This window comes from Allobosea sp. GW821-FHT09G06, from assembly GCF_059416005.1.
In genome coordinates, this window is the sequence record NZ_JBWKOI010000003.1 from 280256 (window position 1) to 337926 (window position 57671).

Genomic DNA, 57671 nt, shown 5'->3' on the forward strand with positions numbered 1-57671 from the left:
GCTTCGGCGAGGCGGATTGCCCCGGCCACCCCACCTGGCTCGGCGCGACCAATGTCCCCGATGACGCCAACCCCTATGTGCTCGTCGCGAACCAGCCCCGGACCCGGCTGCACAGCCAGTTCGATTTCGGCGGCCACAGCAGCGACGCCAAGCATCGCGGCCGCGAGGTTGCGCATATGCATCCGGACGATGCGGCGCTGCGCGGCATCGCCGACGGCGACATCATCCGGCTCTCGAACGAGCGCGGCGCCTGCCTTGCCGCGGTCCATGTCACCGACGGCATCCGCAAGGGCGTGATCCAGCTGCCGACTGGCGCCTGGTACGATCCCGCCGACCCGAACGACGACAAGCCGCTCTGCGTCCACGGCAATCCGAACGTGCTGACCCGCGATATCGGCACCTCGGCGCTGGCGCAGGGCTGCACCGGCCAGCTCACCACGGTTCATGTCGCGCGCTTCGACGGCAACCTGCCGCCGATCCAGGCTTTCGACCCGCCGGGCTCGCGCACGGCCGAAGCCGCCGAGTAAGCACTGAAATCCGCGATCCGCTGCCGGGAAAACCGGTGGCGGCCCGCGCAAGCCGACAACGAAAACAACCCGCCGCCCGCTTTCGCGAGACCGCATGTCCTCCTATATCGACACCTATTACCGCCGCACCCTCGCGACCGAGGAGAGCTACGCGCCGGCCGAAGGCACGCTGAAGACGGATATCTGCATCGTCGGCGGCGGCCTCGCTGGCCTCACCGCCGCGCTCAACCTTGCCCGTGCCGGCCGCTCAGTCCTGCTGTTGGAGGCCGAACGCGTCGCCTGGGGTGCGTCTGGCCGCAATGGCGGTTTCGTCAGCCCGGGCTATGCGACCTCGCTCGCCGCGATCGAGCGTCAGACCGGCCGCGACCAGGCCGACGAACTCTATCGCCTGACGATGGAGGGCGTCGAGATCGTCCGAGGCAATATCGATAGCCTGGGGATCACCGAGGCCGCGCCGTCGCCGGGCATCATGAAGGTCGTGCGCTATGATGGCGGCGCCGGGCTTCAGGCGGTGCGCGACACGCAGGAGAAGCGCTTCGGCCGCAAACTGCGCTATCTCGGCCGCGACGAGACGCGCGCGCTGCTCAATTCGCCGAAATACCACGCCTCGCTGACCGCCGACGATTCCTTCCATTTCCACCCGCTGAACTATGCTCGCGCTCTCGCCCGCGAGATCGTCCGGCTCGGCGGCAGGATCCACGAGGGCTCGCCGGTCATCTCCTGCGAGCTCGACGGCGCGGTGAAGCAGTTGAAGACGGCCAGGGCGACGATCGAAGCCGACCAAGTGCTGTTCACCACCGGCGGCTATACCGGTGATGTGCTGCCGGCCTTGCGCCGCGCCTATATCCCGATCGCGACCTATGTGCTGCTGACCGAGGCCGCCCCGGACCTTATCCGCTCTGCGATCCGCATCGGTACCGGCGTCGGCGACGACCGGCGCGCGGGCGACTATTACCGCACGGTCGAGGGCGGCTCGCGCATCCTCTGGGGCGGGCGCATCACCACGCGCACGACCGAGCCCAGCGACGTCGCCGCGATCCTGCGCCACGAGATGGTGACGACCTATCCGCAACTCGCGGAGCTGAAGGTCGAAGCCGCCTGGTCGGGCCTGATGTCCTATGCGCGCCATCTCATGCCGCAGATCGGCCAGTACCGGCCGGGCGTCTGGTACTGCACCGCCTTCGGCGGCCACGGCATGAACACCACCGCGATCGGCGGCACCGTCATCGCCGAGGCAATCCGCGGCGCCAGCGACCGCTACAAGCTGTTCGCGCCCTTCGGTCTGGTCTGGAACGGCGGCCCCTTCGGCACGGCGGCGGTCCAATTGACCTATTGGAGCTATCAGGCGGCCGATTTGATCCGCGGGCGCTAGCACGGGTTTCCTTCTCCCCTTGCGGGAGAAGGTGGCCCGAAGGGCCGGATGAGGGGTCGCACTGCCTCATCCATCATTGCGAGGAGCGAAGCGACGAAGCAATCCAGGGGGACTGGGTTGAACCTCTCACCCAGCTCTCTGGATTGCTTTGCTGCGCTCGCAATGACGGAAAGCGTTGTGCGACCCCTCATCCGCCTGCCGGCACCTTCTCCCGCAAGGGGAGAAGGAAACGCGCGGCACTCCGCCCGCCCGAGAACGCCGCTGCGCTACTGGAACCCGGCAGCCTGCAGCTTGAACAGCTCGGCATAACGCCCGTCCTGCGCCATGAGTTCGGCATGGCTTCCCTGTTCGAGAATGGCGCCGCCTTCCAGCACGAGGATGCGGTCGGCCATGCGCACCGTCGAGAAGCGGTGCGAGATCAGCAGCACTGTCTTGCCGGCGCTGAGATGGCGAAAACGCTCGAAGATCTCGGCCTCGGCGCGGGCGTCGAGCGCCGCGGTCGGCTCGTCGAGGATCAGGATTGCCGCGTCGCGGAAATAGGCCCGCGCGATGGCGACCTTCTGCCACTGCCCTCCCGAGAGATCGAGCCCGCTCTGGAATCCAAGTCCGAGCATCTGGTCGTAAGCCTCTGGCAGGCCGGTGATAACGGGATCGGCCAGGCTCTTGCGCGCAGCCTCGACGATCGCCGGCCGCTCGCCGATCCGCATCACCCGGCCGACACCGATATTCTCCGAGGCTGTCAGGTTGTAGCGCATGAAATCCTGGAAGATCGCGCCGACATGCTCGCGTAGCGCCGGCAGCGGGATGTCGCGGATATCGATGCCGTCGATCAGGATGCGGCCTTCGTCCGGCTCGTAGAGCCGGGTCAGCAGCTTGACGATGGTGGTCTTGCCGGCGCCGTTCTCGCCGACGAGCGCGAGCGTCTCGCCGGCCGGCAGGGCGAAGCTGAAATGACGCAAGGCCCAGTCCGGCTTGCCGGGATAGCGGAAACCGACATCCTCGAACGTCACGCCCTGTCGGAGGGGTGCGGGAAAGGCGCGCGGGTGCGCCGGAGACACCACGGTCGAGCGCATGTCGAGGAAGGCATAGAGATCGCCGAGATACTGGGCCTGCGACGTGATCTGCGAGAGGCCAACGATTAGCCCTTCGAACAACCCGTTGAGCCGCATCAGCGAGCCGGCCAGGAAGGTGAGATCGCCGATGCTGAGCTCGCCTGTCAGGGCGCGCCAGGCGACCACGGCATAGGCCGCGTAATAGGCGAGCGAGCCGATGGCGCCCGACAGGCTGCTCCAGGTGGCGCGCCGCACGGCCAGCCGGCGGTTCGTGGCGATGATGCGCTCCGCGACCTCCCGCAGCAGGCCGGCGATGTAGCTGCCCAGGCCGAACAGCTTCACCTCCTTGGCCGCATGCGTGGAGGAGCCGACATGCTGGAGATAGTTGAGGCGCCGCCGTTCCGGGATCAACGCCATCGCCGCTTTGTACTGCCGGGCATTGAAATGCGCCTCGACCAGCAAGGTCGGGAGCAGGGCCGCGAGCAGCAGCACGATTAGCCAGGGCACGAAGAACACCAGGCCGGCCGGAAGCGCGAACAGCGTCACCGCATTCTGGAGCTGCGTGAGGAGATTGGTCACGAGCTGGTAGCCGAGCATCGTCGCGGCATTGGCGCGTTGCAGCTTGTCCTGTGCGGCGCTGCCCTCGATATCCCGGAGGTCGAGTTCGGCCGCGCGTTCGACGAGCTGCGCGCCCATCGCGAAGCCGTGGCGCTCGGACAACAGGCCTTCGACCAGCGTTCCCAGCCGGTTGAGCGCGTTGCCGCCGGCGACCAGCAGGAACTCGATCAGAATCCAGCCGGCGAGCGCCGAGGCCCGGCCGCTCTCCAGCCAATCGGAGAGGTTGGGACCGGGAGCCGGCGTCCGCGTCTGGAGCACGATCTCGTCGATGATCAGCTTGCCGACGAAGAGCATCGCCGGCGGCTGGAGCGCGCGCAGCAGGCGCAGTGCCGCGATCGCCGCGAAGAGCCGTGGGCTGGTCTGCCACAGCGAGCGCAGCAGCCGCGGCACGTCGCGCCATTGGGAGAGACGCCGCCGCAGGGCGGCGGCAGCTTCGGAAAGCGAGGGAATGGCCATCAGGAGGTCGGCGAAAAGGGGAGGCGACTCATCTTCGCTCAGCTTACCGGCTCGGCTTGCGCGAGGGCAGTGGCGGGGGCTGCCTCTGGCCGTGGTGGCTGCTGCCTCAACTCGATCATCTGGAGCGAGCCGAGGCCCTGAGGGGCGCGATGCGCGATCAGGACCAGCGTGCTCGCCGGCAACGACCGGCGCAATTCCGAAAGCAACTGCGCCTCCGACTCCACATCGAGCGCGCTCGTCGCTTCGTCGAGCACCAGCCAGTCGGGCGCCTGCAACAGCGCGCGCGCCAATGCGAAGCGCTGCTGCTCGCCGCCGGAGAGCCCGCGCCGCTTGTCCGTCCAGCCGTCCTCGTCGAGCGACCAGAGTTCCTCCAGCCCGACAGTGGCGAGCGCCCGGCGCAAGGTCGCGTCCTCGACGGCCTCCGGCGATTGCGGATAGGCCAGTGCGGAACGCAAGCTCCCGAGCGGCAGATAGGGCTGCTGTGGCAGGACGAGCATGCGCCCTTCCGGTCGGTCGATCCGGCCCTCACCATGCATCCAAAGCCCGACGATCGCCTTCGCCAGCGTGCTCTTGCCATGGCCGGAGGGGGCCGCGAGCCAATAGTTGCCGCCAGCCTTCAGCTTCAGGTCCGGGACGGGCGGGAGGCGGCGCCCCGCAGGCGTTGCGAGGACGAGGTCGCGCAGCCGCAGCTCCGCATTGCCGGTTTTATGCAGGGCAGGGCCGCTTGCCGGCATGGCCGCGCCCTCGGCTGCCCGCATGAAATGCGACAGGCGGCTGGCCGCCGCGGCGAGCTCGGTCAGGTCGCGATAGGAGAAGACGAACCAGGACAGCGTCGTCACCACGTTCTGGAAAGCCGAGCCGATCTGCATCAGCCCGCCGAAGGTGACGTGCCCGGCGAGAAAGGCCGGCAACGCCAGGAAGAGCGGAATACGCAGCACGGTCTGGAAATAGGGGCGCGTGAAGAAGCCGAGGATCAGTTCGCGATTGGCGAGCTTCTGCCAATTCCCGGCAATCGCGCCGAAGCGCTCGCGGAAGAGACGCCGCTCCGCCGGCTCGCCATCGGCCAGCGCCACGCCCTCGACATGTTCGCGCAGGCGCACCAGCGAGAAGCGGAAATCGGCCTCGCGCTTCTGCTGCTCGACCGTCAGCGCCTTCAGCGGGCGGCCGAGTCCGTGCGTGATGAGGGTGGCGACGGCCACATACAGCGGCGCCGCCCAGACCATGTAGCGCGGGATCTCGATGGCATGGCCGAACAGGTGGAACGATAGCGCGAAGGTCGAGAGTGACCACAGGATCGAGACATAGGTCACCAGCGCGATGATGTTGGTGGCGAGTTCGAGCCCCTCGATCGTGAGCTTCTCGACGAAGATGCGGCAATCCTCGGCGATGCGCTGGTCGGGATTGTCGAGCCCGTGGTCTGTGCGCTCGCGCAGGTGCCAATAGGCCTTGCCGGCCAGCCAGCGGTCGAGCGCGGCCTCGGTCAATGCGCGCCGCCAGCGGATCTGCAGCATCTTGCGCAGATAGGCGCTGGCCAGATGGATGCCGACGCTTATCGCGATCAGCCCGAAGAAGATCGCGATCTGCCTGAGTGCGCCGTCGACATCGAGCTTTTGCAGCGCGTTATAGAAATCGGCGGTCCAGGCGATCAGGCGCACGCCGACCTGCACCCCGGCGAGGCCGAGCCCGAAGATCATCAGGAAATAGAGCGCGCCGATCTTGCCGCCCGGCCCGGCGATGCAGAGCCGGGTCAACCCGATGATCTGGGAGAGCACGGCTCTCATGATGCCGCCCGCGGCGTCCGCCGCGATTGCGGCGGCTCGGGCGTATCGAGCCGGAACAGCGCGTCGGCGATGCCCGCGAGTGGTTCCGCTTCGGGCGCGGCATCGGTTGCCGGCAGCAGGACCGCGATATCCTCGATGCCGAGATCGCGGAGCTGGAATGGCGTGCCATGACCATATTCGAGATGGCCGCGCCCGATGATGCCGACGACCAGCGGATCGTCGGTCGCCTCAGCGAGGTGATCGGCGATGCGGCAGGCGAAGGAGCGGTCCCAGCATTGCTGTGCCCGCACGAAGCGATCGAAGCGCTCAGGCGCCATCGCCTCCGGCTTGGCCGACCCGCTGAAGCGACCGGTGATCGCGGCCAGATAGTCGCGATAGCCATCGGTTGCCGGCGCAGACGGCGTGACCCCGTCGCGCTCCGCGACCGGGATGGCTTCCCAGCCGACCTGACCGACCCGCGTGACCAGTGGGCGGTGGCAGTTCAGCGCCAGCATCTTCACCCGCTGCTGCCGGCAGAAATGGAACAGCGGCAGGTAGAGTTCGGGGTCGAAACCCCAGACATCAGCCCACTCGCTACGCTCGAGGAAGGTCGCGGTGCCCATCTCGCCCGCGACCCAGGCGTCGAGCACCGGCTGGATGTGCAACGGGAACATCTCGAAGCCCACCGCCATCTGTGGCCGCAGCTGATGCAGGCAGGTGGTGACGTGCAGTTGCCAGCGATGGATCTCGGCGACGTCATGTGTCTCGCCGAGCAGGACGACGCGCTTCCGCGCCATCGCCTGCATCAGCTCGCCCTGCGCCAGCAGCCGGCCCGTATCCGGGCAGAGCCATGTCGCGCGCGGATGGGCGTAGGTCGCGCCCGTCGGTGCCGGTTCAGCCGCCGACGACATCGACATCCGGAACCTCCGCGAAGGCGGCCGCCGGGCCGCGCAGGACGAGGCCGAAACCCTTGCCCTCGCTGTCGCGGGCTTCGAGCGCCACGGTCCCCGCGTTGTCCGTCCGCGCCCAGCCGGAGACCGCCCCGGCCTTGAGATGCAGGTGGAAATCGCCCTGCATGATGTTGACGAAGCCCATGGCTGGCTTCGGTTCGGGCAGGGCGCCCTGCCAATGCTGGAACAGGCCGGAACGTTCGACATCGATCGCGATTGCCTGGCCGCTGGCCAGGATCGCCGCGAAGCTGCGGGCGCCGAGATCGTCTTCCGGCACGTCCGCCGAGCCGCCGCTGCCGGGCGCCTCGCGCTGGACCGGCTCCAGCTTCTCGCCGGCGCCGTACGGCTCGAGCGCCTTGTCGAAGGGCTCCAACCCATCGAGCCCGATCAGGCTGAACAGGGTCTCGCCGGACGCGTCCTGGCATTCCAGGCGCGGCAGCACGCGCTCGCGCATCTTGCTGGTCCGGTCGGCGACGATGCCGACGACCGTGGTCAGGTCGATGCGGCTGTCATGGAAGGCGCCGGACAAACGGGCCTCGTTGCCGGAGATGGTCACCGTCTCGACAGCGCCCATCCGTTCATGGGTCGCGCCGCCGGAGCGCGTGCTCAGCATCACGCGGCCCATGGCGGGCAGGCTTTGCAGGATTTCGGCCGGCGCTTGCGCGAGCTTTTCGCGCGGATTGGTCTCGTTGCTCATCATGGTCTCCAAAAGGGTTGCGACGCCCCGGGGTCTCGACCGGGGCGCCGCTGATCCGCCGGGCCTCGTGGCGCGGCGTCTCGAACAGGGTCAGAACTCGACGGAAGCGGCGAGCTTGAAAGTGCGCCCCGGGGCCGTCTGCAGTTCCAGCGGATTGGTCGCGGCAGTCGCTGCGGTCGCTGTCTTGGCGTAGTTCAGGACATCGGCGAAATAGCGCCGGTCGAAGATGTTCTGCACGCCGCCGCGCACGGTGATGGAACTGGTCGGCTTCCAGTTCAGATAGGCGTCGAACACCGAATAGCCGCCGGGCTTGAACGTGGTCGGAGCGTCCGCGCGCGTGGCGCCGGCTGCGAAGGTGCCGATCACCTCGGCCTCCAGCCCGTATTCCGGCATCAGGTACTTGAGGCCGGCGACAGCCTTGAGCGGGCTGATATTATAGGGAACGATGGGCGAGCCCTGCTCCTTGCGCTGCTTGCCGTACTGGTAGCTGACGGCGAGATGGCCGACCCAGCGTTCCTGGAAACGCCATTCGGCCGAGGCCTCGATGCCGGAGATCTTCACGCGCGACAGGTTGCGCGAGGTGATGTCGGTCGTGCCGGGCACCTCGTAGAGCTCCTGGATGAAGTCCTTGTAGTCGGCATGGAAGGCGCCGACCGAAAACCAGCCATCGGCGAAGCGGCCGCGTACGCCGGCCTCGTAGGACTTCACCTTCTCCGGGCGGAGATCCGGATTGGGGATCAGGTTCTGGGTGCCGAAGGGCAGTGAAGTGTAAAGCTGCTGCGCCGTCGGCATCTTGAAGCCCTCGGCATAGCGGGCATAGAGCGAATAGGTCTCGTCGAGCTTGAAGAGCGTGCCGACCTGCGGGATCACGCGGTGCGAATCCAGTTCGCGCGGGGCCTTGCCGGGCACGATGACGTAGCCCTGCCCGAGGCGCGGATCGATGTTGTAATTGGCGTAGCGAAGGCCGGGCGTGATCGTCCAGCGACCGTCCAGGAGCTCGATCTCGTCCTGCAGGTAGAAGTCGTAGCGCGTCGTCGTGGCATTGGCGAAGTTGAAGCCGCCGGCGATCGTCGTGGTGGTCACGCCGGTCGTCAGGTTCCGGACGTCGTCGCGGCGCTTGTAGTCGGTGCGCGTGACGTCGCCCTGGAAGCCATAGGTCAGCCGGTGGAAGGTCGGCCCCAGCGCGAAGCTAGACTTCGCCTGGATGTCGAGCTGCGAGAAGCGCTCCTTGTAGTCGAGCAGGCCGCGCGTGAAGCGCTGCTGGCCGTTCGAGAGCGTCTGCAGGCGGTTGTTGATGACCTCGCGCTCCTGCGGCGAGAACGAGGCCTGCCAGCGGACGGAGTCGAGGAAGCTTAAGCCCGCCTGCCACTCATGCTCGATCGCGATGCGCTGGCGGCTCTTGGTCTGGTCGCGGATATAGGCGCCGTTACGGGTGCCGAGGCTGACGACATTGTAGTCCCAGAGCTGGTTCGCCCGCGTGTCGTTGTCGAAATACTCGCCGGTCAGCTTGATTGTATGGTCGGCCGTCGGCTTGAAGACGAGCTTGCCGAACGCGTTCCAGACCTCCGTGTCGATCGGGTTGAGCTGGTTGCAGCCCAGGAAGCGCAGGGTCGGCACCGGGCAGCCCCAGCGCCCGCCATCGGCGCGCGCCTTGCTCAGCTTGCCTTCCTGCGCCGTGCGATGGCTCACACCGACGATCGCCTCGAAGGCGGGCGAGAAGCTGTAGGCGGCGATGCCGGTCTTCACGAGAGAGCGGTCGAAGCTGTCATAGCTCGTATCGATCTTGACCGCCCAGGGCTTGTCCTTGCGACCCTTCAGCAGTTCCTGCGGATCGAGCGTGCGGTATGCGACGATGCCGCCCAGCGCATCGGCGCCCCAGAGCACCGAGCCCGGGCCGCGCACGATCTCGACATTCTTGAGGAAGGGCAGATCGACGAAGTCGCGGTTGCCGTCGGTGATGCGCTCGATCACGCGCGAACCATCGACCTGCATCTGCACGCGGTTGCCGCCGACGCCGCGGATGGTGAAGCCGCCGTAGTTGCCGAACGGGTCGGTTCCGGAGGTCTGGCGGTTGACGATGACGCCGGGCTCGTAGCGCACGAGATCCTGCGTGTCGCGGGTGATCCGCTGCTCCATATCCTGCCGCGTGATCACGCTGACGGTGCCGGGAACATCGAGCACCTGCTTCTCGCCGCGCGTCGCGGTGACCGTGATCTGATCGAGCGAGATCGTCTGTTCGCCGCTGTTCCCATTAGCTTGCGGCGTCTGCGCCTGAGCCACCGAAAGGGCGGTCGTCGACAGCAATGCCGCCAGGAAAGCCAGCTTAGAATTATTATTCATCACGTAACCCCAGTCCCATATCTGGGGCGTCTAATAGTCTTGTGAAAAGATTCGCAAGTTGATTCTTTATGAATCGATAATATAATAATTAATATAATTCAAAACTGAACGCTATATATAATATAATTATTATAGAATGCGGGTTTGTAAAGACATTTATGGACGATATCTGAGTTTTGATGTTCGATATATATGCGCCGCTTGCGCTGCGATCAGGTTTTGATGCGGCGAAAGGCGCTTAAATCAGTGCCAGCAGGTGAAGCCCGACGAAACAGCCGGCGCCGCCAGCGATCAGCAGCAGCGGATTGACCGAGGTCAGCAACAGCAGGGCGGTCGAGACGAGTGCGATCCCCCGGCCGAGCCAGCCGGTGTCGAGCGACTGGATCAGTACATAGCTGGCGGCGAGGATCATGCCCGCAGCGACCGGTCGCAGGCCCTTTTCGAGCGCGCGCAGCAGCCGGGCACCCTCGTAGCGCGACCAGATATGGGCGACCCCGTAGATCAGGAAGGCGGTCGGCCCGAAGATGCCGGCAGTGGCCGCGACCGCGCCCCAGAACCCGGCGATCTGCCAGCCGATCAGCGTGGCCAGAAGCGAGCCCGGCCCCGGCGCCAGCCGCGCGATGGCGAAGGCATCGACGAACTGCGCGGCGCTCATCCAGTGATGCACGTCGACGATCTGGCGATGCATGTCAGCGATGGCGCTCTGCCCGCCGCCAATGGTCACCAGCGAGAGCGGCAGGAAGACGAGCAGGATGCTGAAGGGCAGGGATTGCATGGCCTAAAGTATTTTCGAGCGAAGTGGGTACCGGTTCGCGTGAAGAACCGCAGGTCCGCGCAGCGAACATGCGACCAAAACAAAAAGGCGTTCAGCCGTCCCGGTAGGTCACGGCGACGCTGAGCGAGCCGAAGCCGAGCACCGTCCAGAGCAATGGCCATTTCAGGATCGCGACGGCGACGAAGGTTGCGGCCATGATCGCGAGCGGGAACACCCGGCGCGGCACGCGCCTTGCGGCGGTCAGGCCCATCGCCAGCGACAGGCCGATCGCCGCCGAGGCTGCGCCGCTGAGCGCGATATGGCTGAGTTCATAGCCGGCGAGCGAGGCGAAGACACTGCCGATCAGCACGATGACGAAGGCGGCCGGCACGACGATGCCGAGCCAGGAGGCGATGGCACCGTTGCGGCCGCCGAGCTTGTAGCCGATCCAGATCGCCATGTTGGTGACGTTGACGCCGGGCAGGGCCTGCGCGACCGAGAGCCCGTTGAGGAAATCCTCCTCGCTCATCAGGCGCCGTCGCTGCACGAATTCCCGGAGCATCCAGCCGCTCAGGCCGCCGCCGAAGCTGGTCAGCCCGATCCGCGCGAAGATCAGGAAGAGTTGCAGCGCGCTCGGGCGCTCGGCCAAGGCATCCGGCATCTGATTCTGCGCCCTGAGACGGCTGACGAATTCAGAAAGCAGGCTTTGCCGGGATTGGCCAGCGCCGGATACGAGTATTCAGCGCGTCGGAGCGTCCGGCCGCCGCAAGGTGCGCCGGACGGCGCGCTTCAACTGGTCGCCGGCCTTGCGCACGAGCTCGCGATTGCTGCCGCGGCGGCCATTGCCGGACGATATCGCGGGGAGCGGCAGAGGCGCTTCCTTGTCCCGCGGTACCGCTGTTGCAGAGGATACGGGCTCCGCCGGCACGAGCATGAGTTCGGGCACGCGCACCGGCAGCGCCGCCATGGCCGGATCGACGAAGGCCTTGATCGGGAGATGATCTGAAGCGACGCGCGCCAGCGGGGTGTCGTGGACCGCGACCTCCGACAGGATTTCCGGCCGGTTGGCGATGATCCGGTCGAGCGCCAGCAGGGGCAGCCCGGCCGGAAAACTCGGTACCGGCACGGGCATCGTGCCGAAGGCGGCATCGAGCGCGCTGAGCGCCGAGCGGCCGCCGAGGCGCCATTCGTTGAGATCGCCAAGCAGGAGGGTGGGGCGCTCGTCGCGGCTGCGCATCAGTTCGATGATCATGCGGGCCTGCTGCGAGCGCGAGCGCCTGAGCAGGCCGAGATGCGCCGCGACGATCCGGAGCGCCGCGCCGCTCTCAAGGTCGATATCGACGACCAATGCGCCGCGCGGCTCCAGCCCGGGCAGCGAGACCTGATGGACGTCGCGCACGAGGCCCTGCCGGAACAGCACGACATTGCCGTGCCAACCATGGGCGGCGGCATTGGCGCTCTCGACGGGAACCGGGACGAGGCCGGTCTCGTCCTTCAGCCGGGCGAGGTCGAGCAGTCCGTGGCGGGCGCCGAAGCGCTTGTCGGCCTCCTGCAGGGCGATGACATCGGGCGCGATCTCGCGGATGACCTGCGCGATCCGGCCGGGATCGAAGCGGCCGTCGATGCCGACGCATTTATGGACATTATAGGAGGCGACCAGCGTGCCGCCGGGGCGACCGTTTTCGCCAGCCGGCACGGTGCCGGGGCGGTTCTTGCGCTGGCGCAGCGAGGCGATGATGCTGGCGGGCAGGCTTTGGCTCTTCTTCTGCATCGCTCCGCCGGCTCGTGCTCCGGACCCGCTCATCTCGAACGGGTGACGGCTTAGGCATCCATGGCGTCAGGGATATGACCGCATCGGTTCACAGATAGGGCGAGCCGAGCCAGATCAGCCTGTCGATCAGACGCATGACATAGGGCCGGGCGCGCAGGCCGGCAAGCGTGACCGGGGTCGCAGAGGCCATCACCGTTTCGATCCGGCGCTCGATCGCGCGGGCGAAACCATGGTCGAGAACCTCGAGGTCGATCTCGAAATTCAGGCGCAGCGAGCGGGGATCGAGATTGGAGGAGCCGACATAGGCCCAGCTGCCGTCGATGGCGAGGAGCTTGGAATGGTCGAAGACGCCGGTGGAGCGCCAGATCCGGCAGTAATTCTTCAGCATCTGGTCGAATTGCGCGGTCATGGCGCGGTCGACCAGCACGAGATTGTTGACCGAGGGCACGACGATGTCGATGGCGACGCCGCGTCGCGCGGCTGTGACGATCGCGCTGATCAGTTCCTGGTCCGGCAGGAAATAGGGCGACATGATCCGGACGGAATCGCGCGCCACCGACAGGGCTCCGATCAAGAGCTTGTGATTGGTTTCCAGATAGGAATCCGGGCCCGTGGGCACCGCGCGCGCCAGCACCGGCATGCCGCCGCGCGCCATGACGGGAATCTCCCAGGCGGGGCCGGTAAGCGATTCGCCGGTGGCGAAGCACCAGTCCTCGGCCGCCACCGCAAAGAGATCGGCGACCACCGGGCCTTCGACGCGGAAATGCGTGTCATGGGCGAAGGCATCGCCCACGAATTCACGCGTGAAGCCTTCGCGGATGTTCATGCCGCCCATGAAGCCGATCGTTCCGTCGACGACGATGATCTTCCGGTGCGTCCGGAGATTGGCATAGGGCAACCGCAGGCCCACGATGATGTTGCCGTTGAAGACATCGACCGCGACCCCGCCCTCGCGCAGATGCCCGGCGATGCTCGGCACCGAATAGCGCGCGCCGACCGCGTCGATCAGCACCCGCACCGCGACGCCGCGCTTATGAGCCTCTATCAGCGCGTCGGCGATGCGCAGACCGAGCGGATCGCGGTCGAAGATGTAGCTTTCCAGGATGATGCTGCGCTGGGCCGCCGCAATGGCGGTGAGCATCGCTGCATAGGCCGCGTCGCCGGTCTCCAGCGTCTCGATGCGGTTGCCGGTGGTCAGCGGATGGCGCGCGACACGGTCGCCGAGCGTCTTGAGCGAGAGGAAGCGCCGGCCGAATTGCGTCTCGACCACCTCGTCCTCGACATGGAAGTCGGCGGCAGCCATGCCGTGGCCCGGCCGCTGCGCCAGGATCGAGGCGCGCCGGATGCGGTTCACCCCGGCGATGGCGTAGAGCAGCGGCCCGACGATCGGCGAGAGGATGATGACGCCGACCCAGCCGATGGCGGCGCGCACCTCGTCCTTCGTCATCACCGCATGCGCGCCGGCGACGGTCGACGTCACGACGGTGATGACCGCGAGGATATGCGGCCAATAGGCCGAGAGAATCTCCCACATGTGGCCGAGGCTAGCGTGGGGACGGGCGCTCCGCCATGCTCAGCCGGTTTTCATCGCTCCGGCGCCCGGCGGCTGCATGATCTTCGCCTGCGCGAGCATCCTGACCGTCGCGATCACGGCGATGGCGGAGATCGCGGTCGCCAGCGAGAACAGGAATCCGTAGCCCATGGCGTCGGCGAGCTTGCCGGCCAGCATCGAGCCGGCGAGATAGACCAGCAATTGCGCGCAGGCGAGGATGGTGAAATCCGTGCCCGGCTGGTCCGAGGTCGTCACCGCCATGAACAGCGAATAGAGCGCGACGATCTCCATGTAGCGGATCAGCGTCTGGAAGCCGGCGGCGCCGAAGAGCGGCCAGACCCCGACGACGGCGCCAAGCGCATGCGCCGCGAAGAGCGCGAAGCAGATCGTCCGCATCCCGCCGAGCAGGGCGAGCACGAAGGACAACCCCTGCCGCTTCACCATCCAGGCGGCAATCGCCGAGCCTGCAAGCCCCGCCGTCGTTGCCGACAGCCCTGAGAGATAGCCGATCTGGTCGAGCGGGATGCCGGCATCGACGAGGTACGAGCCTTCCATCGCCTTCACGAGCCCTTCGCTCGCCCGGTAGGTCAGGGCGATCCACAGGATCTGGCGGGCTTCCGGGCGCTTCAGGAAAGCGCGGATCGACGGACGCGGCGCGGGAGTAATGCCGGGCACGGGATCGTCCTCGCGCATCATCGCGGCGGCGATCAAAGGTAGCAGCGAGATTGCGGCGATGGTCACCAACATCCCGGTCCAGCCGATATGGTGGTAGAGCACGAGGCCGAGCGTGCCGCCGATCACCACGCCGAAGGCGACCGAGCCGCCCTGGATGGCGTTGCCGATGGCACGGTCTTCTTCCGGCAGATATTTCGCGGCATAGCCGTCGGTCGCGATGTCCTGCGTCGAGATCAGCAGCGAGGCGACGAAGCCGATCGCGATGATCGCGTTGACCTCGGTCGGCCCGACCATGATCAGGGCGAGGATGGCGAGGATCGTCAGGCTCTGTGTGATGAAGACCCAGCCGGCGCGATGGGCCCGAGCGAAGGGGCGGATGCGGTCGACCCAGGGCGCCCAGAGGAATTTCAGGACAAGCGGCAGCAGCAGGATGCTCATCATGCCGATCGCCGTGCGGGAGACGCCGAGTTCGCGCATGATCGGCGGCAGCGCCGCGACGAAGAGATAGGACGGGATCGCCTGCGCCAGATAAAGCCCGCCCAGCACGGCGAAGAGCCGGTAGCGCTGGTTCGGCGCGAGCGTGGCCGGTAGGCGGGCGGGTTCCGTCGCGCTGCTCATCGGTTCGCGCCGCTGTACTGGCTCAGCAGGAAGGCGCGCCCGACAGCTTCCTCCCGTTCGGCGACGATCGGGAAGGGCCATAGCCGGCGGAAGGTCTCGGCGGTCTTCTCGCTGGCATCGGGCCGTACGATCGCGCAGGCGAGGCAGGCGCGCGAGACCCGGTCCCGCGTCGCCTTGAACCAGAGCGCCTGCTCGCGCTCGCCCGCCTGCGAGAGCGCCCGCCCGCCACCGAAGATCGTCAGCAACGTATAGGGCTCCTCGCGCCGACCGATCTCGTGGAGCGCGTCGAGATAGGCGCGCTCGTCCTCAGGCTGATAGGGCGGCATGAAGCGCAGCGTCACCACCGCATCCGCGTCGATCTCGAGGCTGACCATGACCTTGAATGCGCCTCAGAAGGTCTTGCGGAAGCCGACCGTGACCGTGCGGCCCCAGCCATAATTCGGCAGGTTGCGCACCGAGGTCGCGGTCGGGTTCTGATAGGCGCGGTCGAACAGGTTGTTGACCGCGACATAGGCCTCGCCCTCCCAGACCGGGGCGGTGAGCGCGAGGTTCATCGTCGCGGCGCCCTTCAGCTTGTAGCGGGTGCCGCGCAGGTCGATCGCGACGTCGCGATCCGAGAAGGCCTCGCCTTCGACGCGCAGTTGCATGCCGTTCACGAAGCGGTAGCTGCCATAGAGCATACCGCGCCAGGGCGAGCCGATGCGGTTGTTCGGCAGGTTGCTGTCGAGCCTGCCGTCGCCATTGGTGTCGTAGCGGCCCTCGCGGTAGGACAGCACCGTGCCCATCGTGAAGGCGTCGGTGATGGTGACATCGCCGGTCGCCTCGACGCCCCAGATCCGCTCCTTCTGCTGCGACATCGTGTTGGTGACGGAATCGAAGGTGACGCCGTCATCGGAGGTGCTGACGAAGCCGGTCAGCGAGCCCTTGAAGCGATCATAGCTGCCACGGATGCCGAGCTCGTAATTGTTCACGATCTGCGCCTTCGGCGCGATCGCCGAATAGCTGATCGTCTGGCGGTTGGCGGGCAGGCAGTTCGGCAACTGCACGGGGCAGGCATATTGCGTCGAGATGCCGGCACGGCGGGTGAAGGCGCCGACATCCGGCAGGGCGAAGCCCTGCGAGAAGCCGCCGAAGATCTCGCTGGTCTCGGACAGCTTGATCGTTGCGCCGAGATTGGCGGTTACCGCCGAATAGTCGAAATCACCGCCGAGCACCCGCAGCGCCGGCAGCACGAAGGCCTGGTAGCCCTGCGCATTGTTGGCAGCGACCGCGGCATAGGCGGCAGGGCGGATATAATCGTTCACTGAGAGCGAGAAATGCTCGTAGCGCAGGCCGCCGCGCAGCACGACGCGCTCACCGATCGGGATCTGGAGCTGGCCGAAGCCGGCCGCCGTCGTCTGCTTCAATGGCGTGAAGACGTCCTGTCCGCTGGTCAGGGTCTGCCAGGTCTTCTCCTGGATCAGGTCGCCGCCCCAGGTCAGCTTGGCGCCGGGCAGGATGCGATCGAGCGGGGTATCGATCGTGACGTTCAGGCCGCCGCGCTGCGAATAGAGCGTCGTCTGGTTGTCCCGGCTCGTCGGCGAGAGCGGGTTGAACGAGTAGTAGACTTGCGAATTATAGGGGTAGGAGAAGGTCGAGTAATTGAAGCGTTTCTTGATGTCGTTGTAGTAGCCGAGCAGGCTGAGCTTGCCGAGGGCGAAATCGGCATCGCTATAGCGCAGCGATACGGACTTGGTGTCTTCCAGCACGCTTTCGCCGGTATAGAGCCTCGTCCGGTCCGGCCGGGCGAAGGGCGCCGCGTAATTGGTCAGGTATTTCGGGTCCTGGTCGAAGCCGATCCAGGAGGCGTTGAACTCGATGCGCTTGCCGCCAGAAAAGTCGTAGCCGAGCTTGGCGAGCAGGTTGCCGGCCTTGTAGCGGTCGCCGCCGCCCTGGCCGAGCAGGCCGTCGGATGGCAGTTCGCGCCCGGCGCCGTCATAGGTGCGACCCGCGCCGCGGATCTGGCCCGAGAACAGGTAGTCGATACCGTCAGGCACCTTGCCGGAGACGGTGACCGAGGCTTCCGGCGCCAGCGAGCGGCCGATATTCTGGGTGAAGCCGCGGATCGCGGTGTTGACCGTGACGCGCGGCTTGCCCTCGGCCGCCTTCTTCGTGATGAAGTTGACCGTGCCGCCGGTGGCGCCCGCGCCATAGAGGCTGGAGGCGCCGGCAACCACCTCGATCCGCTCCACCGTGTTGAGATCGATCAGCGAGAGGATGCGCGAGACGTCGCGCAGCGGCGTGTTCATCGGCACGCCGTCGATCATCACCAGGAGGTCGCGGCCGCGGTAATTCTCCGAGGCGCTGGAAACCGTCTGCGTCGACATCGAATAGCCCGGTACCAGCTTGCCGAGCGCGGCAGCAGCATTGGGGCTGAATTTCATCTGCTGCTCGATCTCCGTCCGGTCGATGACCTGAACGGATTGCGGCGTCTCGGCCGTGCTGCGCTCGGCACGGGCGGCGGTCACCGTGATCGTGTCGAGATCGATCGTGGCCGGCGCGGACGCGGCGCGGCCCGGCGCTGCTGCAGGGCTTCCGGACTGTGGCGAAACCTGCGCGACCGCCATCGAGGAGGCGAGGAGGGCCACGAGGCTGGTGGCGAGGCTGATCGGTCTGGTCATGGTTCTACCTGGCGGCGCCGGCTGCGGCTCTGCTCATGTCTTGGGCAGGGAGCCGATGCCGTTCTGATGGCGGATTACTTGGGGTATTTCAGAATTCGTTGTTTAGAATTATAGTAAAGTAGCTTGATTTCATTACGGATGTGATCTTCCGTAGGCGTCGTGATCGATTTCAGTTGTTGCTGTAATGATGTTTCTGCGGTCTAAGCTTGGACTTCCGCGAACGCGCTATAGGACTGAGACGAATCCGGTGTCGAAAACGGGAGATGTGGCTGTCGCGACACGCCCCGGCCGGGAAGGGGCGCCGGAAACGCGGAATTTCGTGCCGTTCTGGCTGGTCTCCGCTGAGGTCGGCCGCGACGAGGCGAGCACGCTCTCGCGGCGCATCCTTGGCCGTAACGTTGCCCGCGAAGCCGCTGCGCCCGACCTGCCTCTGCCTTTCGACGCGCGCTGCGTCCTGACCACGCGCCCCGATATCGGCCTGCGCTCCTGCTTCGCCCCGGCTTCGCACTGGATCTGGCAGCCGGATGGAATCGGGGAGGGCGTGCGCTACATTCTCATTCGGCCGGCCGAGGCGCGGGTGGTGATCCGCCAAGGCGACCGGCGCATCGCCTTGCGTGCTCGCGAGGCAGCGGCGCTCGCTCTAGACCAGGCGACCGAATTCGTGCTGGCCCAGCCCGGTCGCATCGACGTGATCGAGCTGGACTCGGCCCTGCTGCCTTCGCTCATCGACAATGCCGGGCTGATGCAGATCATCCCGCGCTCGAACCCGGGCTTGCAGGCGCTGGCGCATTACGGCGCGCTCTTGCTGCGCGGCTTGCTGCCGTTGAACTCCGCCGAGCTTCAGGCTCTGGCCAAGGGCCATGTCCACGATCTCATCGGCGCCGCCCTCGCGGACCGCGAGCCTGCGGCGCCGGCCGCGATGGCGGATCGTCGAGCCGGCCGTCTCGCCGCGATCAAGGCCGATATCGAGGCGCGGCTGGAGCGGCGCGATCTCGGCGTCGAGATGATCGCGACCTTGCATGGCATCAGCGCCCGCGTCGTGCAGAAGCTGTTCGAGGCGGAGGGGCGGACCTTCTCCGACTATGTGCTGGAGCGCCGGCTCGACCGGGCCTGGCACCGGCTGGTCACGGCGGAAGGCGCGGCGCTTACCATCAGCACCGTCGCCTATGAGGTCGGCTTTGGCGATCTCTCCTATTTCAACCGCTGTTTCCGCAAGCGCTTCGGCCGGCCGCCTTCGCAAGTGAAGGCCCAGGCCGTCAGCGGCGAGGGCTGAGAGCTCGTTTGAAAACTCAGCCCTCATCCTGAGGAGCCCCAAAGCGGCGTCTCGAAGGATGGTCCAGATGGTTCCGGAGCCTCCTGGAGCATCCTTCGAGAGGCGCCTGCGACGCCCCTCAGGATGAGGGCTCTGGGAATGTCCAAACAGCCTCCCCTCCGCGTCACCCTTTGGCAGGGGCATGGGGACGGCCGGAAGACTCGACTCGCCTTCCGGCGGGGGCCGTTCTATAAAAGAACAAAGAGAGAACAATTATCGTGCTCCCATGCCAGAGACCGCACCGACCCTGTCCGACCTGCGCCGCAGCCTCGCTGAAGCCGCCCTGCGGAGCGGCCCGGTCGCGGCCGGCCGGATCGGCCTGGGCGTGCCCGGTCTGGACGAGGTACTGAACGGCGGGCTCGCAAGGGCGGCGTTGCACGAGATCTACGCTGCCGAGGTCGCCGACCTCGCTGCCGCGACCGGCTTCGCGCTCGGCCTCGCACTGCGGGCGGGGGAAGCTGAGGGAGAGGCAGGCCGCACCATTCTCTGGGCGCGGCAGGATTTCGTGGATGCCGAGGCCGGGCGGCTGCATGCGCCGGGGCTGAACGAGCTCGGCCTCGATCCGGCGCGCCTGCTGCTGGTGCGGGCACGCGACGGCGAGGGCGTGCTGCGGGCCGGGGCCGAGGCGGCGCGCTGTACCGCCCTCAGTGCCGTGCTGATCGAGCCTTGGGGCGAGCCGCGCCCTTTCGACCTGACGGCGAGCCGCCGCCTCGCTTTGGCGGCGGAAGCCTCGGGCGTGCCGGTGCTGCTGCTGCGCGTCGCGGCGGCCGAGGCGCCGAGCGCGGCGCGCACGCGCTGGCAGGTGAGGGCGCTCGCCTCGCGGGCATTGGAGGCGAATGCGCCGGGCGCACCGGCCTTCGCCCTGAGATTGCTGCGCCAGCGCGGCGGCGCGGCCGAGCGTGAGTGGCGTGTGGAGTGGGACCGTGACCGACATTGCTTTGCGGAACGCAGCCTTTTCGACCGACCCGACAAGTCGGCTTCCCGGACAGACCATGCCGCGCCGCTATCTCGCCCTCTGGTTCCCCTATCTGGCGACGGACAGGTTGCGGCGGACGGGCGCGATTCCGGCCTCCGGCGCGCCGGCTGAGAAGCCGCATGTCCTGACCGAGATGCAGGGCAGCGCCCTGCGCCTTGTCGATTGCGACCTGCGCGCCGTCGACCTCGGCCTGACGCGGGGGATGACCCTGGCCGATGCCCGTGCCCGCATTCCCGATCTCGTCGCGCTGGAGGCGCAGCCGCAGGCGGACGGAGAATTCCTCGAAGCGCTTGCCGGTTTCTGCGACCGTTTCACCCCGTTGGTCGCGCTCGACGAGCCGCATGGCCTGATGCTCGACATTACCGGCTGCGCCCATCTCTTCGGCGGCGAGGCAGGGCTCGGCAACCTTGCCGGGCGCTCCATGCAGCGCGGCGGCCTCAAGCTGAAAGCCGCCATTGCCGGCACGCCCGACGCCGCCCGCGCCTGCGCCCGACACGGCCGTGGCGGCATCGTCCCGCCCGGACAGGAAGAGGCGCTGTTGCGCGCGCTGCCGACCGCGGCGCTCGATACCGACGCCGAGACCGTGATCGCCCTCTCCCGCGCCGGCCTCAAGACGCTCGATCATCTCGCTGAGCGCCCCTCGGAAACGCTCTCCGCCCGCTTCGGCGAGGCGCTGGCGGTCAAGCTCCGGCGCATTCTCGGCCATGAGGACCGCCGCATCACGCCCTTGCGCTCACCGCCCGATTGCGTGGTCGAGCGCCATTTCGCCGAACCCTTCGCCGACACTGCGAGCTTCGAAGCCGTGGTCGTCAGGTTGATCGGGGAGGCGGCGCGGGTGCTGGAAGCGCGGGGCGAGGGCGGGCGCGTCTTCGAACTCGGCTTCTTCCGCAGCGACGGCGCGGTGCGCCGCCTTGCCATCGAGACCGGCCGGCCCTCGCGCGATGCGAAAGCGCTGCTCAGGCTCTATCGCGAGCGCGTCGAGACCCTGGCCGATCCGCTCGATCCCGGATTCGGCTTCGACGCGATCAAGCTCGCCGTGCCGCTCTGCGAACCGCTCGACACGCCCCAGCACAGTCTCGATGGTCGCGCGGTCGAGGAGGAGGCGGTTGCCGATCTGGTCGATCGGCTCGTCACCCGTTTCGGCCGCGACCGGGTTCTGCGCTTCGCGGCACAGGACACGCATCATCCCGTGCGTGCCGCGAAAGCGCTTTCGGCCGCCGCGCCATTGCCGGAAACGCCTTGGTCAGCGCCCGAGCCACGGGAACCGCCGGCCCGCCCGCTCCAGCTTTTCGAACCGCCCCAGCCGGTCGAGGCGATCGCGGAGGTGCCGGATGGTCCGCCGATCCGCTTCCGCTGGCGCCGTCTGACCCATGACGTCGCCCGCGCCGAAGGCCCCGAGCGCATCGCCCCCGAATGGTGGCGCGACGGCTCTGACGAGCCGATGCGCGACTATTATCGCGTCGAGGATGCGCAAGGCCGCCGCTTCTGGCTCTATCGAATCGGCTTCTACGAGGCCGGAAACGATCCGCCACGCTGGTTCCTGCACGGGCTCTTCGCATGAATCAGATGGTAAGCCCCTTCGCCGAACCCGTTGCCGCCACGCATTTTTCCTTCCTGCGCGGCGCCTCGCCGGGGCCGCATATGGTGCTGACGGCGCTGCTGCTCGGCTATTCCGGCATCGGCATCGCCGACCGCAACACGGTGGCCGGCGTCGTGCGCGCCTGGGCGGCGCTGAAGCAGTTGCGCGAGGACGGTTTGCCGGCGCCCGACAAGATCCGGGAAGGCGGCAGCCCCGGCGAATACTATTGGGCCGAGAACCCCGAATTCGCCGCCCTGCCTTTCACCCCGGCTGAGATGAAGGCGAAGGCGGAGCGCTTCAAGCTCGCGACCGGCACCCGGCTCGTCTTCGCCGACGGCACGCCCGACATCGTCGTCTACCCGGCCAATCGCGACGGCTGGGGCCGGCTTTGCCGCCTGCTCAGCCATGGCAATCTGAAGGACGGCGTGAAGAAGGGCGAATGCCGGCTCGTCCTCGACGACCTCCTGAACGATGCCCGCGACCTGCTGCTGATCCTGATGCCCGCGCGCGGCCTCGATGGCCTGTCCGAATTGCTCGCCCGGCTCGACGAAGCCGCGCCCGGCGCGATCTGGCTTGCCGCCAGCATGCACCGGCGCGGCGACGACCGCCGCCGCCTCGCGCGGCTCAAGGCCATCGCCGCAGCGACCCGCACGCCGCTGATCGCGACCAATGACACGCTCTACGATTCCATCGGTCAGCGCGATCTGCAGGACGTGCTGACCTGCATCCGCGAGGGCACCACCATCGAGCGGGCCGGGCGCCTGCTCGAATCCAATGCCGAGCGCCATCTCAAGCTGCCGCAGGAGATGGCGCGCCTGTTCCGCGATGCCCCCGAGGCCATCGCCGAGACGCAGGCCCTGTTCTCCCGCATCGAGTTCGATCTCGGCCAGCTCAAATACGAATACCCCGACGAGCCGATCCCGCCCGGCTGGAACGATCAGGACTGGCTGGTGGAGCTGGTTCGGCGCTGCTGCCTGATCCGCTATCCCGAGGGCGTGCCGGAGAAGGTCGAGAAACTGCTGGCGAAGGAGCTCGATCTGATCGGGAAGCTCGAATATGCCCGCTATTTCCTGACAATCCGCCAGATCGTCGAATTCGCCGAGAGCAAGGGCATCCTCTGCCAGGGCCGCGGCTCGGCCGCCAATTCCGCAGTCTGCTACGTGCTCGGCATCACCGCGGTCGATCCCGCCGAGAACGATGTGCTGTTCGAGCGCTTCATCTCGACCGAGCGCAAGGAGCCGCCCGATATCGACGTCGATTTCGAGCATGAGCGGCGCGAGGAGGTGATCCAGTGGATCTACTGGAAATACGGCCGCCACCGCGCCGGCATCGCCGCGACCGTGATCCATTATCGGCCGCGCAGCGCCATCCGCGAGGCCGGTAAGGTTCTGGGCCTCACCGAGGACGTCACCGCCCGCATCGCCGATACGAACTGGGGAAGCTGGGGCAGCGAGATCGGCGATGCTCGCGTCCGCCAGGCCGGGCTCGATCCCACAAATCCGACGATCCGCCGCGCCGTCGATTTCGCCACTCGCCTGCTCGGCTATCCGCGCCATCTCTCGCAGCATGTCGGCGGCTTCGTCCTGTCGCGCGGGCGCCTCGACGAGACCGTGCCGATCGGCAACGCGGCGATGGAGGACCGCACCTTCATCGAATGGGACCGCGACGACATCGACGAGCTCAGATTGATGAAGGTCGATGTGCTGGCGCTGGGCATGCTGACCTGCATCCGTAAGGCGTTCGATCTGCTGCGCGAGCACGAGGGCATCGATTGGGGGCTCGCCGATGTGCCGAACAAGGATGAAGCGACCTACGATATGCTCTGCGAAGGTAAGTCGCTCGGCGTCTTCCAGGTCGAAAGCCGCGCCCAGATGAACATGCTGCCTCGGCTCAAGCCGAGGGAGTTCTACGACCTCGTCATTCAGGTCGCGATTGTCCGCCCCGGCCCGATCCAGGGTAACATGGTGCATCCCTACCTGAAGCGGCGTGCGGGGATCGAGGACGTGACCTATCCGGCCCCTTCGCCAGAGCATGGCGATAAGGACGAACTATTCGAAGTCCTGAACAAGACCAAGGGCGTCCCGCTCTTTCAGGAACAGGCCATGAAGCTCGCCATGGTCGCCGCCAAATTCTCCGATATCGAAGCCAACGGCCTGCGCAAGGCGATGGCGACCTTCCGCAATGCCGGGACGATCCATCACTTCCAGGACAAGATGGTCGAGCGCATGGTCGAGCGCGGCTATGAACGCGATTTCGCCCAGCGTTGCTTCGATCAGATCAGGGGCTTCGGCAGCTACGGCTTCCCGGAAAGCCACGCTGCCTCCTTCGCCAAGCTGGTCTACATCTCATCCTATCTGAAGAAGCATTACCCGGCTGCTTTCGCTGCCGCGTTGCTGAATTCCCAGCCGATGGGTTTTTACGCTCCGGCCCAGATCGTGCGGGAGGCGGAGGAGAACGGCGGCGTCGAGCCGCGGCCGGTCGATGTGAATCTGAGTGTCTGGGATAATGGGCTGGAGGCTGCCGAAAGCATCTCTCCTGCTGACGATACGGATAAAGGCGCGGGGAACACTCTCCCGGAGGGAGAGGGCAGGGTGAGGGGGAGGCCGTTGGAAGGTTTGCCGGAACCTCACCACAGCATCGCCGGGATGAAGCGCCCAACTGGTCGAACGGCCGACACCTCACCCCTTCCCCTCTCCTTACAGGAGAGGGGATTCCCCGGTTCCCGCGCTCAAAATGTGGCGGCTAGGCTGGTGAAGAAACATCCCTTCGCCTTGCGCCTCGGCTTCCGCCAGATCGACAGCTTCAAGGAGGGTTGGGGCAACGCCATCGCCGGGGAGCGCGAAACAGGCGGCCCCTATCGCGACGTCGAGGAGCTGATGCGCCGGGCCAGTCTCCCGGCCCGCGCCATGCGTCTGCTCGCCGATGCCGACGCCTTCCGCTCGCTGGGGCTGGACCGTCGTGAGGCGCTCTGGGCCGTGCGCCGCCTGCCGGACGATCCCGCGCTTCCGCTCTTCCAGGCCGCGCAGGCGCGCGAGCTGGGCTCGGAGCGGAGCATGGCGCTGCCGGTCATGCCGCTCGCCGAACACATCGTTGCCGATTACCAAACTGTGCGGCTCTCTCTGAAGGGCCACCCGATGCAGCTCTTGCGCCCGCGCTTTCGCCGTGAGGGCGTGCTGAGCTGCGCCGAGACCGAGGCGAAGCCCGATGCTGCCTTCGTCCGCACGGCGGGCATCGTTCTGGTGCGCCAGCGGCCGGGCAAGGGCAACGCCATCTTCGTCACGCTGGAGGACGAGACCGGCATCACCAATGTCGTGATCTGGGCGCGCCTCTTCGAGCGTTTCCGCCGCGAGGTCATGGGTGCACGATTGATGCTGGTGGAGGGCAGGGTGCAGAAAAGCGTCGAGGGCGTCACCCATCTCATGGCCCAGCGCATCGCCGACCGTTCGATCGACCTGCTCTCGCTTTCGGACACGCATCGCGCCGAGGTGCCGATGCCCATCGACGAACTCAAGAACCCGCCGCTGCCGCGCCACCGCCACCCGCGCAATGTGCGCATTCTCCCGAAATCCCGGGATTTCCATTGAACGGCAGGCGTTTCGCTCAGTCTTAGCCATCTCCACGCGGGTCATCCCGGGCGACCGCAGGGAGACCCGGGATCCATTCCGGAACCTTCATCGGAAACGCTCCGGCATGGATCCCGGATTGGCGCCGCTTCGCGGCTTGTCCGGGATGACGGCGAGAGGGGGCAAGGCGAGAGCCCGCTCCGGTGGCGGCCGACATTGCCCACCAAAACAAACTTCTCCTATGGAAGTAAAATAAGAAAAAACACGCTACCTACTGTAAATTGAACCTTGATCGTCATGGGTATAAGTGGTTCGTTCGATTTACCGAACAGGCGGCCACGACCATGGCGAACGGCTTCGGCTCGGACGAACCCTCGACGACAACGCCGGCAGAGGCGCTGCTGGCGCATCGCGCGGCCGCGCTCGACACGGCGTTCGGCAAGGCGGACGTGCCCGCGCGCGTTTCCGGCATCGTCGCGGAAGCGAATGGGCGTGTGGTCTTCACCACCTCCTTTGGCCTCGAAGACCAGGTCCTCACCCATTTCATCGCGACGGCGAAGCTGCCGGTCACCTTCGCCACGCTCGATACCGGCCGGCTCTTTCCCGAGGTCTATGCGCTCTGGCAGGAGACCGAGGAGCGCTACGGCATCCTGATCCGCCCGTACTACCCGCGCCATGACACGCTTGAGCTTCATGTGCGCCAGAACGGCATCAACGGCTTCTATGCCTCGCGCGACGCCCGCAAATCCTGCTGCGATATCCGCAAGGTCGAGCCGCTCGGCCGGGCGCTCGCCGGCGCCTCGATCTGGCTGACCGGCCTGCGCGCCGACCAGTCGGCCGCCCGCGGCGGGGTGAAGTTGGCGGAGGCCGATGCGGCCCGTGGCCTCGTCAAGGCGAGCCCGCTGATCGACTGGTCGCGTGAACAGGCGCTCGCCTTCGCGCAGGAGAACGCCGTGCCGCTCAACCCGCTGCATGCGCAGGGTTTCGTCTCGATCGGCTGCCAACCCTGCACCCGCGCCATCCGTCCCGGCGAGCCCGAGCGGGCCGGGCGCTGGTGGTGGGAGGACGATGCGGCCAAGGAATGCGGCCTGCATGTCGGGCAGGACGGGAAATTGGCGCGCGCCAAGCTCTCGGCTGTGGAGGCGCGCCAATGATCCAGCTCAGCCATCTCCAGAAGCTCGAGGCGGAGGCGATCTTCATCATCCGCGAGGTCGTGGCGACCTGCGACAAGCCGGTGCTGCTCTATTCGATCGGCAAGGACTCGGCCGTCCTGCTGCATCTCGTGATGAAGGCGTTCTATCCGGCCAAGCCGCCTTTCCCGCTGCTCCATGTCGATACGACCTGGAAGTTCCGCGAGATGATCGCCTTCCGCGACGAGACCGCGAAGCGGCTCGGGCTCGATCTCATCGTCCATATCAATCGGGAGGGCGTCGAGGCCGGGATCAATCCTTTCAGCTCCGGCTCGCGCGTCCATACCGATGTGATGAAGACGCAAGGGCTGAAGCAGGCGCTCGACCTCCATAAGTTCGATGCCGCCTTCGGCGGCGCGCGCCGCGACGAGGAGAAGAGCCGGGCCAAGGAGCGCGTCTTCTCGCTGCGCTCGCCTGAACATCGCTGGGACCCGAAGAACCAGCGTCCGGAGCCCTGGCAGCTCTTCAACACCCGCAAGCATCGCGGCGAGAGCTTTCGCGTGTTCCCGCTCTCGAATTGGACCGAGCGCGACGTCTGGGACTACATCGCGCTGGAGAATATCCCGGTCGTGCCGCTCTATTTCGCCGCGCCACGCCCGGTCGTCCGCCGCGACGGCGCCTGGATCATGCGCGACGACGAGCGCATGGAATTGCACCCCGGCGAGACCGTCGAAACCCGCATGGTCCGCTTCCGCACGCTGGGCTGCTATCCGCTGACCGGCGCGGTCGAGAGCGAGGCGGCCAATCTCACCGACATCATCGCCGAGATGCGTTCGTCGCGATCCTCCGAGCGGCAGGGCCGCGTCATCGATCATGACGGCTCGGGCTCGATGGAACAGAAGAAGCAGGAAGGCTATTTCTGATGGGCTTCGCGCTCGCCAAAAAGAAGATACCGAAGCCGGCCCACACCCCGCTTCCGGCCAACGACACACCGGCGTCATCCGAAACCGGCCAGCATTCGCTGCTGCGCTTTATCACCTGCGGCTCGGTCGATGACGGCAAGTCGACGCTGATCGGCCGCATGCTCTACGAGGCCGGCGCGGTCTTCGACGACCAGCTCAGCGCGCTCGACAGCGATTCCCGCAAGTTCGGCACGCAAGGCGAGGCGCCCGATTTCGCGCTGCTGGTCGACGGCCTCTCGGCCGAGCGCGAGCAGGGTATCACCATCGATGTCGCCTATCGCTATTTCGCGACGCAGACGCGCAGCTTCATCGTCGCCGACACGCCCGGACACGAGCAATACACCCGCAACATGGCGACCGGCGCCTCGACCGCCGATCTCGCCATCATCCTGGTCGATGCGCGCAAAGGGCTGCTGCCGCAGACGCGGCGCCATTCCTTCATCGTCTCGCTGGTCGGCGTCCGCCATGTCGTGGTCGCGATCAACAAGATGGACCTCGTCGGCTATGACGCCGCAGTCTTCGAGCGGATCGCGAATGATTATCGCGCGGCGGTGCAGAGCCTCGGCTTCGCCTCGATCCGCTTCGTCCCTGTCTCGGCGCGGGACGGCGAGAACGTCATGCGCCCGTCCGCGCTGATGCCCTGGTATGATGGCCCGGCGCTGCTGCCTTATCTCGAAAGCGTCGCCATCAGCCGCGCTGTGCCAGCCGACGAAGGCTTCGTCCTGCCGGTGCAATGGGTCAACCGGCCCGATCTCGACTTTCGCGGCTATGCTGGCGCAGCCGTCGCCGGGCGCGCGCGCGTCGGCGACCCGGTCGTGGCGCTGCCCTCCGGCCGCACCAGCCGCATCGCGCGTTTGATCGGCGCTGCCGGCGAGGCCAGCCAGATCGCCGCCGGTCAGGCTGCGACGGTGACGCTGGAAGACGATATCGACATCTCGCGCGGCGACGTCATCGCCGCGGCGGGCTCGGCACTTCCGGTGAGCCGGGGCCTGAAGGCGCGCCTGCTCTGGACCGGCGAGCGCGCCATGCTCGAAGGCGGCCAGTTTCTGGTGAAGCTCGCGACACAGAGCGCCAATGCCACGATCGAGGCGCTGCATCACAGCATCGATATCGAGGGCTTCCAGCCGCTGCCGGCGCAGAGCCTGGGTATGAACGGCATCGGTCTGGTGACGCTGCGGCTGGATCGGCCGCTGGTCTCGCTGCCCTATGCCCGCAGCCACGAGCTCGGCGGGCTCATCCTGATCGACCGGATCAGCAACGAGACGGTCGCCTTCGGTTTCGTTGAGCCGGGCGAGGGGACTCTTCCGCAGGCCGTGGGCGAGGGCGGGGCGCTCGCGCGGGCCAAGCGTGGCGTCGTCCGCATCGTCGGCCGGCCGGGTACGCCGGATCGCAGGGCCTGGTTGGCCGGCGTGAGTTGGCGGGTGCTGAGCACGGCGGGGCTGTTCGCTGCGGCCTTTGCGCTGACGGCCAATGCGGCTGCATCTTTGGCGCTCGCCTTCGGCGATATCCTGCTGCGGCCGGGCTTGCGGGCGCTGCATATGTGGCTTTGGCGAAAGGCGCCGGCCGGGGTCCTGCAGGATGGAGCGGGGATCTGAAGAGCGGCGCCAGCGGCTTCTGCCGTCGGCGTCGGGGATGTTGCGGCTGCCACGGGTCGGCGCGGCGACCGGATAGCGGAACTCAGGCCGCCTGGGTGTAGGTCGCGGCCGTGCTGTTCGAGGCCGAGAGTTGCAACGCGCTGCCATAGGCCTGCGAGGCACTCTGGAAAGCCTCCGGCGGTGGCGGCGGCCGGCGCTGCCGCGATCCGGCCTGCTCCATGGCCGACTGGAAGGCCTTCACTTCGTCTTGCGTGACCGAGCCGTCGCCATCGCCGTCCAGCGCGCTGAAGAGCTCATTCAGCCGGTCGCTGTTCAGGCGGCTATCCTTGAAGGCGGCACTGAACTCGTCCTGGCTGATCCCGCCATTGGCGTCGCTGTCGATCGCGTCGAAGGCCGACTGCTCGTCCGCGTCGCTGTCTGCTGTGGCCTTCGTTGTCTGCGCTGCGTTCGTCTGGAGCGAGAACAGGAAGGATTGCAGGAGATCGTCGGCCTTCCTGGCCTTGTCCTTGAACGCATCGGACTCGGCCTTGCTGATCGAGCCGTCGCCGTCGGAGTCGATCTTCTTGAAGAGCTCTTCGCTCTTGCTGCTGTCGGCGCCCTTGGGACCTGCGCTCTTGAACTCTTCGAGGCTGAGAGCGCCGTCGCTGTTGCCGTCGATCTGGTCGAAGCTGGGCGGCTTGTGGTGCGGCCGGAAGCCGCCTCCGATACTGTTGATACTCGACATGGGTTACTCCGGAACGCCGCGATGCTGCGGCGCCCCGGAAGTCTCGGCCCGGAATCTTGGTGAATGCCTAATAAACGCCGCCGCGTGAGCTTTTTTCCCACGAGTCGATCTGCGGTGGTTTGACGCAGGCTGCGCTCAGCCCGCGACGACCGCCGTCGCCTCGATCTCCAGCAGCGCCTCCGGCTCGACCAGTGCGGTGACCGCGACCACGGCCATCGCCGGAAAATGCCGGCCGAAGACCTCGCGATAGGCCGGCCCCATCTCCTTGAGGCTGGCGCGATAGGTCGCGATATCGGTGACGTACCAGGTCAGGCGCACGATATCCTCGACGCGCCCGCCGCCGGCCTCGACCACCGCCCTGATATTGAGGAAGGTCTGGCGGAGCTGGCCGATGAACCCCTCAGCGAAAACGCCCTGGGCATCCCAGCCGACGAGGCCGCCGGTCACCAGCACGCGGCCTTCCGCCACCATGCCGTTGGCATAGCCGCGCGGCTGGGGCCAGCCCTCGGGCAGGATGGCACGGGATTGCGGGAGTTCGGACATGGCGTATCGCCTCGGTTCAGCCGTTCGGCTCGGGTTGGAAGAGTTCAGCTTTCGCCTTGCGCCAGCTGGCGCAGCGCGAAGCGTTGCAGCTTGCCGGTCGCGGTCTTCGGCAGCGCTTCGACGAATTCGATGGCACGCGGATATTTGTAGGGCGCGATACCGGCCTTCACATGCTCCTGCAAGGCTTTCACCAGCGCGGCATCACCCGTGACCCCCTCGCGCAGCACGATATAGGCCTTCACGATCTGCCCGCGTTCGGGGCAGGGCGCGCCGACCACGCCGCATTCGGCTACGACCTCATGGGTGAGCAGGCAGGCCTCCACCTCCGGACCTGCGATATTGTAGCCGGCCGAGATGATCATGTCGTCGGAGCGGGCCTGATACCAGAAATAGCCGTCGGCATCGCGCAGATAGGTGTCTCCGGTGATGTTCCAGCCGTTCAGGACATAGACGGCCTGTCGTGGATCGGCGAGATAGCGACAGCCCGTCGGGCCGCGCACGGCAAGGCGTCCGGGCGTGCCGTCCGGCACATCGCGCCCTTCGGAATCGACGATCTTCGCCTCGTAGCCCGGCACTGGAATGCCGGTCGAGCCCGGCCGGATCGCCTCGCGCGGCGCGCCGATGAAGATATGCAGCATCTCGGTGGCGCCGATGCCGTCGAGCAGCGGCATGCCGGTCCGGGCCTGCCAGGCGTCGAAGGTCGCCTTGGGCAACGCCTCGCCGGCCGAGACGCAGATGCGGAGCGAGGCGATGTCGCGCCCGTCGAGCTTGTCGAGGATGGCGCGGTAGGCGGTCGGCGCCGTGAAGACGACGCTGACCTTGTAGCGTTCGACCGCGTCGAGGAGATCAGCCGGGCCGGCCCTCTCGGGCAGCACCATCGCGGCGCCGATCCGCATCGGGAACAGCACGAGCCCGCCAAGCCCGAAGGTGAAGGCGAGCGGCGGCGAGCCGGTGAAGCGATCGTCGGCTGAGGCCTTCAGCACGCGCGCCCCGTAGCAGTCGCAGATCGCCAGCATGTCCTGGTGGAAATGCATCGTGCCCTTGGGCTCGCCGGTGGTGCCGGAGGTGAAGGCAATCAGGCAGACATCGTCGCGCGCCGTGTCACAGGCTTCGAACGCCTCGTAACCCGATTGCGCCATCAGCGCTTCCAGCTCGCTGCCGGCGCTGCCGAAGGCGACGATGCGGCCAAGCTCCGGCACCTGCACCTTGGCCGTCTCCAGCTCGGCGGTGAGGCGGTGGTCACAGAGCGCCAGCGCGATCCTGGCCTTGCGCAGGGGATAGGCAAGCTCGCCCGCCCGCAGCATCGGCATGGTCGCGACCGCGACACCGCCGGCCTTGATGACGGCAAGATAAGCCGCGACCATCATCGGCGTATTGCCGGCGCGCAGCAGCACGCGATTGCCGCTGACCATGCCGAGATCGCGGGTCAGCACATTGGCGATGCGATTCACCGTCTCGGTGAGATCGGCATAGCTCCAGTGCAGATCGGTGGCGACCACCGCCGTGCGCCCGCCGCGCCCCTCGACGATGTGCCGGTCGAGCAATTCGGCGACACAGTTCAGCCGCTCGGGATAGGCCAGCCCTGCTTCTTCCAATCTCAGATCGGGCCAGCTTGCGCGCGGCGGCAGGTTGTCCCGCGCGAAGCTGTCTTGATGCCCCGATCTCGCAAATCCGGTTGCTGTCATTGCGTTCCCCTGCAAGAGCCGGATCCGATCAGGTCCCCTCGGCCTGACCGGTGAATCCGCCTCTAACGATCTGCTCTTCCGGCATGTGACTTGAGCAGGTCGCGCGCGATCACGACCTTCTGGACTTCCGAGGCGCCCTCGTAGATGCGCAGCGCCCGGATTTCCCGATACAATTCCTCCACCTTGACGCCCTTGGTGACGCCCAGCCCGCCATGGATCTGGACGGCCCGGTCGATCACGCGCTGGGCGTTCTCGGTCGCGACGAGTTTCGCCAGTGCCGCCTCGCGAGTGACGCGGGCCGCGCCGCGGTCCTTGGTCCAGGCGGCGCGGTAGACGAGCAGGGCAGCGGCATCGACCTCCGCCGCGCTCTCGGCGATCGCCGCCTGCGAGAGCTGGAGATCACCGAGCGTGCCGCCGAAGAGCTTGCGGCCGTTGGCATGGGCCAGTGTCTCGTGCAGGGCCCGCCTTGCAAAGCCGAGCGCCGCGGCGCCGACCGTGGAGCGGAAGATGTCGAGCGTCGCCATCGCGACCTTGAAGCCGTCGCCCGGGCCGCCGATGCGGTTTTCCAGCGGCACGCGGCACCCCTCGAAACGCAAGGTGGCCAGCGGGTGCGGCGCGATCACCTCGATGCGCTCGGCGATGGTCAGGCCGGGCGTATCGGCCTCGACCAGGAAGGCGGAAAGTCCGCGCGCGCCGGGTGCCTCACCGGTGCGGGCGAAGACGACGTAATGATCGGCGATGCCGCCGTTCGAGATCCAGCTCTTCTCGCCGTCGATGCGGACATGGCTGTTGCCATCGGGCGTAGCGGTCGTCGCCATGGCGGCGACGTCGGAGCCGGCCTCCTTTTCGGAGAGGGCGAAGGCGGCGATGCGCTTGCCGGCGGCGACATCCGGCAGGATGCGCCGCTTCATCGTCTCCGAGCCGGCGATCGAGATCGAGCCCGTGCCGAGCCCCTGCATGGCGAAGGCGAAATCGGCGAGCCCGTCATGCGCCGCCAGGATTTCGCGGGCGAGGCAGAGCGTGCGCACATCGAGCTTGTCGTTGAGCCCGCCATAGGCGGCCGGAACGGTCGCCTTCAGGAAGCCCGCAGCACCCAAAGCCGCGACGCGCGCCCGGCAGGCCTCGTCGACATCATCATGCGGCAGGTCGGCAAGATAGGAATCGGCCCAGCCGGAGAGCTCCGTGGCGAAGGCACGATGGCTCTCCCCGAAGAACGGCCAGTCCAGCGTGTCACTGAGGATGTCGAGGCCGAGGGGAGAAGCGCTGCCCATCTCAGTTGCCCTCGAAGACCGGCTTCTGCTTGTTGGCGAAGGCATGATAGGCGCGGGAAAAGTCCTCGGTCTGCATGCACAGAGCCTGAGCCACGGCCTCGGCCTCGATCGCGCTCTCGACCGACATCGCCCATTCCATTTCGAGCATGCGCTTGGTCATGGCGTTGGCGAAGGTTGGGCCATCGGCGAGTTCGGTGGCGAGCGTCTGCGCCTCCGACAGCACGGCCTCCGGCGCGCAGATGCGGTTGAGGAAGCCCCAGCGCTCGGCTTCCTCGCCCTTGAGCACGCGGCCGGTATAGAGCAGCTCGGCAGCGCGACCCTGGCCGATGATGCGCGGCAGCATGGCGCAGGCGCCCATGTCGCAGCCGGCGAGCCCGACGCGGTTGAACAGGAAGGCGATCTTAGCTCCGGCCGTGCCGAGCCGCAGGTCGGAGGACATGGCGACGATCGCACCGGCGCCGGCGCAGACGCCGTCGATTGCGGCGACGATCGGCTGCGGGCAGGCCCGCATAGCCTTGACCAGCTCGCCCGTCATCCGGGTGAACTTGAGCAGGTCCTTGGTCTCCATCGCGACCAGCGGCCCGATGATCTCGAAGACGTCGCCGCCCGAGGAGAAATTGCCGCCGGCACCGGTGACGACGATCGCCTTGACGTCTTCATCCTTCTGCGCGGCGAGGAAGAAATCCGTGAGTTCGCGGTAGCTTGCGAAGGTCAGCGGATTCTTTTTCTCAGGCCTATTCAGCGTCACGGTCGCGACCTTGCCCGAGACCGACAGGCTGAAATGCTCCGGCTTGAAGCCCGCGAGCGGCAGGGTCGTGGCGTTGGCGATCTCTGCCATCAGGCGTCTCCCTTGGCGGCCTCGTCGGCCCGCCCCGCGATGGCGCGATGCAGCGAGGTCTTGGTCTCTCCGAGCAGCCGGAAAAGCTGCGCGATGGCGGGCTGGTCGAGCCCGGCGAACAGTTCGGCGATCCAGTCCTCATGGCGCTCGGCCATGATCTTGAACGCCTTGCGGCCCTGTGCCGTCAGCGTGAGGATCTGCACGCGCCGGTCCTGCGGGGCCGAGCGCTTGTCGACGAACCCGTCGGTCACGAGCCCCGCCACGACCGCGGTGACATTGCCGTTCGAGACCATCAGGCGCTGCGAGACCTCGCCGACGGTCATGCCGACCACGCTCTTGTCGAGCTGCGCCATCAGGTCGAAGCGCGGCAGCGTCGTCTTGAATTCCTCGCGCAGCCGATTGCGGATCTCGGTCTCGATCAGGGTCGAGCAGGTCAGCATCCGCAGCCAGAGGCGCAGTTCGTCCTTGTGGTCGCCGGGGCGCTCGCTGGCCTTGGTTTCGCGGTCGAGGATCAGGGAAGAGGAGGGCGTCTCCATCTCAGAACTCCCCGCCATTGACGAGCAGCGACTGGCCGGTGACGGCATCGCTGCCCGGCCCGCAGAGATAAAGCACGGCGGCCGCGACCTCTTCCGGCGCGATCAGCCGTCCCTGCGGATTGTCCTTGATCATGGCCGCCAGCGCGTCCTCGCGGCTTTTGCCGGTCTTGTTGGCGACATTGTCGATGCCTGCGGTCGCCATGTCGGTATCGGCATAGCCCGGGCAGACGGCGTTGACCGTGACGCCGGAGCGCGCCGTCTCCAGCGCCAGCGACTTCACCAGCCCGACCACGGCATGCTTCGCCGCCACATAGGCGCTGACATAGGGGTAGCCGCGGTGCCCGGCGGTCGAGGCGATGGCGATCAGGCGGCCGCGGCGGCGCTCCAGCATGGCCGGCAGCGCAGCGTGGAACAGGTTCACCGTGCCGATCAGGTTGATGTCGAGCATGCGGCGGAAGCGCTCGTTGTCGCTGCGCATGAACGGCCCGGTCTCGACCGCGCCGGCATTGGCGATCGCGATGTCGAAGGCAGGTTCACGCGAGAGCTGCCCCAGCGCTGCGAGAACCGAAGCTTCGTCGCGCACGTCACAAGCCGCGTAGTCGGCCGCAACGCCTGTGGAGACCGCCTCTTTCAAAGTGGCCTCGTCGCGTCCGAGGATGCTGACGCGGGCTCCGGCCGCCGTCAGCGCGGCGGCGATGGCCCGGCCGAGGCCGCGTCCGCCACCCGTTACCAGTGCACGCTGTCCCTGCAGTGTCATGGCCGCTCGACCTCCGAGTGCGAATATATTTTAAGTCTGAAGGAATTTGCAAGCGGCCTGATGGCAGTGGCGAGGCGAGGGCATCCCGCAACGCAAAATGACTATCTACGCGGTGGTTTGTGATCTCCCGCGCGTACTCTCCGGTCCGAAACACTGCAGAAGCCTCTTGAGCTCGAAAACATTTTAGGTTTAAAATAATTTCTCAAGCCGGGTCGGCCGGCTCCCTGATGGAGGCGTCGATGCGTATCGCGGTCGTGGGCGGAGGGCCGGCGGGGCTCTATTTCGCGCTGCTGATGAAGCGGGACTGGCCGGAGCTGACGGTCGATGTCTTCGAGCGCAACCAGCCGGACGATACCTTCGGCTTCGGCGTCGTCTTCTCCGACCAGACGCTCGACACCTTCAGGGCGGCGGATGCTGAGAGCTATGCCGCGATCCGCGACAATTTCGCCTACTGGGACGATATCGAGATCCATTTCAAGGGCGACAGCTACCGCGTGCCCGGCAACGGCTTCTGCGGCTGTTCGCGCCGTTCGCTCCTGATGCTGGTGCAGGCGAGGGCTCGCGAGCTTGGCGTCAACCTGCATTTCGGCAGCGAGGTCGCCGATGCCGAGACGCTGAAGCGCGATTACGACCTCGTCGTCGGCGCCGACGGCATCAACAGCCGCATCCGCGAGAACTGGCGCGAGCGCTTCCAGCCGCAGACCGACCTGCGCCCGAACCATTTCACCTGGATGGGCTCGACCCGCCCCTTCGACGCCTTCACCTTCTTCTTCAAGGAGACGGAGCACGGCGTCTTCATCGCCCATTGCTACCAGTACGAGGCCGGCCGCTCGACCTGGGTGCTGGAAACCGACCCCGAGACCTTCGCGAAGGCGGGCCTCGGCGCGATGGACGAAGCCCAGTCGGCGACCTTCCTCGAAGGCGTCTTCGCCGAGGAACTACAGGGCCACAGGCTCATCACCAACCGCTCGCTCTGGCGCAATTTCCCGATGATCCGTTGCCGCAACTGGGTGGTCGACAACGTCGTGCTGATCGGTGACGCCAAGGCGACAGCGCATTTCTCGATCGGCTCCGGCACCAAGCTCGCGATGGAGGACGCCATCGCCCTGCACAAGGCGATGGGGCAGGCGAAGCTCGATGTTGCGGCCGGCCTGAAGCTGTTCGAGACGCAGCGCCGCGAGGAGGTCGAAAAGACCCAGCATGCGGCCGATGTCTCGCTGGTCTGGTTCGAGGAACTGAAGCGCTTCTGGGATTTCGAGCCCCTGCGCTTCGCCTTCGGCCTGATGACCCGCTCCAAGGCGATCACCTACGACAATCTGGCGCTGCGGGCGCCGGAGATGGTCGAAGCCGTCGACAAGCTCGTCGCCGGCGGACTCGGCGATCTGGCGAAGCGGCGCAAGGATGGCTCGCCGGTCCCACCGGCCTTCCAGCCGTTCAAATTGCGCCAGATGCGGGTCGAGAACCGCATGACGCTCTCGCCGATGTGCCAGTATTCGGCCGAGGACGGCCTGCCTGATGATTGGCACCTGATGCATTACGGCTCGCGCGCCATCGGCGGCCCCGGCCTGATCTTCACCGAGATGACCTGCGTCGCGGCCGATGCCCGTATCACTCCCGGCTGCACCGGCCTGTGGAACGACGAGCAGGAAGCCGCCTGGAAGCGGATCGTCGGCTTCGTCCATGCAAATTCCGCCGCCAAGATCTGCCTCCAGCTCGGTCATGCCGGCCGCAAGGGCGCGACCAGGCTGATGTGGGAGGGCATGGACCGGCCGCTGTCGGAGGGGGCATGGCCGATCGTCTCGGCTTCGCCGCTGCCCTACTATCCGGAAAGCCAGGTGCCGCGCGAGATGACCCGCGCCGACATGGACCGGGTCAAGGGCGAGTTCGTCGCGTCAGCCGAACGCGGCGAGCGCGCCGGTTTCGACATGCTGGAGCTGCACTGCGCCCATGGCTATCTGCTGGCGAGCTTCCTCTCGCCGCTGACCAACAAGCGCACGGACGACTATGGCGGCTCGGTCGAGAACCGCCTGCGCTATCCGCTGGAGGTCTTCCGGGCGCTGCGTGAAGCCTGGCCGCGCGAGAAGCCGATGTCGGTGCGCATCTCCGCCACCGATTGGGCCGAGGGTGGCCTCTCGGCAGCCGATTCCGTCGCCATCGCCGAGGCCTTCGCCACTGAGGGCTGCGACCTCGTCGACGTCTCGACCGGCCAGACCGCGCGGGAATCGCGTCCCATGTACGGCCGCATGTTCCAGACGCCGTTCTCGGACCGCATCCGCAACGAGGCCGAGGTCGCGACCATGTGCGTCGGCAACATCACCACGGCCGATCAGGTCAATACGATCATCGCCGCCGGCCGCGCCGATCTGGTGGCGCTTGGGCGGCCGCATCTGGCCGATCCGTCCTTCGTGCTGCGTGCCGCGGCTTGGTACGGCGTCGATACCGACCAGCCGGTGCAGTACGGACCCGGCAAGGACCAGCTCATGCGCAACACGCCGCGCGAGCGGCAGGACCTGGAAGAGCTCAAGCTCAAGGCCAAGCCGAGCCGCCACGCGGTGGGAAAATAGGCGGCGGCCTATTTCCCTTCGGCGTGGCTCCGGCGCCCCGAGGGCGAGACGTCGGGGATGGTTGGCGGCGCCGGCTTGCGCTCGCCGAACGGATTGGCCGAGGGCGGGTTGCGCCGCAGGCGGAAGGCGAGATAGCCCGCCGCTGCCGCCGAGAGCAGGCCCAGATAGGCGAGCAGCCCGTTCGGCCCGACCGCCTGCATGAAGGCGGCGGAGACCAGCGGGCCGATCGCCGAGCCCACCGCCCAGAGGAAGAGCAGTTGCGCGGAGAGGCCGAGAGCGCGCTCGCGGCCGAGCCGGAAATAGGCATGCGCGACGGCGACCGTGTAGATCGGCATCGAGCCCGCGCCGATCAGCGCAAAAAGCCCGAACATCCAGAAGCGGGCATGCGGCAGGGCGAACCAGAACACGGCCGCGAGTGCCAGCGTGCAGAGCACGACCGAGACCGTGGCGCTCAGCATGATCTTGCGGCTTTCGACCCGGTCCGCCAGCAGGCCGAGCGGCCATTGCAGCACCAGCGCGCCGATCTGGATGCCGGCGGTGAGCAGGATCGCCCAGGCCTGGTCGAGCCCGATCAGGATGCCATAAGCCGGGGCGACGTTGGTCAGGGCGCCGCCCATCAGGCCGACATAGAGGCAGCCGATGACGGAGGCCGGTGCGTATTGCCACATCGTGTTGAGGCGCACCGAGACGACCTCGCCCGATTCAGGGCCCTTGGCGCGGGTCATGCCGACCGGGATCAGCGCGATCGAGAAGGTCGCGCTCGCCAGCAGGAAGATGTCGTGCGACTGCAGCGAGACATAGCCAACGCCGATCTGCGAGCCGATCAGCGCGAGGCGGTTGAGGATCTGGTAGAAGCCGAACAGGCGCCCGCGCTGGCCGGCCTTGGCCTGGCCGCTGATCCAGCTCTCGATGCAGATCGCGTGGCCGGCGCCGGCAAAGCCCATGCCGAGCCGCGAGATGCCCCAGAAATCGAGCGATGTGAGCGCGAAGCTGATGGTGAACACCGCCTGCAGGGCGGCGAACACCCCGAAGGCGCGGATATGCCCGACGCGGCGGATGAAGGCGGGGATCACGAAGCAGCCGGCGAGGAAGCCGACGGAATAGGCCGAGCCGACGAGGCCGATCAGCAATGGCGCCTTCTGCTCCAGCGCCATCTTAAGCGGCACGACCGTGTTCACGATGGTCGAGGCGATCTGCAGGATCAGCGCGCCGCTGACGATCGCGCCGAGTGCTGCGACGGAGCTGGTCCTCGGCTCGGCTGGCTGGCTCACGGCGGTCCCGGCCTCCGGCGCAGGCGCGCCGGAATCCTGCGATTCCGGCGGCTGCAACTCCTGCGGTTGCGATGCTTGCGACATATCCGATTCGACGGCCGGTTTGGGAAAAATGGGCTGGAATTGCAGCCTCGCCGGAAAAGATGGGCCAATCGGGGCAGGGAGCGAAAAAACTTCGTCTTTCTTCCTCCACTCTCCGGACTCGATCGCGCCCCCTTTTGATGGTCAGGCAGACCCGCGCCGAAGCCACGTTCCGCTGCGAGCGAATCGCGAAAATTTATCGATGCGGTTCACCGGCGATTAACCAAGACAGCGCCTTATCGAAGCGGAACGAATTTGGGTTCTCCCGGCATGCTCGGCCATCTCGCGACGTGCATCGCGCTTCCTTCGGTTGGAGCGCGTGCTGCGAAGCTGTGTCTGCGGCTGCCGGGCGTGGCGTAAGCGTATCGAGAGTGCGGCGGATGACCTATGCGACCTATGTCCGGGAAGGTGGCGCGCCTTATGTGCGGCCCCGTCGTCGCCGCCGGCCTTTCCTGAAGGGTTTCCTGCTCGCGCTTGCACTGAGCGGCGGCGCGATGTCCGGCTTCTGGATGCTGGGGCAGGGCGCTCCGGGTACGGACGCCAACAACGCCTCTTCCGCGAATGCCCGCAAGGCATCGGCCAGCCGCGTCGCCCAGCAGGCGCCGGGCTACAGCGGCCTGCTGAATCCCGGTCTGTCGGATGGCAAGGGCTCGAGCTTCGTGCAGGGCGCGCCCGTCCGTTCCGCCTTCCAGCCGGCGGCTCCGTCGCCATCCTCCCTCGCGGCCGCCGAGCCTGCCTTGCCGCTGCCGCCGCAGCCGCCGGTCACGCTCGCGGAGAAGGTCGCGCCCCTGCCGGTGCCGCGTCCGCTCGACCTGCTGCCGAAGGCCGATCCCCAGCAGCCGCAGCAGCTTCAGCCGCGCGTCGCGCAGCCGACGACGCCGCGCCGCAACCGCACCGCGTCCGCAGCCCCGACGCCCGAGGACAACCGCAACTTCTTCGAGAAGCTCTTCGGCGTGCAGAAACAGGCCGAACCGGCTGGGACCGTCCTCGCCTATGCCGCGCCGCAGGACGACATCATCGACCGCGGCCGCATCACGCGCTTGAGCCCCTCGGCCGGCACGCCGCCGCGCACCGCTGAGGCCGGCACCGCGATCTACGATATCGCGGCCAAGATGGTCTATATGCCTAATGGCGAGCGGCTGGAGGCTCATTCCGGCTTCGGCGAGATGATGGACGATGTCCGTTACGCCCATGTCCGGATGAAGGGCGTCACCCCGCCGCATATGTACACCCTGACCGAGCGCGAGGCGCTGTTCCACGGCGTTCGCGCGATCCGGCTCAACCCCGTCGGCGGCAGCAGCGCGATCCATGGCCGCGCCGGCCTGCTGGCGCATACCTACCTGCTCGGGCCGCGCGGCGACTCGAATGGCTGCATCTCGTTCAAGGATTACGATCGCTTCCTGCAGGCCTTCCTGCGCGGCGAGGTCAAGCGGATCAGGGTGGTCGCGAGCCTCTGAGCTCAAGTCGTTGGGCGAGGCGCTTTTGGCACTCTGTCGCGTGACGTCGAGCGAACCCCTTTGTCATTCCGGGGCTTCGCGTAGCGAAGAACCCGGAACCCACGACCGGGCGGGCCGCTCGCAACCGAACACCTGATGTTCCACCAAGTCGTGGGTTCCGGGTTCGCGCCTTTGGCGCGCCCCGGAATGACAAGGAGCGTGATCAAGGCGATCCAGTCGTAGGCCTCATCGCGGCTTCTGATGGCTGGCCATCCGCAGCACGATCCCGACTGCGGTCAGGACGCAGCCCAACGCGAAGGGCGGGACGAAGACCATGAGGGCTTCGGTATCCTCCCAGCGAAAGCGGAACCGGGAGAAGCTGCAGCCGCCCGAGGCTAGGCCGCAGGCGAAGAGATTGAGCCCGACCCAGCCCGCGAAGGCGACGAGGCAGAGGACTGCCCCGCCTCCGATCAGGAGCCAGCTCGCGAGCCGCATTCAGGCCTCTCCGTGAAGGAGCAGCACCGTCAGCCGCGCGCGGCCTTCGGCGCCTTCTTCGCGGCCGGTTCGGCCTCGGCCGCCTTCTTGGCGGGGGCCTTCTTCGCTGCAGGCTTCTTCGCCGGCGCCTTGGCCTTGGCTGCGCCGGCAGCGGCCTTCGGCTTGCCCTTGCCGCCCTTTGCCTCGGCCTTGGCGTTCGCCAGCTCGATCGCCTGCTCCAGCGTGATGCTCTCGGCTGTCATCGTCTTGGGCAGGGTCGCGAAGATCTTGCCCCAGGCGACATAGGGGCCGTACTTGCCGGCCTTGACCTCCAGAGCGCCGCCGGCGGGGTGGTCGCCGAGTGCGCGCCCGGGAGTTGCAGCCCTGCCGCCGCGTCCGCCGCCGCTCTCCTTGGCGACGATCAGGTCGATGGCGCGGTTGGCGCCGAGTTCGAGCACGTCGTCGTCCTTGTCGATATTGGCGTAGACCTTGCCGTGCTGGACGTAAGGCCCGAAGCGCCCGATGCCGACGAGGATCGGCTCGCCGCTTTCCGGATGCCGCGCCACTTCGCGCGGCAGCGAGAGCAGCGCCAGCGCCTTCTCCAGCGTCACGCTTGCCGGGCTCATGCCCTTCGGCAGGCTGGAGCGCTTGGGCTTCTCGCCTTCGCCGAGCTGGATATAGGGGCCGAAGCGGCCGTCGCGCAGCGTGACTTCGAGATTCGTCACCGGATCGGTGCCGAGGATGCGCACGCCCGGCGCGCCCTGGCCGCCCTCGGCCGAAGCCTCGCCATCGGCGGCGGGGACGGAGAGGGGGCGCGTATAGCGGCATTCCGGATAGTTCGAGCAACCGACGAAGGCGCCGAACTTGCCGAGCTTCAGCGAGAGCTGGCCGTTGCCGCAGGTCGGGCACACCCGCGGATCGGAGCCATCGGCCTTCTTCGGGAAGATATAGTCGCCGAGGATGCCGTTGAGCGCCTCCAGCACGTCGCCGACGCGCAAGTCCTTGGTCTCGCCGATCGAGGCCTGGAATTCGTCCCAGAACGCGCGCAGCAGCGCCTTCCAGTCGATCTCGGCATTGGAGACGCGGTCGAGATTCTCTTCGAGATTCGCGGTGAAGTCGAACTCGACATAGCGCTTGAAGAAGCTCTCCAGGAACGCCGTGACCAGCATGCCCTTGTCCTCGGGCATGAGGCGCTTCTTCTCGATGCGGACATATTCGCGGTCGCGCAGCGTCGAGAGCGTCGCGGCATAGGTCGAGGGCCGGCCGATGCCGAGCTCTTCCATGCGCTTGACGAGGCTCGCTTCCGAGAAGCGTGGCGGCGGCTCGGTGAAGTGCTGGTCGGCGGCGATGTCGCGCTTCTCCAGCTTGTCGCCTGCCTTCATCGCCGGCAGTTTCTTGGAGTCCTCGTCTTCCTCGTCGTCGCGGCTCTCCTGATAGAGCGTCAGGAAGCCGTCGAAGAGCACGACCTGGCCGGAGGCGCGCAGGTCGAGATGGCGGGCGCCCACCTTGGCCGCGATATCGACCGTGGTGCGCTCCATTTCGGCCGATTCCATCTGGCTCGCGATGGTGCGCTTCCAGATCAGTTCGTAGAGCTTGGCCTGCTCCGGCTCGAGCTGGCGCGCGACCATGGCCGGCAGCCTTGCGAGATCGGTCGGGCGGATGGCTTCGTGGGCCTCCTGCGCGTTCTTGGCCTTGACCATGTATTTACGCGGCGCGTTCGGCACGTATTTCGAGCCGAATTCCTTGCCGATGACGTTGCGCGCCGCTGCGATGGCCGAGCCGTCCATGTCGACGCCGTCGGTACGCATATAGGTGATGAGGCCGACGGTCTCGCCGCCGATATCGACGCCTTCATACAGACGCTGCGCGAGCTGCATCGTCCGGGCCGGGGCGAGGCCGAGCTTGCGCGAGGCTTCCTGCTGCAGCGTCGAGGTCTGGAAAGGCGGCTGCGGATGACGCTTGACCGGCTTGGCCTCGACCTCGCTGACGGTGAAGAGCGCGGTTTCCAACGCCGCCTTGAAGGCCTTGGCTTCCTCTTCGTTGCCGATATCGAGCCGGGCGATCTTCTTGCCGTCGGCGCCGACGAGGCGGGCCTCGAAGGTCTGGCCGGACGTGGTCGCGAGCGTCGCGACCAGCGACCAGTATTCGCGGGCGCGGAAGGCCTCGATCTCGCGCTCGCGGTCGCAAACGAGGCGCAGCGCCACCGACTGCACGCGGCCGGCCGAGCGGGCGCCCGGGAGCTTGCGCCACAGCACTGGCGAGAGCGTGAAGCCGACGAGATAGTCGAGTGCGCGGCGCGCCAGATAGGCATCGACCAGCGCCTGGTCGATCGCGCGCGGATTGGCCAGCGCCTTCTGCACGGCGTCCTTGGTCACCGCGTTGAAGGTGACGCGCTCGACGGGAATGCCCTTCAGCACCTTCTTCTGGTTCAGCGCCTCCAGCACATGCCAGGAGATCGCCTCTCCCTCGCGATCCGGGTCGGTTGCGAGGATGAGCTTCTCGGCGCCTTTGACGGCGCGCGCGATCTCGGCGACCTGCTTGGCGCCGCGGCCCTCGATCTCCCATTTCATCGAGAAGTCGTTGTCGGGCTCGACCGAGCCGTCCTTGGCCGGCAGGTCGCGAATATGCCCGAACGAGGCGATGACCTCGTAATCGGAGCCCAGGTATTTGTTGATCGTCTTGGCCTTGGCCGGCGACTCGACGACGAGGAGCTTCATGATTTTCGTGTCTCGATGACAGCCTTGATCAGAGCGCGGAACCAGCCCTGACGGACGGTTCCGCGACCCGCAAGACCGCTGCGGTTCGGATTTGCGCGCGAAAGTGGTTCAGCGCGCCGGCTCTGTCAAACCCCGAATGGATGATGACGACGATCGCCGGCCCGCTGATGCAGCGGTGAGACATGGGGGCGATCGCCGGCTTTGCAAGCGGGGCCTCAGGCCCGCGCCGCCACCAGTCGGTCGATGAAGGCGTCGGTCTGGGCGCCGTTGATCCAGCGCAGCACCGCGACGACGTCCTGCTCCGGGTTGACCCAGATCACGTTGCTGCCGGCGCCGAGCGCCGAGAAGGACGAGGCCGGCACGCCCGGGCGTGCTGCCAGCCACCAGAGATAGCCGTAATTCGTCAGGGTGGGCGAGGGCGTCAGCATGCGCTTGACCCAGTCGCGCGACAGGATCTGCCGGCCGCCCCAGTCGCCCTGCCGGCCGATCAGCAGGCCGAAGCGGGCATGGTCGCGCGCGCCGATGAACAGCCCGCCACCCCAATGGCCGCCGCCGGGCACCGACTGGATCGAGCGCCCGTCGATCTCCGTGAAGGAAGAAGAGTAGCCCTGCCATTCCCAGTCCGCCGAGGCGCCGATCGGGTCCATCACCCGCTCGCGCAGAACCTCCGGCAGCGGCCGGCGGAAGCGTTCGAGCAGCGCGTAGGAGAGCACGTTCACCCGCACGTCGTTATATTCGTAGAAGGTGCCGGGCGTCTTGAGTTCGCGGCGCTGGCCCTTGCGGCTGTTGTCGGCGCCGGGGCCGATCTGGCGGTTATGGTCGACCTGATCGGACTTGCCGAAGATCTCGCCCTGCCATTCGCTCGACTGCTGCAGCAGGTGGCGCCAGGTGATCTGGCCGTTATGCGCGCCGGCGAAGACCGGGCCGGTGACCGTCTTGCCGACGGCATCGTCCACATCCTTGATCAGCCCGTCGTCGAAGGCGATACCGGCGAGCACCGCGAGATAGCTCTTGGCGATCGAGAAGGTCATGTCGGTGCGGGCGGTGTCGCCCCATTCGGCGACGATGCATCCGCCCTTCAGGATGAGACCGGCCGGGCCGCCGCGCTCGCGCACCGGGCCGACGATCTCGGTCCAGGGGCCGCGCTCGTTCCACTCGACATTCCCGACATAGCTGCCGTCCGGATAGTACAGGCTGCGCGGCCAGGGGCTCTCCTGCTCGCGGGCGAAATCGACCGCTGCCTTCAGCCTCTCCGCGTCGAAGCCGGCCTTGGCCGGCGCGATCGTCTGCCAGAGGGCGCCATCGGCGGCGGGAACGAAGGCATCGGTAGGGCTGGACAAGGCGGCATCCTCACGCACAGCGGAAAACCCGATTGGTAGCGTCGTTTTCCCAAAAGCTCCACGACCCACAGGACATGCGCCCTCCCGGTTCGGGGCCGCTTGCGCCATCAGCGACTCGCGCCTAAACAGCCTGCTTCAAATGACATCGCCAGCACCGCTCTATCCGCACCGCCATCTCCTCGGGATCGAGGGGTTGTCCCATCTGGACATCGAAGCGCTCTTGGACAGGGCGGAGGACTACGTTTCCCTCTCCCGGCAGGTCGAGAAGAAGACGACGGCCCTGCGCGGTCGTACCCAGATCAACCTTTTCTTCGAGCCCTCGACCCGGACGCAAGCGTCCTTCGAGCTCGCCGGAAAGCGACTTGGCGCCGACGTGATGAACATGTCCGTCGCCTTCTCCTCGGTGAAGAAGGGCGAGACGCTGATCGACACCGCCGCGACGTTGAGCGCGATGCGCCCCGACATTATCGTCGTGCGACATCATGCGGCCGGCGCGGTCAATCTGCTCGCCCGCAAGGTCGGCTGCTCGGTGATCAATGCCGGCGACGGCGCCCATGAGCATCCGACGCAAGCCCTGCTCGACGCGCTGACGATTCGCCGCAACAAGGGCCGCATCCAGGGGCTCACGGTCGCGATCTGCGGCGACATCCTGCATTCGCGCGTCGCCCGCTCCAACATCATCCTGCTGAACGCGCTCGGCGCGAAGGTCCGATTGATCGCGCCGACGACGCTGCTGCCGCCCGGCATCGAGCGCATGGGCGTCGATATCTTCACCGACATGAACAAGGGGCTGGAAGGCGCCGACATCGTCATGATGCTGCGCCTTCAGCTCGAGCGCATGAACGGCGCCTTCGTGCCGTCAGCGAAGGAGTATTTCCGCTATTACGGGCTCGACCAGGAGAAGCTGGCGCGCGCTCAAGCTGACGCGCTGGTGATGCATCCGGGGCCGATGAACCGGGGCGTCGAGATTTCCTCGGCCGTCGCCGACGGTGCCCAGTCGCTGATCCGCGAGCAGGTCGAGATGGGCGTCGCTGTCCGCATGGCGGTGCTCGACGCGCTGGCCCAGCACCTGCCGAATGTCTGAGCGTAAAGAGACCGAACATGGCTGACACGCAGGACATCGCAATCGTCAACGCACGCCTGATCGATCCCGCGACGGGTCGCGAGGGCGCGGGCTCCATCCTCATTCGCGACGGCGCCATCGCCGCGGTCGAATGGCAGGGCGCGCCCGCCACGGGCGAGGGCGTGCGCCGCATCGATGCCAAGGGCCAGGTCCTGACGCCCGGCCTTGTCGACCTGCGCGCCTTCCTCGGTGAGCCCGGCGCCGAATTCCGCGAGACGCTCGGCACCGGCTCGCAGGCTGCCGCCGCCGGCGGCGTCACCACGGTGGTCTGCCGCCCGGACACCAATCCGGTGATCGACGATCCCGCGATCATCGATTTCGTCAAGCGCCGCGCCCGCGACAAGGCTGTCGTCAACGTGCTCTCCTGCGCCGCCCTGACCAAGGGGCTGGAAGGCAAGGAGATCACCGAGTTCGGCCTGCTGCTCGAAGCCGGGGCGGTCTCCTTCTGCGATGGCGCCAAGGGCCTGCGCAATCCGCAGGTCATGCGCCGCGCCATGATCTATGCGCGCAATTTCGACGCCCTCATCATGAACCATGTCGAGGACCCCGACCTGCGCGGCTCCGGTGTGATGAACGATGGCGAATTCGCCAGCCGCAAGGGCCTGCCGGGCATTCCGATCGAAGCTGAGACCGTGATGCTGGAGCGGGACATCCGCCTCGCCCGCGCAACCGGCGCCCGGTATCATGCCGCGATGATCTCCTGCGCCGAATCGGTCGAGATCGTGCGCCGCGCCAAGCAGGACGGCGTGCGCGTCACCTGCGGCGTCTCGATCAACAACCTGACCCTCAACGAGAACGACGTCGGCGAGTACCGCACCTTCTGCAAGGTCACGCCGCCTTTGCGCCATGAGGATGACCGCCTCGCCATGGTCGCGGCGCTCGCCGAAGGCGTGATCGACGTCGTCGTTTCCGACCACGATCCGCAGGACGTCGAGACCAAGCGCCAGCCCTTCTCCGAATGCGCCGATGGCGCGCTCGGCATCGAGACGATGCTCTCGGCCGCCCAGCGCATGGTTCAGGCCGGGCAGATCGATCTGCCGCGATTGCTCGCCGCGCTCTCGGCGCGGCCGGCCGCGCTGATCGGCTTGTCCGCCGGCAGGCTCGCGGTCGGCGCGCCCGCCGATCTCGTGCTCTTCGATCCCGAGGCGCCCTTCGTCGTCGACAAGCGCAAGCTCAAGTCCCGCGCCAAGAACTCGCCCTTCGACGAGGCGCGGCTCGAAGGCATCGTCGCCGCAACCTTCGTCGGCGGCCGGGTAGTCTACGAAGCCGAGCCGGGCTGAGTTCTCCAATATGCCCCCGAGGGTCATCCCGGGCGGAGCGAAGCGGAGACCCGGGATCCATGCCTGAACCTTTCCCGGGGACGCTCCGGAACGGATCCCGGATCGGCGCGGCTTTGCCGCTTGTCCGGGATGACGGCGCACTTTCTATTCGCGACGGCGGGTTCTATCGTGGCTGCGCTGAACCGGGCGAGGGGTTGAATGGCTGAGACGTTGAATTGGGGCCTCTCCGGCCCCGCCACGCTGATCGCCCTCGTCGTCGGCTATCTCTTTGGATCGATCCCCTTCGGCATCATCCTGACCAAGCTTGCCGGCGGGCCTGACCTGCGCAGCATCGGCTCGGGCAATATCGGCGCGACCAACGTCCTGCGTACCGGCAACAAGAAGCTCGCGGCGGCGACCCTCGTCGGCGACATGCTGAAGGGCACGGTCGCGGTCCTCGTCGGCGCGCGCTTCCTCGGTGGCCCTGAGGCTGCGCTGGCGTCGGGCGTCGGCGCGTTTCTCGGCCATCTCTTCCCGGTCTGGCTCGGCTTCAAGGGCGGCAAGGGCGTCGCGACCTATATCGGCGTGCTGATCGGCGTGAAGGCCTCGATCGCGCTGGTCTTCGCCGCGATCTGGCTGAGCCTGGCCTATCTGTTCCGGTATTCCTCGCTCGCGGCGCTGGTCGCCAGCGTGCTGACGCCGCTCCTGCTCTGGTTCTGGGCCGGCATGCCGAAGGCCGCGCTCGTCATGGCAGGGCTCACCGTCCTGCTCTGGATCATGCACCGGGAGAACATCGCCCGGCTGCTCGCCGGGCGCGAAGGCAAGATCGGCCAGAAGGGCTGACAGGGACATGGCTGGGATCGTCCTCTCCGATCGCCAGCGTCTCGATTGGTTGCGGTTGATCCGCAGCGAGAGCATCGGCCCGCGCAGCTTCCGCTCCCTGATGAACCGTTTCGGCGGCGCTGCTGCGGCGCTCGACGCATTGCCGGACCTCACCCGGCAAGCGGGGCGTGACATCCGCATCTGCCCGGCGGCTGAGGCTGAGCGCGAGTTCGACGGCCTGTCGCGCCTCGGCGGCCGCTTCGTCGCGCTCGGCGAGGCTGAGTATCCCGTGCCGCTGCAGGCGATCGATTCGGCTCCGCCCCTGCTCGCCGTGCTCGGACATGCCGAGGTGCTGCAACGACCGGGCGTGGCGCTCGTGGGTTCACGCAATGCCTCCGCGGCGGGCATGAAATTCACCGCGCGGCTTGCCCGGGAACTAGGCGAGGCTGATTTCACGGTGGTCTCGGGGCTTGCGCGCGGCATCGACACCGCCGCCCATGAAGCGAGCCTGGAAACCGGCACCGTCGCCGTCCTCGCCGGCGGGCTGGACGAGATCTACCCGCCGCAGAACATCCCGCTCGCTCGCCGTATCACGGAGCGCGGCGCGGTGGTCAGCGAGATGCCGCTCGGCTGGGTCGCTCGGGCGCGCGATTTCCCCCGCCGCAACCGTCTCGTCTCGGGGCTGTCGCTCGGTACGGTCGTGGTCGAGGCGGCGCGCCGCTCGGGCTCGCTGATCACCGCGCGCTTCGCCAACGAGCAGGGGAGGCTGGTCTTCGCCGTGCCCGGCTCGCCGCTCGAACCGCGCGCCGAAGGCGGCAATCACCTCATTCGCGAAGGCGCAACGCTCTGCGCCGAGGCGGCGCATGTCATCGAGGCGCTGCAGCCCCTGCGGCAGCGCGAACTCGACCTGTCGCTGCCGCCGCGTCTGATGCGCGAAGGCGCCGGCCAGCCGGCAGCCGAGGCGATGTGGGACGAACTCGACCTGCCTGAAATCGAGCGAGCCCCCGCCTATGCCCGGCATGAAGATGGCTTCGAACTGGAGCCTTCTTCATCGTCTGGAACGGTCTCTCACGATCCCGGCCGTCGCGTGCTCGATCTTCTCGGGCCGACGCCGATCGCACTGGATGATCTTGTCCGTGCCAGCGGGCTTGCCGCCGGCGAGGTCGGCCATGTCCTGGTCGAGCTGGAACTCACGGGCGCAATACGGCGCCATCCCGGCGGAACGCTGTCGCGCCCCGCACCGTGAGAAATTCACCGGCGCTCAGTGACGTTCGTTGCTCGGGGATGCCAGCCGCTCGACTTCGGCGGAGGCTTCGATCCGGGCCATTTCCAGAAAATAGCTGAGCGCGCTGAGCTTGGTGTTGCGGGCCATGGCGCGCAATTCGGCTGCCATTCCTTCGATGAAGGAAGCGGCTTCCAGCGGCGACATCGGGCGCATGGGGATTTCGTCGTCGTCGCCCTCGCTCGCGATGGATTCAAGCGAGACCAGCTTGGATACTTTGTGCTTCATGGCGAATGGATTCCCTCGCATAATCGGGGACCAACTCGTCCGCTGGGCTGCGATTCCCTAACGGATATGCAATTGTAGATTGCAATTATGAATGAATTTCAAGCACAAGTACATTAGGCCAGAAGGATGACAGCGGCCGGGATCGTCGCCAGGGCCAGCAGGGTCTGCAACGTCGTGATTTCGGCCATCAGGGGCGCGTCGCCCCCCAGGTCGCGCGCCAGGAAATAGGCGGCGGTCGCTGTCGGGACGGCTGCCGCGACCACCGTCATCGCCAGGGCCGGGCCGGTGACGCCGAACCAGCCGGCATAGAGCCAGGCGAGCACAGGCATCACCGCGAGCTTCAGGCAGACCGCCACGGCATGGGCGAGCCGGGGCCGCGCCAGCCGCTTGAGATCGAGCGCCGAGCCGACCACGAGCAGGCCGATGCCGAGCGAGGCGCGGCCGAGCACGTCGAGATAGCTGGTGAAGGCGCTGGGCAGCATCCACTGGAGCTGGTTCAGCGCCAGACCGACGGCCGAGGACCAGATGAAGGGATTGTAGAGGATCGAGCGGATCGTCGCGCCGAGGCTCATCGGCTTGCCGCTCGCGAAACGGGCGAGCACGAAAACGCACATGATGTTGAGCAGGGGGATCATCGAGGCGACGGCGATCGCCATCAGCGTCGTACCGGTGCGGCCCTGCAGGCCGGCGGCAAGCGCGAGGCCCACGAAGGTGTTCCAGCGCACCGATCCCTGGAAGATCGAGGTGAAGGCCGGCCCGTCGATGCCGGCGCGTACCAGCAGCGGGCGTGCGAGCAGGAGCAGGGCGGCGACGCTGAGGATGGCGAGCACGAGGCTGGACCCCATGCCCAGCACCGGCATGCTGCGCAGGTCGGCCATGGCAAGCGTATGGATCACCACAGCCGGGAACAGCACCTGATAGGTCAGGCGCTCGACGCCGACCCAATGTGCCGGCGAGACGATGCCGCGCTCCTTCAGGAACCAGCCTGTCGCGATGACGAGGAAGACGGCGATCAGGCTGTCGAGCATGGAGGGGCCGGGAGGGAGGGCAGGCGGGAAGCCCGAGCGGAACAATGAAGCCGGGCGGCCGTTTTACTGATGAACTGCCCTGTCCCTGTCATGCCGTTTCGTGGTCGGCAAGGGCGCGGGAGAAGGTCAGCCCTGTCCCTGCCGCAATGCTGCCGCGATTGGTTCAGGTCCCATTCAACCGGATTGCCCGATGCTGGCTTCAACTTTGGGTTATCTCGCGAAAGGAGATGCCGCCATGATGTCTCTGAAGAAAAAAGCCGCTGTTGCGCTGGCCGTGGCCAGTATCGCCGCCGGAAGCTTCGCGGTTCCCGCCATGGCGCAGACGCGTGGCTTCGACGCGACGCGACTCGACAAGGCCCAGGTCGAATACTCGCAGTATCGCTACCGTCACGGCTATCGTGGCAACTGGCGCGGCCCGTCCCGCGGCGCGGCGGTCGCTGGCGCCATCGGCCTCGGTATCCTGGGTGCGGCGGCTATCGCGGCTCAGAACCGCGCCTATGCGGCGCCGAGCTATTACGAGGATGATTATTATGAGCCGGCGCCGGTCTACGTGGCCCCGCGCCGTTACTACGCGCCTTACGGCTACGCCCCCTACGACTTCCGCCACTATCGCGAATATCGCTGAGGGCAGCTGACGCTTTGGCTTGCAAGGCCCGCGCAATCCACGCGGGCCTTGCTTGTAAGCTCATCTTTTAGGTTTCGACGTTCTATGAAGCGTCTTGAGTTTGTTGACGGGGGATCGCCACCATGAAGTCGCTTCGACGAGCAGGAATGGCAGGCCTTGGCCTGATCGCGCTGGCCTGGGCCTTTGCCCAGCCGGCGGTTGCGCAGTATTACGGCGGGCAGGGCTATGGTGACGAACGCCGCTCAGGCAATGGGGTCGAGCGCCGTGGCTACGACCGCCGGGATGACGGACGCCGCGATTCCTGGCGTGGCGATGACCGCGGTTCCCGTTACGGCTCCCGCGATAGTTTTGGTCGTGATGATGGCCGCGGCCCCGGATACGGCCAGCGCTCCCGGAATCCGATGGCCGGGATGAGCATCGAAGAGCAGAAGCGCGCCGTGAAGAACGAGCGCGAGGCGCAGAAGCGGGCGATCAAGCGCGGCCAGATCTTCAACTGACCGGCCTGAGGCTGGCAGCGAAGGCTTTCATGAGGGCCGCTCGCCATCCGGCGGGCGGCCCTCAGTCGTATTGGTCCTCGTCGTCCTGCGGCCCGAGCCGGCCCAGCCGGTCGAGCGCGCCCTGCAGGATGTAGGCCGCCGCCATCTTGTCGACGACGGCGGCGCGCTTGGCGCGCGAGGCGTCGGCGTCGAGCAGGGTGCGCGTCACCGCGAGCGTCGACATCCGCTCGTCCCAGAACACGATCGGCAGATCGGTGAGGGGGATGAGATTGCGCACGAAGGCGCGTGTCGACTGCACGCGCGGGCCCTCGGTGCCATCCATGTTGAGTGGCAGGCCGATCACCAGCCCGGCGACCTGATGCTTCCCGGCGATCTTCAGCAGCGCTGCCGCATCGAGCCCGAACTTGACGCGCTGGATCGTTTCCAGCGGCGACGCGATCTGCCGTTCGAGATCCGAAAGCGCGAGCCCGATCGTCTTGCTGCCAAGGTCGAGCCCAAGCAGCCGCGCATGCGCCGGCAGGTCGATAAAGGCTTCGAGCGGAACGACGGCGCTGGTCATGGCATGGCGGTATCACGCGCCGGCCAGCGTCGCGAGCAATACATTCTCCGATGCGCCCGGCGAATGGCGGGTTCCCGGCAGCTGTAGCGCGGAAGTCATCGCGCATCGCCGGCTATCAGGCTATATGCGCCGGCTTGGAGCGGCGCCGCCGCGTAGAAGGATATTTCCCGTGCCGGCGCGGATCTCGCTGCAAGTTCCCGACAAGGCCCTGCTCGGCGCCTATGAGGCCGCCTTGCGCGGCGGCTGGTCGCCGAACACGACGCGCAATGTCGCGCCCGAGCAGCTCGCCGCCATCGCCGCCGATCCGGATGCCTTCCTTGCCGAGACACGCGGTGGCCCTGGCCGGGTGAAGCTGCCCGATGGCCGCGAGGTCGATCGCATTCCCGGGCCGACGCGCTGGATCTTCGCCGAGGACCGCCCGGAGCGGCCCTTCATCGGCTCGATCAACCTGCGCTGGCAGGAGAAGGATGGCCGCCCGATCCTGGCCCTCCCGGAACATGTGCTCGGCCATGTCGGCTACACCATCCTGCCGGCCTTCGAAGGTCACGGCTACGCCACTGCCGCGCTCGCAGCGATGCTGGGCGTGGCGCACGAGGCCGGCCTGGCCGAGATCACCATCACCTGCGACGCGACCAACCATGCCTCGCGCCGCATCATCGAGAAGAATGGCGGGCGATTGATCGAAACCTTCGTCGCGCCGCTCTACAGCCCCGATCAACGCCTTCGTTTCATCGTCAGCACTGCCCCATGACCGACATCGCTGCGTCCCGCAAGGCGGGCTCCCTCGGCCCGCTCCTGCCGGGCATTCTGCTCTCCGCCGTGGTCGCCATCGCTTCCGCCCTGCTGGAACCGGTCCTCAAGGCGGCGGCCGGCGGGCGCATCGGCATCCCCGCCATCGTCATCGCGCTGGTCATCGGCATGCTGCTGCATCCGGTGGCAAACACGAAGCGCTTCGCGCCTGGCATGACCTTCTGCGTCAAGAAGCTGCTGCGCTGGGCGATCGCGCTGCTCGGCCTGCGCATCGCGCTCGGCGATATCGCCGCGCTCGGCGTCTCGACCGCGCTGCTGGTGGTCGGATCGATGGTGATCACCGTCGTCGTCGGCTTCGCGCTGGCGCGGATGCTCGGCCGCGAGGCGGGCATGGGCGCGCTCGCCGGTGTGGCCACCGCCGTCTGCGGCGCCTCGGCCGCGCTGGCCACGGCCACCGTGGTGCCGGACTATCGCAACAAGGCTGCCGACGTCGCCTTCACCGTCATCGCGATGAACGTCTTCGCCACCATCGCGATGCTGGCCTATCCGTTGATCTGCACCTGGCTCGGCTTCTCGCCGCAGCAGACCGGCATCATGCTTGGCGGCACGATCCATGATGTGGCGCAGGTGGTGGGTGCCGGCCAGTCAGTCTCGGACGAGGTCGCCAATGCCGCGGTGATCGTGAAGCTGTTCCGCGTCTTCCTGCTGCTGCCCGCGGTGCTGATCGTCGGCTGGTGGCTGGTGCGCGACAACAGCGAGCTCTCCAAGGCCAAGGTTCCGGTGCCGGTCTTCGCCATCGTCTTCCTGGCGCTCTGCGTGCTCAACAGCCTGCTCGCGCTCGTGCCGGCCCTGACGCCGACCTATCAGCCGATCCGCGACGCCCTGCTCGAAGCCTCGCGCTGGGGCCTGCTCATCGCCATCGCGGCGCTGGGGCTCGGCACCTCCATGGCGGCGATGGCGCGGCTCGGCTGGCGCCATCTCGCGCTCGTCACCGGCACGACCCTGACGATCCTCGTTATCGTCACCGGCGGCCTTGTGCTGCTCGGCTGAAAGCCCGACAGAAGGCTGCGGGGGAGATCATGACCGATATCGTCATTACCGAATTCATGGACGACACGGCGATCGCCAATCTCAAGGCGCGCTTCGCGGTCCATTACGATCCCGAGCTCTATGCCAATCCCGACGAGATGGCGCGGCTCTTCGCCGATGTCCCGGCCGTGATCGTGCGCAACCAGACGCAGGTGCGTGGTAAGGTTCTGGAAGCGGCGAAGCGCCTCAAGGTCATCGGCCGCCTCGGCGTCGGCCTCGACAATCTCGACATGGAAGTCTGCGCCGCCCGCGGCATCCGCGTCTTTCCCGCGACAGGCGCCAACAGCCTCTCCGTTGTCGAGTATGTCATCGGCACGACGATGACCCTGCTGCGCGGCGCCTATTTCGCCAATGCCGCGATGGTCGCCGGCGAATTCCCCAAGACGAAGCTGATCGGCCGCGAGATCGCCGGCAAGCTGATGGGCCTCGTCGGCTTCGGCTCGATCGCCCGCGACGTCGCCCGCCATGCCCGAGCCATCGGCATGGAAGTGGCGGCCTACCATCCGCGCTTGGCCGTAGACGACCCCGCCTGGAGCGGCGTGCGGCGGCTGGAACTCGACGAGTTGCTGGCCAAGGCTGACGTCATCAGCCTGCATGTCCCGCTGACCTCGGAAACCCGCGGCATGATCGATGCGAAAGCCTTCGCCCGGATGAAGCCGGACGCGATCCTGATCAACACCGCGCGCGGCGGCATCATGGACGAGGCGGCGCTGGTCAAGGCGCTGAAGGCCGGCAAGCTCGGCGGCGCCGCGATCGACGTCTACGAGCAGGAGCCGCTCGGCAAGGACGCCGCCAAGGTTTTTGCCGGCGCGCCCAACCTGATCCTGACGCCGCATATCGCCGGCAATACGGTGGAGTCGAACGGGCGGGTGTCTGGGCTTGTCGCCGAGAAGGTCATGGCGGCGCTGCAGGATCGGATTTAGGGTGCAGCTTGCTAGGTCGGAGCAACCGGCTTCGACTTAAATTAGAGCGCTGGATTGGGGGCATATGGGTGATTAAACGCTGCGAGGTAGATGTAATTGGATTGGCATTGCAAGACGCCTCGGCTGGTCAAATTTGCATTGAACCCTCTGACACGAGGTTCCGTGACAGAACAGGTTACGATCTCCAGTTTTACTTAGGTGTCGAACTTGCTTCGCCCATCGACCTCGAAAAACTGAGATACCGACGCTTCCAAGCCAACTTCCTTATCAACGACCGTCACCATCCATTTTTTGTCTTCGTGCATAGCTCCATATCGGTGGAACTTGAAAAGTGGGACGATCGAGAGAAACTTCCAGAGGACGACGCTTACGTGAAGATCGCTCTTGAGGGCACCGAAGGGTTTTGAGCTAAGAGCCGTCTCGACAGGGGAGTATCCGCGAGCGGCGTTGATAGGGTGCCCCTCGACTCATACGAAATCGAAGCGATCGACATCGACCAGCCCCTTGTCGGTGATCTTGAGATGCGGGATCACCGGCAGGGTCAGGAAGGCGACCTGCAGGAAGGGCTCGGCCAGTACGACGCCGAGCGCCTTCGCCGCAGCGCGCAAGCCTTCAAGATCGTGCCGCACCGCCTCGAAAGGCTGTTCGCTCATCAGCCCGGCGACCGGCAACGCCAGTTCCGCCGTGACCGTGCCGCCGTCGGCCACGGCGAAGCCGCCGCCGATCGCGATCAATCGATTGGCGGCAGCCGCCATCGAGGCCTCGTCCACCCCGACGACACAGAGATTATGGCTGTCATGCCCGACCGAGGAGGCGATGGCGCCGTGCTTCATGCCGAAGCCATGGACGAAGCCGCCAGCGATACCGCCGTTCCTGCCGTGGCGCTCGATCACGGTGACCTTGATCGCATCCTGCGCGAGATCGGGCAGGGCCTCGCCATCGCGTGAGGGAAGAGTCATCGCCAGCCGCTCGGTGATGATCCGCCCCGGCACCACGCCGATCACCGGCGTCTCGCCGTCGCGGGCCTTCACCGAGAAATCGGCGGGAGCGAGCTTGCGGCTCTTCACGCTGCCGAGCCCGACCGGCGCGACCGTTGCCCGATCCGCGAACAGCGCCTCCTCGACCAGCCGGCCCCCGGTCAGAACCTGCTTCACCGAGCAGGCGGCAAGGTCCTCGACCAGCACGATATCGGCGCGCTTGCCCGGCCCGATGAAGCCGCGGTCGAACAAACCGAAATTCCGCGCCGCCGAAAGCGAGGCGATGCGATAGGTCGCGAGCACATCCGCACCCTCGGCGATGGCGGTGCGGATCATGTAGTCGAGATGGCCTTCCTCGCCGATATCGAGCGGATTGCGATCGTCGGTGCAGAAGGCGAGGAAGGGCGAGGTGTCGCGCGAGATCAGCGGGATCAGTTGATGCAGGTCCTTCGAGACCGAGCCCTCGCGGATCAGGATCGCCATGCCCTTGGCGAGCTTTTCGCGAGCTTCGTCGGCTGTGGTCGTCTCGTGATCGGTGCGGATGCCGGCGGCGAGATAGGCGTTGAGGTCCAGGCCGCGCACCAGCGGCGCGTGCCCGTCGATATGGCGATGCGAAAAGGCTTCGAGCTTGGCGAGGCAGCCGGGATCGCGATGAATCACGCCGGGGAAGTTCATGAATTCGGCGAGCCCGATCACTTTAGGATGATCCATCATTGGCGTCAGGTCGCTGGCCTCCAGCGCGGCGCCCGCCGTCTCCAGATGCGTCGCCGGTACGCAGCTTGAGAGATTGACGCGCAGGTCCATCCGCATCGCCTCGGCGCAGGCGAGGAAATAGCGAATGCCCTCGACGCCGAGCACGTTCGAGATCTCGTGCGGATCGCAGATCGCGGTCGTCACGCCATGCGGCAGCACGCAGCGCTCGAATTCGAGCGGCGTCACCAGCGAGGATTCGATGTGCAGATGCGTGTCGATGAAGCCGGGCACGGCGATCAGGCCCTTCGCATCGATGACGCGCTTGCCTTCATAGGTCCCATAGGTCCCGACGATGGTATCGCCGCAGATCGCGATATCGCTCTCGACCAGCGCGCCGGTGACGAGGTCGAGGAGCTTGGCGCCCTTGATGACGAGGTCGGCCGGCTCGTCGCCATGCCCCTGGGCGATCCGGCGGGCGAGAGTGGCGGCGTCGGTCATGGGGCGATTCCGTTGTGTCGACATGGCGCCAGCCTGCCTCTCTCTGCCTGTAATGTCGACTTGGTCGGCAGGCCGGATCGGCCTAGATAGGGGCCGGCATTTCGAAAGCCCGGAGCCTTCGCATGAAACTCACTTGGTACGGCCATTCCGCTTTCCGCGTCG

The 57671-nt window shown here is 66.9% G+C and carries 48 protein-coding genes and 1 pseudogene (2 of these 49 running past the window's edge); 22 read left to right on the forward strand and 27 right to left on the reverse strand.

The window, feature by feature from the left end; translation table 11 throughout:
• On the forward strand, positions 1-527 hold the 3' end of the coding sequence (locus tag AC07NY_RS17570) for a molybdopterin guanine dinucleotide-containing S/N-oxide reductase (RefSeq protein WP_494584906.1). It extends 1822 nt beyond the left edge of the window; 527 of the gene's 2349 nt are visible here — the last part of the coding sequence; its start codon lies beyond the left edge, outside the window; the stop codon is at positions 525-527.
• Positions 528-621: 94 nt separating this feature from the next.
• The gene (locus AC07NY_RS17575) at positions 622-1899 is read left to right on the forward strand and encodes an NAD(P)/FAD-dependent oxidoreductase (RefSeq protein ID WP_494584907.1); all 1278 of its coding nucleotides are present in this window, start codon (positions 622-624) and stop codon (positions 1897-1899) included.
• Positions 1900-2165: 266 nt separating this feature from the next.
• Here AC07NY_RS17575 and AC07NY_RS17580 read toward each other — a convergent pair whose 3' ends face one another.
• From AC07NY_RS17580 to AC07NY_RS17635, 12 genes and pseudogenes are all read right to left on the reverse strand, one after another.
• Complete coding sequence (locus tag AC07NY_RS17580) at positions 2166-4025, reverse strand: ABC transporter ATP-binding protein (protein ID WP_494584908.1); 1860 nt, start codon at positions 4023-4025, stop codon at positions 2166-2168.
• A 38-nt stretch (positions 4026-4063) separates the two neighbouring features.
• A complete protein-coding gene (locus AC07NY_RS17585; RefSeq protein WP_494584909.1) occupies positions 4064-5806 on the reverse strand; it encodes an ABC transporter ATP-binding protein/permease in 1743 nt (580 codons plus the stop codon).
• Positions 5803-6702: a ChaN family lipoprotein gene (locus AC07NY_RS17590; protein WP_494584910.1), complete on the reverse strand. Its 900-nt coding sequence runs from the start codon at positions 6700-6702 to the stop codon at positions 5803-5805. The genes AC07NY_RS17585 and AC07NY_RS17590 overlap by 4 nt, the downstream gene beginning before the upstream one ends.
• A complete protein-coding gene (locus AC07NY_RS17595) occupies positions 6680-7432 on the reverse strand; it encodes a hypothetical protein (RefSeq protein WP_494584911.1) in 753 nt (250 codons plus the stop codon). The genes AC07NY_RS17590 and AC07NY_RS17595 overlap by 23 nt, the downstream gene beginning before the upstream one ends.
• Positions 7433-7522: 90 nt before the next feature.
• Positions 7523-9772, reverse strand: coding sequence for a TonB-dependent hemoglobin/transferrin/lactoferrin family receptor (locus AC07NY_RS17600; protein WP_494584912.1), 2250 nt, complete (start codon positions 9770-9772; stop codon positions 7523-7525).
• A 238-nt stretch (positions 9773-10010) separates the two neighbouring features.
• Entirely contained in the window at positions 10011-10547 is a 537-nt protein-coding gene (locus tag AC07NY_RS17605; protein ID WP_494584913.1) for a chromate transporter, read from the reverse strand.
• A gap of 91 nt (positions 10548-10638) precedes the next feature.
• Positions 10639-11187: a chromate transporter gene (locus AC07NY_RS17610; RefSeq protein ID WP_492283667.1), complete on the reverse strand. Its 549-nt coding sequence runs from the start codon at positions 11185-11187 to the stop codon at positions 10639-10641.
• A 312-nt stretch (positions 11188-11499) separates the two neighbouring features.
• A pseudogene (locus AC07NY_RS17615) lies at positions 11500-12297 on the reverse strand (endonuclease/exonuclease/phosphatase family protein); the annotation flags it as partial.
• 88 nt (positions 12298-12385) lie between these two features.
• On the reverse strand, positions 12386-13831 hold the full coding sequence (locus AC07NY_RS17620; RefSeq protein ID WP_494584914.1) for a phospholipase D-like domain-containing protein: 1446 nt from the start codon (positions 13829-13831) through the stop codon (positions 12386-12388).
• 39 nt (positions 13832-13870) lie between these two features.
• Entirely contained in the window at positions 13871-15142 is a 1272-nt protein-coding gene (locus AC07NY_RS17625) for an MFS transporter (protein ID WP_494584915.1), read from the reverse strand.
• Positions 15139-15516 (reverse strand): hypothetical protein, encoded by a 378-nt coding sequence (locus AC07NY_RS17630; protein ID WP_494584916.1) that lies wholly within the window; start codon positions 15514-15516, stop codon positions 15139-15141. Before AC07NY_RS17630 ends, AC07NY_RS17625 begins: the two co-directional genes overlap by 4 nt.
• A gap of 15 nt (positions 15517-15531) precedes the next feature.
• A complete protein-coding gene (locus tag AC07NY_RS17635) occupies positions 15532-17802 on the reverse strand; it encodes a TonB-dependent receptor (protein ID WP_494584917.1) in 2271 nt (756 codons plus the stop codon).
• Positions 17803-18049: 247 nt separating this feature from the next.
• Between AC07NY_RS17635 and AC07NY_RS17640 the strand changes: the two genes are divergently transcribed.
• From AC07NY_RS17640 to AC07NY_RS17670, 7 genes are all read left to right on the forward strand, one after another.
• Positions 18050-19075 (forward strand): helix-turn-helix domain-containing protein, encoded by a 1026-nt coding sequence (locus tag AC07NY_RS17640; protein ID WP_494584918.1) that lies wholly within the window; start codon positions 18050-18052, stop codon positions 19073-19075.
• Between the two features lie 265 nt (positions 19076-19340).
• Positions 19341-20201, forward strand: coding sequence for an ImuA family protein (locus AC07NY_RS17645; RefSeq protein ID WP_494584919.1), 861 nt, complete (start codon positions 19341-19343; stop codon positions 20199-20201).
• On the forward strand, positions 20107-21651 hold the full coding sequence (locus tag AC07NY_RS17650; RefSeq protein ID WP_494584920.1) for a Y-family DNA polymerase: 1545 nt from the start codon (positions 20107-20109) through the stop codon (positions 21649-21651). Before AC07NY_RS17645 ends, AC07NY_RS17650 begins: the two co-directional genes overlap by 95 nt.
• A 5-nt stretch (positions 21652-21656) precedes the next feature.
• Entirely contained in the window at positions 21657-25253 is a 3597-nt protein-coding gene (locus AC07NY_RS17655; RefSeq protein ID WP_494585138.1) for an error-prone DNA polymerase, read from the forward strand.
• A 323-nt stretch (positions 25254-25576) separates the two neighbouring features.
• Positions 25577-26386, forward strand: coding sequence for a phosphoadenylyl-sulfate reductase (locus tag AC07NY_RS17660; RefSeq protein ID WP_494584921.1), 810 nt, complete (start codon positions 25577-25579; stop codon positions 26384-26386).
• Positions 26383-27285 carry a sulfate adenylyltransferase subunit CysD gene (gene cysD, locus AC07NY_RS17665; RefSeq protein ID WP_494584922.1) on the forward strand — a complete coding sequence of 301 codons (903 nt, stop codon included), beginning with the start codon at positions 26383-26385 and terminating at the stop codon, positions 27283-27285. Before AC07NY_RS17660 ends, cysD begins: the two co-directional genes overlap by 4 nt.
• The gene (locus AC07NY_RS17670) at positions 27285-28919 is read left to right on the forward strand and encodes a sulfate adenylyltransferase subunit 1 (protein WP_494584923.1); all 1635 of its coding nucleotides are present in this window, start codon (positions 27285-27287) and stop codon (positions 28917-28919) included. Before cysD ends, AC07NY_RS17670 begins: the two co-directional genes overlap by 1 nt.
• A gap of 82 nt (positions 28920-29001) precedes the next feature.
• Here the strand turns inward: AC07NY_RS17670 and AC07NY_RS17675 are convergent, their stop codons facing one another.
• From AC07NY_RS17675 to AC07NY_RS17705, 7 genes are all read right to left on the reverse strand, one after another.
• Positions 29002-29643 (reverse strand): EF-hand domain-containing protein, encoded by a 642-nt coding sequence (locus AC07NY_RS17675; RefSeq protein WP_494584924.1) that lies wholly within the window; start codon positions 29641-29643, stop codon positions 29002-29004.
• A 135-nt stretch (positions 29644-29778) separates the two neighbouring features.
• Positions 29779-30186 (reverse strand): RidA family protein, encoded by a 408-nt coding sequence (locus AC07NY_RS17680; RefSeq protein WP_494584925.1) that lies wholly within the window; start codon positions 30184-30186, stop codon positions 29779-29781.
• Positions 30187-30230: 44 nt separating this feature from the next.
• Positions 30231-31871, reverse strand: coding sequence for a benzoate-CoA ligase family protein (locus AC07NY_RS17685; RefSeq protein WP_494584926.1), 1641 nt, complete (start codon positions 31869-31871; stop codon positions 30231-30233).
• A gap of 62 nt (positions 31872-31933) precedes the next feature.
• Positions 31934-33142 (reverse strand): acyl-CoA dehydrogenase family protein, encoded by a 1209-nt coding sequence (locus AC07NY_RS17690; RefSeq protein WP_494584927.1) that lies wholly within the window; start codon positions 33140-33142, stop codon positions 31934-31936.
• A gap of 1 nt (position 33143) precedes the next feature.
• Positions 33144-33980: an enoyl-CoA hydratase family protein gene (locus AC07NY_RS17695; RefSeq protein WP_494584928.1), complete on the reverse strand. Its 837-nt coding sequence runs from the start codon at positions 33978-33980 to the stop codon at positions 33144-33146.
• The gene (locus tag AC07NY_RS17700) at positions 33980-34516 is read right to left on the reverse strand and encodes a MarR family winged helix-turn-helix transcriptional regulator (protein ID WP_492283650.1); all 537 of its coding nucleotides are present in this window, start codon (positions 34514-34516) and stop codon (positions 33980-33982) included. The genes AC07NY_RS17695 and AC07NY_RS17700 overlap by 1 nt, the downstream gene beginning before the upstream one ends.
• A 1-nt stretch (position 34517) precedes the next feature.
• A complete protein-coding gene (locus AC07NY_RS17705; protein WP_494584929.1) occupies positions 34518-35273 on the reverse strand; it encodes an SDR family NAD(P)-dependent oxidoreductase in 756 nt (251 codons plus the stop codon).
• A 239-nt stretch (positions 35274-35512) separates the two neighbouring features.
• On the opposite strand from AC07NY_RS17705, the gene AC07NY_RS17710 reads away from it, so the two are divergent.
• A complete protein-coding gene (locus tag AC07NY_RS17710; RefSeq protein WP_494584930.1) occupies positions 35513-37837 on the forward strand; it encodes a bifunctional salicylyl-CoA 5-hydroxylase/oxidoreductase in 2325 nt (774 codons plus the stop codon).
• 8 nt (positions 37838-37845) lie between these two features.
• Here AC07NY_RS17710 and AC07NY_RS17715 read toward each other — a convergent pair whose 3' ends face one another.
• The gene (locus AC07NY_RS17715) at positions 37846-39108 is read right to left on the reverse strand and encodes an MFS transporter (protein ID WP_494584931.1); all 1263 of its coding nucleotides are present in this window, start codon (positions 39106-39108) and stop codon (positions 37846-37848) included.
• A 461-nt stretch (positions 39109-39569) separates the two neighbouring features.
• On the opposite strand from AC07NY_RS17715, the gene AC07NY_RS17720 reads away from it, so the two are divergent.
• A complete protein-coding gene (locus AC07NY_RS17720; RefSeq protein ID WP_494584932.1) occupies positions 39570-40646 on the forward strand; it encodes a DUF2778 domain-containing protein in 1077 nt (358 codons plus the stop codon).
• Positions 40647-40871: 225 nt separating this feature from the next.
• Here the strand turns inward: AC07NY_RS17720 and AC07NY_RS17725 are convergent, their stop codons facing one another.
• The 3 genes from AC07NY_RS17725 to AC07NY_RS17735 all read right to left on the reverse strand — a co-directional run bounded on the left by AC07NY_RS17725 (position 40872) and on the right by AC07NY_RS17735 (position 45156).
• Positions 40872-41120, reverse strand: coding sequence for a hypothetical protein (locus AC07NY_RS17725; RefSeq protein WP_494584933.1), 249 nt, complete (start codon positions 41118-41120; stop codon positions 40872-40874).
• Between the two features lie 29 nt (positions 41121-41149).
• On the reverse strand, positions 41150-43816 hold the full coding sequence (gene topA / locus AC07NY_RS17730; RefSeq protein ID WP_494584934.1) for a type I DNA topoisomerase: 2667 nt from the start codon (positions 43814-43816) through the stop codon (positions 41150-41152).
• Between the two features lie 215 nt (positions 43817-44031).
• The gene (locus AC07NY_RS17735; protein WP_494584935.1) at positions 44032-45156 is read right to left on the reverse strand and encodes a serine hydrolase domain-containing protein; all 1125 of its coding nucleotides are present in this window, start codon (positions 45154-45156) and stop codon (positions 44032-44034) included.
• 139 nt (positions 45157-45295) lie between these two features.
• On the opposite strand from AC07NY_RS17735, the gene AC07NY_RS17740 reads away from it, so the two are divergent.
• The 4 genes from AC07NY_RS17740 to dprA all read left to right on the forward strand — a co-directional run bounded on the left by AC07NY_RS17740 (position 45296) and on the right by dprA (position 49606).
• A complete protein-coding gene (locus tag AC07NY_RS17740) occupies positions 45296-46240 on the forward strand; it encodes an aspartate carbamoyltransferase catalytic subunit (protein WP_492283642.1) in 945 nt (314 codons plus the stop codon).
• 17 nt (positions 46241-46257) lie between these two features.
• Positions 46258-47559: a dihydroorotase gene (gene pyrC, locus AC07NY_RS17745; RefSeq protein WP_492283641.1), complete on the forward strand. Its 1302-nt coding sequence runs from the start codon at positions 46258-46260 to the stop codon at positions 47557-47559.
• A gap of 198 nt (positions 47560-47757) precedes the next feature.
• The gene (gene plsY / locus AC07NY_RS17750; RefSeq protein WP_494584936.1) at positions 47758-48381 is read left to right on the forward strand and encodes a glycerol-3-phosphate 1-O-acyltransferase PlsY; all 624 of its coding nucleotides are present in this window, start codon (positions 47758-47760) and stop codon (positions 48379-48381) included.
• 16 nt (positions 48382-48397) lie between these two features.
• A complete protein-coding gene (gene dprA, locus AC07NY_RS17755; RefSeq protein ID WP_494585139.1) occupies positions 48398-49606 on the forward strand; it encodes a DNA-processing protein DprA in 1209 nt (402 codons plus the stop codon).
• Positions 49607-49621: 15 nt separating this feature from the next.
• Here dprA and AC07NY_RS17760 read toward each other — a convergent pair whose 3' ends face one another.
• Together AC07NY_RS17760 and AC07NY_RS17765 are read right to left on the reverse strand one after the other, a co-directional pair.
• Positions 49622-49798, reverse strand: a complete 177-nt coding sequence (locus AC07NY_RS17760; RefSeq protein WP_494584937.1) for a hypothetical protein — start codon at positions 49796-49798, stop codon at positions 49622-49624.
• A gap of 185 nt (positions 49799-49983) precedes the next feature.
• Positions 49984-50898 (reverse strand): AEC family transporter, encoded by a 915-nt coding sequence (locus AC07NY_RS17765; RefSeq protein ID WP_494584938.1) that lies wholly within the window; start codon positions 50896-50898, stop codon positions 49984-49986.
• Between the two features lie 235 nt (positions 50899-51133).
• Here AC07NY_RS17765 and AC07NY_RS17770 point away from each other — a divergent pair, with 235 nt between their 5' ends.
• On the forward strand, positions 51134-51523 hold the full coding sequence (locus AC07NY_RS17770; protein WP_494584939.1) for a hypothetical protein: 390 nt from the start codon (positions 51134-51136) through the stop codon (positions 51521-51523).
• A gap of 146 nt (positions 51524-51669) precedes the next feature.
• The gene (locus AC07NY_RS17775; protein ID WP_494584940.1) at positions 51670-52020 is read left to right on the forward strand and encodes a hypothetical protein; all 351 of its coding nucleotides are present in this window, start codon (positions 51670-51672) and stop codon (positions 52018-52020) included.
• A 61-nt stretch (positions 52021-52081) separates the two neighbouring features.
• On the opposite strand, the gene ruvX is transcribed toward AC07NY_RS17775, so the two are convergent.
• A complete protein-coding gene (ruvX, locus tag AC07NY_RS17780) occupies positions 52082-52579 on the reverse strand; it encodes a Holliday junction resolvase RuvX (RefSeq protein ID WP_492283635.1) in 498 nt (165 codons plus the stop codon).
• A 169-nt stretch (positions 52580-52748) separates the two neighbouring features.
• On the opposite strand from ruvX, the gene AC07NY_RS17785 reads away from it, so the two are divergent.
• The 4 genes from AC07NY_RS17785 to AC07NY_RS17800 all read left to right on the forward strand — a co-directional run bounded on the left by AC07NY_RS17785 (position 52749) and on the right by AC07NY_RS17800 (position 55748).
• Positions 52749-53330, forward strand: coding sequence for a GNAT family N-acetyltransferase (locus AC07NY_RS17785; RefSeq protein WP_494584941.1), 582 nt, complete (start codon positions 52749-52751; stop codon positions 53328-53330).
• Entirely contained in the window at positions 53327-54379 is a 1053-nt protein-coding gene (locus AC07NY_RS17790; RefSeq protein WP_494584942.1) for a YeiH family protein, read from the forward strand. Before AC07NY_RS17785 ends, AC07NY_RS17790 begins: the two co-directional genes overlap by 4 nt.
• 29 nt (positions 54380-54408) lie before the next feature.
• Positions 54409-55341 carry a hydroxyacid dehydrogenase gene (locus tag AC07NY_RS17795; protein WP_494584944.1) on the forward strand — a complete coding sequence of 311 codons (933 nt, stop codon included), beginning with the start codon at positions 54409-54411 and terminating at the stop codon, positions 55339-55341.
• Positions 55342-55442: 101 nt separating this feature from the next.
• Positions 55443-55748 (forward strand): hypothetical protein, encoded by a 306-nt coding sequence (locus AC07NY_RS17800; RefSeq protein ID WP_494584945.1) that lies wholly within the window; start codon positions 55443-55445, stop codon positions 55746-55748.
• A gap of 60 nt (positions 55749-55808) precedes the next feature.
• On the opposite strand, the gene ade is transcribed toward AC07NY_RS17800, so the two are convergent.
• Positions 55809-57509, reverse strand: a complete 1701-nt coding sequence (gene ade, locus AC07NY_RS17805; RefSeq protein WP_494584946.1) for an adenine deaminase — start codon at positions 57507-57509, stop codon at positions 55809-55811.
• A 122-nt stretch (positions 57510-57631) separates the two neighbouring features.
• On the opposite strand from ade, the gene AC07NY_RS17810 reads away from it, so the two are divergent.
• A protein-coding gene (locus tag AC07NY_RS17810) for a metal-dependent hydrolase (protein ID WP_494584947.1) crosses the window boundary here: on the forward strand, positions 57632-57671 show its start. It continues 659 nt past the right edge of the window; the window shows 40 of its 699 coding nt (coding positions 1-40); it begins with the start codon at positions 57632-57634; its stop codon lies beyond the right edge, outside the window.

Bases quoted from the DNA above. Each gene is read 5' to 3' on its own strand.
- AC07NY_RS17575 (WP_494584907.1), top strand. From the start codon at position 622: ATGTCCTCCTATATCGACACCTATTACCGCCGCACCCTCGCGACCGAG.
- AC07NY_RS17580 (WP_494584908.1), bottom strand. From the start codon at position 4,025: ATGGCCATTCCCTCGCTTTCCGAAGCTGCCGCCGCCCTGCGGCGGCGT.
- AC07NY_RS17585 (WP_494584909.1), bottom strand. From the start codon at position 5,806: ATGAGAGCCGTGCTCTCCCAGATCATCGGGTTGACCCGGCTCTGCATC.
- AC07NY_RS17590 (WP_494584910.1), bottom strand. From the start codon at position 6,702: ATGTCGATGTCGTCGGCGGCTGAACCGGCACCGACGGGCGCGACCTAC.
- AC07NY_RS17595 (WP_494584911.1), bottom strand. From the start codon at position 7,432: ATGAGCAACGAGACCAATCCGCGCGAAAAGCTCGCGCAAGCGCCGGCC.
- AC07NY_RS17600 (WP_494584912.1), bottom strand. From the start codon at position 9,772: ATGAATAATAATTCTAAGCTGGCTTTCCTGGCGGCATTGCTGTCGACG.
- AC07NY_RS17605 (WP_494584913.1), bottom strand. From the start codon at position 10,547: ATGCAATCCCTGCCCTTCAGCATCCTGCTCGTCTTCCTGCCGCTCTCG.
- AC07NY_RS17610 (WP_492283667.1), bottom strand. From the start codon at position 11,187: ATGCCGGATGCCTTGGCCGAGCGCCCGAGCGCGCTGCAACTCTTCCTG.
- AC07NY_RS17620 (WP_494584914.1), bottom strand. From the start codon at position 13,831: ATGTGGGAGATTCTCTCGGCCTATTGGCCGCATATCCTCGCGGTCATC.
- AC07NY_RS17625 (WP_494584915.1), bottom strand. From the start codon at position 15,142: ATGAGCAGCGCGACGGAACCCGCCCGCCTACCGGCCACGCTCGCGCCG.
- AC07NY_RS17630 (WP_494584916.1), bottom strand. From the start codon at position 15,516: ATGGTCAGCCTCGAGATCGACGCGGATGCGGTGGTGACGCTGCGCTTC.
- AC07NY_RS17635 (WP_494584917.1), bottom strand. From the start codon at position 17,802: ATGACCAGACCGATCAGCCTCGCCACCAGCCTCGTGGCCCTCCTCGCC.
- AC07NY_RS17645 (WP_494584919.1), top strand. From the start codon at position 19,341: ATGCCAGAGACCGCACCGACCCTGTCCGACCTGCGCCGCAGCCTCGCT.
- AC07NY_RS17650 (WP_494584920.1), top strand. From the start codon at position 20,107: ATGCCGCGCCGCTATCTCGCCCTCTGGTTCCCCTATCTGGCGACGGAC.
- AC07NY_RS17655 (WP_494585138.1), top strand. From the start codon at position 21,657: ATGGTAAGCCCCTTCGCCGAACCCGTTGCCGCCACGCATTTTTCCTTC.
- AC07NY_RS17660 (WP_494584921.1), top strand. From the start codon at position 25,577: ATGGCGAACGGCTTCGGCTCGGACGAACCCTCGACGACAACGCCGGCA.
- cysD (WP_494584922.1), top strand. From the start codon at position 26,383: ATGATCCAGCTCAGCCATCTCCAGAAGCTCGAGGCGGAGGCGATCTTC.
- AC07NY_RS17670 (WP_494584923.1), top strand. From the start codon at position 27,285: ATGGGCTTCGCGCTCGCCAAAAAGAAGATACCGAAGCCGGCCCACACC.
- AC07NY_RS17675 (WP_494584924.1), bottom strand. From the start codon at position 29,643: ATGTCGAGTATCAACAGTATCGGAGGCGGCTTCCGGCCGCACCACAAG.
- AC07NY_RS17680 (WP_494584925.1), bottom strand. From the start codon at position 30,186: ATGTCCGAACTCCCGCAATCCCGTGCCATCCTGCCCGAGGGCTGGCCC.
- AC07NY_RS17685 (WP_494584926.1), bottom strand. From the start codon at position 31,871: ATGACAGCAACCGGATTTGCGAGATCGGGGCATCAAGACAGCTTCGCG.
- AC07NY_RS17690 (WP_494584927.1), bottom strand. From the start codon at position 33,142: ATGGGCAGCGCTTCTCCCCTCGGCCTCGACATCCTCAGTGACACGCTG.
- AC07NY_RS17695 (WP_494584928.1), bottom strand. From the start codon at position 33,980: ATGGCAGAGATCGCCAACGCCACGACCCTGCCGCTCGCGGGCTTCAAG.
- AC07NY_RS17700 (WP_492283650.1), bottom strand. From the start codon at position 34,516: ATGGAGACGCCCTCCTCTTCCCTGATCCTCGACCGCGAAACCAAGGCC.
- AC07NY_RS17705 (WP_494584929.1), bottom strand. From the start codon at position 35,273: ATGACACTGCAGGGACAGCGTGCACTGGTAACGGGTGGCGGACGCGGC.
- AC07NY_RS17710 (WP_494584930.1), top strand. From the start codon at position 35,513: ATGCGTATCGCGGTCGTGGGCGGAGGGCCGGCGGGGCTCTATTTCGCG.
- AC07NY_RS17720 (WP_494584932.1), top strand. From the start codon at position 39,570: ATGACCTATGCGACCTATGTCCGGGAAGGTGGCGCGCCTTATGTGCGG.
- AC07NY_RS17725 (WP_494584933.1), bottom strand. From the start codon at position 41,120: ATGCGGCTCGCGAGCTGGCTCCTGATCGGAGGCGGGGCAGTCCTCTGC.
- topA (WP_494584934.1), bottom strand. From the start codon at position 43,816: ATGAAGCTCCTCGTCGTCGAGTCGCCGGCCAAGGCCAAGACGATCAAC.
- AC07NY_RS17740 (WP_492283642.1), top strand. From the start codon at position 45,296: ATGACATCGCCAGCACCGCTCTATCCGCACCGCCATCTCCTCGGGATC.
- pyrC (WP_492283641.1), top strand. From the start codon at position 46,258: ATGGCTGACACGCAGGACATCGCAATCGTCAACGCACGCCTGATCGAT.
- plsY (WP_494584936.1), top strand. From the start codon at position 47,758: ATGGCTGAGACGTTGAATTGGGGCCTCTCCGGCCCCGCCACGCTGATC.
- AC07NY_RS17760 (WP_494584937.1), bottom strand. From the start codon at position 49,798: ATGCGCCCGATGTCGCCGCTGGAAGCCGCTTCCTTCATCGAAGGAATG.
- AC07NY_RS17765 (WP_494584938.1), bottom strand. From the start codon at position 50,898: ATGCTCGACAGCCTGATCGCCGTCTTCCTCGTCATCGCGACAGGCTGG.
- AC07NY_RS17770 (WP_494584939.1), top strand. From the start codon at position 51,134: ATGATGTCTCTGAAGAAAAAAGCCGCTGTTGCGCTGGCCGTGGCCAGT.
- AC07NY_RS17775 (WP_494584940.1), top strand. From the start codon at position 51,670: ATGGCAGGCCTTGGCCTGATCGCGCTGGCCTGGGCCTTTGCCCAGCCG.
- ruvX (WP_492283635.1), bottom strand. From the start codon at position 52,579: ATGACCAGCGCCGTCGTTCCGCTCGAAGCCTTTATCGACCTGCCGGCG.
- AC07NY_RS17790 (WP_494584942.1), top strand. From the start codon at position 53,327: ATGACCGACATCGCTGCGTCCCGCAAGGCGGGCTCCCTCGGCCCGCTC.
- AC07NY_RS17795 (WP_494584944.1), top strand. From the start codon at position 54,409: ATGACCGATATCGTCATTACCGAATTCATGGACGACACGGCGATCGCC.
- ade (WP_494584946.1), bottom strand. From the start codon at position 57,509: ATGACCGACGCCGCCACTCTCGCCCGCCGGATCGCCCAGGGGCATGGC.